53 protein-coding genes (2 of these 53 cut by a window edge) are annotated in these 56,368 nt (G+C 62.8%); 28 read left to right on the forward strand and 25 right to left on the reverse strand.

What is annotated here, in order from left to right:
* On the forward strand, positions 1-53 hold the 3' portion of the coding sequence (locus AC27VQ_RS11125; RefSeq protein ID WP_488716419.1) for a multicopper oxidase family protein. Its footprint begins 1,342 nt before the window's first position; the window shows 53 of its 1,395 coding nt (coding positions 1,343-1,395); the start codon falls outside the window, past its left edge; the stop codon is at positions 51-53.
* 98 nt (positions 54-151) lie between these two features.
* A complete protein-coding gene (gene rnd / locus AC27VQ_RS11130; RefSeq protein WP_488716420.1) occupies positions 152-1,297 on the forward strand; it encodes a ribonuclease D in 1,146 nt (381 codons plus the stop codon).
* Positions 1,298-1,369: 72 nt separating this feature from the next.
* On the opposite strand, the gene AC27VQ_RS11135 is transcribed toward rnd, so the two are convergent.
* Positions 1,370-2,521, reverse strand: coding sequence for a M10 family metallopeptidase C-terminal domain-containing protein (locus AC27VQ_RS11135; RefSeq protein ID WP_488716294.1), 1,152 nt, complete (start codon positions 2,519-2,521; stop codon positions 1,370-1,372).
* A 387-nt stretch (positions 2,522-2,908) separates the two neighbouring features.
* Between AC27VQ_RS11135 and AC27VQ_RS11140 the strand changes: the two genes are divergently transcribed.
* A complete protein-coding gene (locus AC27VQ_RS11140; RefSeq protein ID WP_488716295.1) occupies positions 2,909-4,267 on the forward strand; it encodes an esterase-like activity of phytase family protein in 1,359 nt (452 codons plus the stop codon).
* 43 nt (positions 4,268-4,310) lie between these two features.
* On the opposite strand, the gene AC27VQ_RS11145 is transcribed toward AC27VQ_RS11140, so the two are convergent.
* The 5 genes from AC27VQ_RS11145 to AC27VQ_RS11165 form a co-directional block, all read right to left on the reverse strand.
* A complete protein-coding gene (locus AC27VQ_RS11145; protein WP_488716296.1) occupies positions 4,311-4,904 on the reverse strand; it encodes a DUF922 domain-containing Zn-dependent protease in 594 nt (197 codons plus the stop codon).
* An 8-nt stretch (positions 4,905-4,912) separates the two neighbouring features.
* Positions 4,913-6,433: an exopolyphosphatase gene (gene ppx / locus AC27VQ_RS11150; RefSeq protein WP_488716297.1), complete on the reverse strand. Its 1,521-nt coding sequence runs from the start codon at positions 6,431-6,433 to the stop codon at positions 4,913-4,915.
* Positions 6,434-6,442: 9 nt separating this feature from the next.
* Positions 6,443-8,569 carry an RNA degradosome polyphosphate kinase gene (locus tag AC27VQ_RS11155; RefSeq protein ID WP_313522444.1) on the reverse strand — a complete coding sequence of 709 codons (2,127 nt, stop codon included), beginning with the start codon at positions 8,567-8,569 and terminating at the stop codon, positions 6,443-6,445.
* 181 nt (positions 8,570-8,750) lie between these two features.
* Complete coding sequence (hdaA, locus tag AC27VQ_RS11160) at positions 8,751-9,437, reverse strand: DnaA regulatory inactivator HdaA (RefSeq protein WP_488716298.1); 687 nt, start codon at positions 9,435-9,437, stop codon at positions 8,751-8,753.
* A gap of 22 nt (positions 9,438-9,459) precedes the next feature.
* A complete protein-coding gene (locus tag AC27VQ_RS11165; RefSeq protein ID WP_488716299.1) occupies positions 9,460-10,581 on the reverse strand; it encodes an AI-2E family transporter in 1,122 nt (373 codons plus the stop codon).
* Positions 10,582-10,785: 204 nt separating this feature from the next.
* On the opposite strand from AC27VQ_RS11165, the gene purM reads away from it, so the two are divergent.
* Together purM and purN are read left to right on the forward strand one after the other, a co-directional pair.
* Positions 10,786-11,859, forward strand: coding sequence for a phosphoribosylformylglycinamidine cyclo-ligase (gene purM, locus AC27VQ_RS11170; RefSeq protein WP_488716300.1), 1,074 nt, complete (start codon positions 10,786-10,788; stop codon positions 11,857-11,859).
* A complete protein-coding gene (purN, locus tag AC27VQ_RS11175) occupies positions 11,856-12,485 on the forward strand; it encodes a phosphoribosylglycinamide formyltransferase (protein ID WP_488716301.1) in 630 nt (209 codons plus the stop codon). The genes purM and purN overlap by 4 nt, the downstream gene beginning before the upstream one ends.
* Positions 12,486-12,490: 5 nt before the next feature.
* Here the strand turns inward: purN and AC27VQ_RS11180 are convergent, their stop codons facing one another.
* On the reverse strand, positions 12,491-13,093 hold the full coding sequence (locus AC27VQ_RS11180; RefSeq protein ID WP_488716302.1) for an NUDIX domain-containing protein: 603 nt from the start codon (positions 13,091-13,093) through the stop codon (positions 12,491-12,493).
* A gap of 19 nt (positions 13,094-13,112) precedes the next feature.
* Positions 13,113-15,230, reverse strand: a complete 2,118-nt coding sequence (locus AC27VQ_RS11185) for a molybdopterin-containing oxidoreductase family protein (RefSeq protein ID WP_488716303.1) — start codon at positions 15,228-15,230, stop codon at positions 13,113-13,115.
* 101 nt (positions 15,231-15,331) lie between these two features.
* Here AC27VQ_RS11185 and AC27VQ_RS11190 point away from each other — a divergent pair, with 101 nt between their 5' ends.
* Genes AC27VQ_RS11190 through AC27VQ_RS11200 form a run of 3 tightly spaced genes read left to right on the forward strand, consistent with a single transcriptional unit; the run spans position 15,332 to position 17,567 of the window.
* The gene (locus tag AC27VQ_RS11190) at positions 15,332-16,195 is read left to right on the forward strand and encodes a 23S rRNA (adenine(2030)-N(6))-methyltransferase RlmJ (protein WP_488716304.1); all 864 of its coding nucleotides are present in this window, start codon (positions 15,332-15,334) and stop codon (positions 16,193-16,195) included.
* Positions 16,196-16,243: 48 nt separating this feature from the next.
* Positions 16,244-16,963, forward strand: coding sequence for a ribonuclease T2 family protein (locus AC27VQ_RS11195; protein WP_488716305.1), 720 nt, complete (start codon positions 16,244-16,246; stop codon positions 16,961-16,963).
* A 13-nt stretch (positions 16,964-16,976) separates the two neighbouring features.
* Positions 16,977-17,567, forward strand: coding sequence for a glutathione S-transferase (locus tag AC27VQ_RS11200; RefSeq protein ID WP_488716306.1), 591 nt, complete (start codon positions 16,977-16,979; stop codon positions 17,565-17,567).
* Between the two features lie 83 nt (positions 17,568-17,650).
* Here AC27VQ_RS11200 and AC27VQ_RS11205 read toward each other — a convergent pair whose 3' ends face one another.
* Positions 17,651-18,292, reverse strand: coding sequence for an outer membrane protein (locus tag AC27VQ_RS11205; RefSeq protein ID WP_313522390.1), 642 nt, complete (start codon positions 18,290-18,292; stop codon positions 17,651-17,653).
* Between the two features lie 372 nt (positions 18,293-18,664).
* On the opposite strand from AC27VQ_RS11205, the gene AC27VQ_RS11210 reads away from it, so the two are divergent.
* Positions 18,665-19,417: an SDR family oxidoreductase gene (locus AC27VQ_RS11210; protein WP_488716307.1), complete on the forward strand. Its 753-nt coding sequence runs from the start codon at positions 18,665-18,667 to the stop codon at positions 19,415-19,417.
* The gene (gene uvrC, locus AC27VQ_RS11215; protein WP_488716308.1) at positions 19,414-21,462 is read left to right on the forward strand and encodes an excinuclease ABC subunit UvrC; all 2,049 of its coding nucleotides are present in this window, start codon (positions 19,414-19,416) and stop codon (positions 21,460-21,462) included. The genes AC27VQ_RS11210 and uvrC overlap by 4 nt, the downstream gene beginning before the upstream one ends.
* A gap of 88 nt (positions 21,463-21,550) precedes the next feature.
* On the opposite strand, the gene AC27VQ_RS11220 is transcribed toward uvrC, so the two are convergent.
* Positions 21,551-23,425: a M10 family metallopeptidase C-terminal domain-containing protein gene (locus AC27VQ_RS11220; protein WP_488716309.1), complete on the reverse strand. Its 1,875-nt coding sequence runs from the start codon at positions 23,423-23,425 to the stop codon at positions 21,551-21,553.
* A gap of 344 nt (positions 23,426-23,769) precedes the next feature.
* On the opposite strand from AC27VQ_RS11220, the gene pgsA reads away from it, so the two are divergent.
* Genes pgsA through AC27VQ_RS11235 form a run of 3 tightly spaced genes read left to right on the forward strand, consistent with a single transcriptional unit; the run spans position 23,770 to position 25,087 of the window.
* The gene (gene pgsA / locus AC27VQ_RS11225) at positions 23,770-24,354 is read left to right on the forward strand and encodes a CDP-diacylglycerol--glycerol-3-phosphate 3-phosphatidyltransferase (protein WP_313522387.1); all 585 of its coding nucleotides are present in this window, start codon (positions 23,770-23,772) and stop codon (positions 24,352-24,354) included.
* A gap of 1 nt (position 24,355) precedes the next feature.
* Positions 24,356-24,610, forward strand: a complete 255-nt coding sequence (moaD, locus tag AC27VQ_RS11230) for a molybdopterin converting factor subunit 1 (protein ID WP_421594674.1) — start codon at positions 24,356-24,358, stop codon at positions 24,608-24,610.
* A 3-nt stretch (positions 24,611-24,613) separates the two neighbouring features.
* Positions 24,614-25,087 carry a molybdenum cofactor biosynthesis protein MoaE gene (locus AC27VQ_RS11235; protein WP_488716310.1) on the forward strand — a complete coding sequence of 158 codons (474 nt, stop codon included), beginning with the start codon at positions 24,614-24,616 and terminating at the stop codon, positions 25,085-25,087.
* Here the strand turns inward: AC27VQ_RS11235 and AC27VQ_RS11240 are convergent.
* Positions 25,084-25,980, reverse strand: coding sequence for a branched-chain amino acid ABC transporter permease (locus tag AC27VQ_RS11240; RefSeq protein WP_488716311.1), 897 nt, complete (start codon positions 25,978-25,980; stop codon positions 25,084-25,086). The genes AC27VQ_RS11235 and AC27VQ_RS11240 overlap by 4 nt on opposite strands.
* 66 nt (positions 25,981-26,046) lie before the next feature.
* On the opposite strand from AC27VQ_RS11240, the gene AC27VQ_RS11245 reads away from it, so the two are divergent.
* The 3 genes from AC27VQ_RS11245 to AC27VQ_RS11255 are packed head-to-tail and all read left to right on the forward strand — an operon-like array spanning position 26,047 to position 28,558.
* Complete coding sequence (locus tag AC27VQ_RS11245; protein WP_488716312.1) at positions 26,047-26,601, forward strand: CGNR zinc finger domain-containing protein; 555 nt, start codon at positions 26,047-26,049, stop codon at positions 26,599-26,601.
* Entirely contained in the window at positions 26,598-27,101 is a 504-nt protein-coding gene (locus AC27VQ_RS11250; RefSeq protein ID WP_488716313.1) for a hypothetical protein, read from the forward strand. Before AC27VQ_RS11245 ends, AC27VQ_RS11250 begins: the two co-directional genes overlap by 4 nt.
* A gap of 59 nt (positions 27,102-27,160) precedes the next feature.
* Complete coding sequence (locus AC27VQ_RS11255) at positions 27,161-28,558, forward strand: hypothetical protein (RefSeq protein WP_488716314.1); 1,398 nt, start codon at positions 27,161-27,163, stop codon at positions 28,556-28,558.
* Between the two features lie 72 nt (positions 28,559-28,630).
* Here AC27VQ_RS11255 and ndk read toward each other — a convergent pair whose 3' ends face one another.
* Together ndk and AC27VQ_RS11265 are read right to left on the reverse strand one after the other, a co-directional pair.
* Positions 28,631-29,053 (reverse strand): nucleoside-diphosphate kinase, encoded by a 423-nt coding sequence (gene ndk, locus AC27VQ_RS11260; RefSeq protein ID WP_069059233.1) that lies wholly within the window; start codon positions 29,051-29,053, stop codon positions 28,631-28,633.
* Positions 29,054-29,158: 105 nt separating this feature from the next.
* Positions 29,159-29,848 carry a glutathione S-transferase family protein gene (locus AC27VQ_RS11265; protein ID WP_488716315.1) on the reverse strand — a complete coding sequence of 230 codons (690 nt, stop codon included), beginning with the start codon at positions 29,846-29,848 and terminating at the stop codon, positions 29,159-29,161.
* Positions 29,849-29,980: 132 nt separating this feature from the next.
* Between AC27VQ_RS11265 and AC27VQ_RS11270 the strand changes: the two genes are divergently transcribed.
* The 5 genes from AC27VQ_RS11270 (at position 29,981) to AC27VQ_RS11290 (ending at position 35,532) form a co-directional block, all read left to right on the forward strand.
* The gene (locus tag AC27VQ_RS11270) at positions 29,981-30,502 is read left to right on the forward strand and encodes a DinB family protein (RefSeq protein ID WP_488716316.1); all 522 of its coding nucleotides are present in this window, start codon (positions 29,981-29,983) and stop codon (positions 30,500-30,502) included.
* Positions 30,503-30,686: 184 nt separating this feature from the next.
* Positions 30,687-30,977 carry a hypothetical protein gene (locus tag AC27VQ_RS11275; protein ID WP_313522378.1) on the forward strand — a complete coding sequence of 97 codons (291 nt, stop codon included), beginning with the start codon at positions 30,687-30,689 and terminating at the stop codon, positions 30,975-30,977.
* A 182-nt stretch (positions 30,978-31,159) separates the two neighbouring features.
* The gene (locus AC27VQ_RS11280; protein WP_488716317.1) at positions 31,160-32,242 is read left to right on the forward strand and encodes a GGDEF domain-containing protein; all 1,083 of its coding nucleotides are present in this window, start codon (positions 31,160-31,162) and stop codon (positions 32,240-32,242) included.
* Between the two features lie 100 nt (positions 32,243-32,342).
* The gene (locus AC27VQ_RS11285; protein WP_488716318.1) at positions 32,343-34,229 is read left to right on the forward strand and encodes an ABC-F family ATP-binding cassette domain-containing protein; all 1,887 of its coding nucleotides are present in this window, start codon (positions 32,343-32,345) and stop codon (positions 34,227-34,229) included.
* Between the two features lie 196 nt (positions 34,230-34,425).
* Entirely contained in the window at positions 34,426-35,532 is a 1,107-nt protein-coding gene (locus AC27VQ_RS11290) for a TRAP transporter substrate-binding protein (protein WP_313522375.1), read from the forward strand.
* Positions 35,533-35,655: 123 nt separating this feature from the next.
* Here AC27VQ_RS11290 and AC27VQ_RS11295 read toward each other — a convergent pair whose 3' ends face one another.
* Complete coding sequence (locus tag AC27VQ_RS11295; RefSeq protein WP_488716319.1) at positions 35,656-37,434, reverse strand: TRAP transporter large permease; 1,779 nt, start codon at positions 37,432-37,434, stop codon at positions 35,656-35,658.
* Positions 37,431-38,003 (reverse strand): TRAP transporter small permease subunit, encoded by a 573-nt coding sequence (locus AC27VQ_RS11300; protein ID WP_298100509.1) that lies wholly within the window; start codon positions 38,001-38,003, stop codon positions 37,431-37,433. The genes AC27VQ_RS11295 and AC27VQ_RS11300 overlap by 4 nt, the downstream gene beginning before the upstream one ends.
* Before the next feature lie 248 nt (positions 38,004-38,251).
* On the opposite strand from AC27VQ_RS11300, the gene AC27VQ_RS11305 reads away from it, so the two are divergent.
* Positions 38,252-39,178: a Gfo/Idh/MocA family protein gene (locus AC27VQ_RS11305; RefSeq protein WP_488716320.1), complete on the forward strand. Its 927-nt coding sequence runs from the start codon at positions 38,252-38,254 to the stop codon at positions 39,176-39,178.
* Positions 39,179-39,220: 42 nt separating this feature from the next.
* Here the strand turns inward: AC27VQ_RS11305 and AC27VQ_RS11310 are convergent, their stop codons facing one another.
* The 4 genes from AC27VQ_RS11310 to AC27VQ_RS11325 all read right to left on the reverse strand — a co-directional run bounded on the left by AC27VQ_RS11310 (position 39,221) and on the right by AC27VQ_RS11325 (position 42,990).
* On the reverse strand, positions 39,221-40,513 hold the full coding sequence (locus AC27VQ_RS11310; protein ID WP_488716321.1) for an MFS transporter: 1,293 nt from the start codon (positions 40,511-40,513) through the stop codon (positions 39,221-39,223).
* Between the two features lie 70 nt (positions 40,514-40,583).
* Positions 40,584-40,985 (reverse strand): MarR family winged helix-turn-helix transcriptional regulator, encoded by a 402-nt coding sequence (locus AC27VQ_RS11315; protein ID WP_488716322.1) that lies wholly within the window; start codon positions 40,983-40,985, stop codon positions 40,584-40,586.
* A 57-nt stretch (positions 40,986-41,042) separates the two neighbouring features.
* Entirely contained in the window at positions 41,043-41,492 is a 450-nt protein-coding gene (locus AC27VQ_RS11320; protein ID WP_488716323.1) for a DNA polymerase III subunit chi, read from the reverse strand.
* A 7-nt stretch (positions 41,493-41,499) separates the two neighbouring features.
* Positions 41,500-42,990, reverse strand: a complete 1,491-nt coding sequence (locus AC27VQ_RS11325; RefSeq protein WP_488716324.1) for a leucyl aminopeptidase — start codon at positions 42,988-42,990, stop codon at positions 41,500-41,502.
* Positions 42,991-43,252: 262 nt separating this feature from the next.
* On the opposite strand from AC27VQ_RS11325, the gene lptF reads away from it, so the two are divergent.
* From lptF to rsmA, 6 genes are all read left to right on the forward strand, one after another.
* Positions 43,253-44,428: an LPS export ABC transporter permease LptF gene (lptF, locus tag AC27VQ_RS11330; protein WP_488716325.1), complete on the forward strand. Its 1,176-nt coding sequence runs from the start codon at positions 43,253-43,255 to the stop codon at positions 44,426-44,428.
* Entirely contained in the window at positions 44,425-45,507 is a 1,083-nt protein-coding gene (lptG, locus tag AC27VQ_RS11335) for an LPS export ABC transporter permease LptG (protein ID WP_488716326.1), read from the forward strand. Before lptF ends, lptG begins: the two co-directional genes overlap by 4 nt.
* Complete coding sequence (locus AC27VQ_RS11340) at positions 45,508-47,847, forward strand: LPS-assembly protein LptD (RefSeq protein WP_488716327.1); 2,340 nt, start codon at positions 45,508-45,510, stop codon at positions 47,845-47,847. It begins immediately after the preceding gene.
* Between the two features lie 133 nt (positions 47,848-47,980).
* A complete protein-coding gene (locus AC27VQ_RS11345; protein ID WP_409530314.1) occupies positions 47,981-48,925 on the forward strand; it encodes a SurA N-terminal domain-containing protein in 945 nt (314 codons plus the stop codon).
* 101 nt (positions 48,926-49,026) lie between these two features.
* Positions 49,027-50,055, forward strand: a complete 1,029-nt coding sequence (gene pdxA, locus AC27VQ_RS11350) for a 4-hydroxythreonine-4-phosphate dehydrogenase PdxA (RefSeq protein WP_488716328.1) — start codon at positions 49,027-49,029, stop codon at positions 50,053-50,055.
* Positions 50,055-50,882, forward strand: coding sequence for a 16S rRNA (adenine(1518)-N(6)/adenine(1519)-N(6))-dimethyltransferase RsmA (gene rsmA, locus AC27VQ_RS11355; protein WP_488716329.1), 828 nt, complete (start codon positions 50,055-50,057; stop codon positions 50,880-50,882). The genes pdxA and rsmA overlap by 1 nt, the downstream gene beginning before the upstream one ends.
* A 24-nt stretch (positions 50,883-50,906) precedes the next feature.
* On the opposite strand, the gene gmk is transcribed toward rsmA, so the two are convergent.
* The 6 genes from gmk to fabG form a co-directional block, all read right to left on the reverse strand.
* Positions 50,907-51,566 carry a guanylate kinase gene (gmk, locus tag AC27VQ_RS11360; RefSeq protein WP_313522362.1) on the reverse strand — a complete coding sequence of 220 codons (660 nt, stop codon included), beginning with the start codon at positions 51,564-51,566 and terminating at the stop codon, positions 50,907-50,909.
* 3 nt (positions 51,567-51,569) lie between these two features.
* Complete coding sequence (locus tag AC27VQ_RS11365; protein ID WP_488716330.1) at positions 51,570-52,457, reverse strand: YicC/YloC family endoribonuclease; 888 nt, start codon at positions 52,455-52,457, stop codon at positions 51,570-51,572.
* Positions 52,458-52,659: 202 nt separating this feature from the next.
* Positions 52,660-53,841: an endolytic transglycosylase MltG gene (mltG, locus tag AC27VQ_RS11370; protein ID WP_313522360.1), complete on the reverse strand. Its 1,182-nt coding sequence runs from the start codon at positions 53,839-53,841 to the stop codon at positions 52,660-52,662.
* A 158-nt stretch (positions 53,842-53,999) separates the two neighbouring features.
* Positions 54,000-55,259, reverse strand: a complete 1,260-nt coding sequence (gene fabF / locus AC27VQ_RS11375; protein ID WP_313522359.1) for a beta-ketoacyl-ACP synthase II — start codon at positions 55,257-55,259, stop codon at positions 54,000-54,002.
* Between the two features lie 108 nt (positions 55,260-55,367).
* Positions 55,368-55,604, reverse strand: coding sequence for an acyl carrier protein (locus AC27VQ_RS11380; RefSeq protein ID WP_018327362.1), 237 nt, complete (start codon positions 55,602-55,604; stop codon positions 55,368-55,370).
* Between the two features lie 282 nt (positions 55,605-55,886).
* A protein-coding gene (fabG, locus tag AC27VQ_RS11385) for a 3-oxoacyl-[acyl-carrier-protein] reductase (protein ID WP_488716331.1) crosses the window boundary here: on the reverse strand, positions 55,887-56,368 show its 3' portion. It continues 256 nt past the right edge of the window; the window shows 482 of its 738 coding nt (coding positions 257-738); its start codon lies beyond the right edge, outside the window; it ends in the stop codon at positions 55,887-55,889.

Raw genomic sequence — 56,368 nt, forward strand, 5'->3', positions numbered from 1 at the left:
ACATCATCGAGCACCAGAAGACCGGCATGACGAGCTATGTGCGGGTAACCTGAGGTTTCCGACGGACAAGTTTTCGATTGTGGCAAAACCGTGGACCGTCTAGAGATGCCCGATCCAAGAACAAGAAAGTCCGCCCGAGCCCGTTATGCAGATCATCGAGACCACCGCAGCCCTTCGCGACGCCTGTGAGACGCTCGCCCGTTCCGACTATCTGACCATCGACACGGAGTTCCTGCGGGAAACGACCTTCTGGCCGGAACTCTGCCTGATCCAGCTCGCCGGCCCCGAGATCGAAGTCATCGTCGATCCGCTCGCCAAGGGGCTCGATCTTGCGCCCTTCTTCGAACTGATGGCCAACAGCGCGGTGCTCAAGGTGTTCCACGCTGCGCGACAGGACATCGAAATCATCTTCAATCGCGGCAATCTTATTCCGCATCCGATCTTCGACACGCAGGTCGCGGCCATGGTTTGCGGCTTCGGCGACAGCGTCTCCTATGACCAGCTCGTGCAGAAGATCAAAGGCGAGCATATCGACAAGTCCTCGCGCTTCACCGACTGGAGCCGCCGCCCGCTCACCGACAAGCAGCTCGAATATGCGCTGGCCGACGTCACGCATCTTCGCGATGTCTATCTCGCACTGAAGGAGAAGCTCGACGAGGCCGGCCGCTCGCTGTGGCTGACCGAGGAAATGGCAGTGCTGGAATCGCGCGAGACCTATGACCTGCATCCCGACGATGCCTGGAAGCGGCTCAAGATGCGCGTCAAGAAGCCAATCGAGCTTGCCGTGCTGCAGAAGGTCGCCGCTTGGCGCGAGCGGGAGGCTCGTGGCCGCAACGTACCGCGCTCGCGCATCCTGAAGGACGACACGATCTACGAAATCGCCCAGCAGCAGCCGGCCGACGCCGAGGCACTGGCGCGCCTGCGCACCATCCCCAAGGGCTGGGAACGTTCGCAGTCCGGCACGGCGCTGCTCGAGGCCGTCGGCGAGGCGCTGGCGATCCCGAAGACCGATCTGCCCCGCCTGCCCCGCCAGAACCACGTTCCGGAAGGTGCCGCATCGGCCAGCGAAATGCTGAAAGTGCTGCTCAAGATCGTCTCGGAAAAAGAAGGCGTCGCCGCCAAGATCATCGCCAATTCCGACGATCTCGAAAAGATCGCCATCGAAGGCGAGGCCGCCGAGGTCGCCGCCCTTAAAGGCTGGCGCCGCGACCTCTTCGGCGAAACCGCCCTCAACCTCATCGGCGGCAAGGTGGCATTGCGCTTCGTCGACAAGAAGATCGAGGCGGTTGAGATCTGATCCCGCAATCCTTGCATCGAAAACAAAAAGGGCGGCCTCGGGCCGCCCTTTGTCTTTCCAGCGAAGGTCAGCTTAGAGGATAAAATCCGTGCTCTTCAGCGTGATCAGCGCATCGATGCTGAGAGTGAAGTCGGCGGTGCCATCGCCATTGACGTCGCCCTGAACAAACGTGTCGCCGCTCTTCTGGAAATAGCGCAGTTCGCCGGCCACATCGTGGAAGGCTGCCGTACCGATGAACTTGAAAGCCGCGCTTCCCGCAGCGGAGCCATTGGCGTCGATTGCCGACAGGCCGATCTTGTCGCTTCCCTGCGTGAAGTCGAGAATCTTGTCGCCCCTGGCGGCCGCGACCGTCTCGAAGACAAACGTATCGCCACCGCCGCCGCCCTTGAGGACGTTGACATCAGCGCTGGCGATGATCGTATCCTTACCGGAACCGCCGATGACGTTTTCGAAATTACGGATGTGGAAATTGCCCGCTCCGGTCTTCACCGTGGACTGGCCATCCAGATCGATCGTCAGCGCGCTGGTAAAAGCGGAGAAATTGACGGTATCGATATCCTTGTCCGTCGTCTCCGTTATGCCTTCGCCGCCGTCGACGGTGACGTTCTGGCCCTTGTCGGTCAGCGCTGCGAACTTGATCGTGTCGGCATCGCGCCCGAGCGATATGTAATCGGCACCGCCGGCGCCGAGCGTGACCTTGTCATTGCCGCGCCCCATATAGACGGCTCCAACCCAGGCATTGCCGCTGGTCGTGAGCGTGTCGGCGTCGCGGCCGAGATCCATGTTGCCGACTTCGCCGTCTCCGGTCACGGAAACGGAATCGTTACCTCGGCCCAGGCCGATGTAGCCCACCCAATAACCGACCGTCACCTTCTCGATGCTGCCGCCGCCGACGATCGTTCCCACATCGGCATTCTTCAGGGTGATGGTGTTCGTTCCCTCGGTATAGACGGTGATGGAATCCATCGATATGCGGTTGTCGTCGGTCGTTCCATTTGACAAGTCGGTGATAGTGACGCTGGCATCCCCACTGAAGCGCAACAGCCCGGTGTGCCAGCTGTTACCGGTAAGCTTCAGCGTCACCGTGCGCGGCGACGCGGCATCAGGCGCCCAAAGATCCAGGTTGTTGAGCCAGCGGTCGAACCATTCGAAAGTATCGCCGCCGATACCGAACGTGGTGGATCCATTGAGTGTCACGCTTACATTGGAATTGACAGTGGTCATGTCATTGTCTCCCGCTCATCGGCCCATAGCCGCCTGAAGGCTTGGGCGTTGTTCTTGAGGTCGATCCCCGATCGCCGTGAAAAAAGGATGTCCGCAGGGGACGCCGTCAGGCGTAACGGAGCGGAACATCTTTCCTTCAATTTACCTGAAATTAACGCAAACTCCACCGGCAATTGAAGAAGACATTCCTGAAACAGGAAATACAAATGTGGATTTTTCTGGGGATATACAGGCTGTCGACGCCGCGAAGGTCCATCCGGAGGCCGATTGCCTCCAAATGCATCGCCACAAGTTCTTGTTTCGTCACGAAAACGACAAGCAACTGTCAAGCGGCAGTCATCCGCAGCCCCTATCAAACGGCCTCGCTTTTAGAACCCCGAGGACGATATGACCAAACATCTTTTCACCACCGCCGCCCTTTCGCTTCTGATGATGACCGCAGCCTTCGCCGCGGAAAAGGAATTTCCGGCCACGCTGAAGGCCCATGCCATCCTTCCGGCCAATACGATCCTCGCGGCACCCGCCGACACCGCCGACTATCTCAAGACCTCGGGCAAGTTCTCGACGGCCGACCGCAGGCGAGTCGATGCGCTCGGTACCGTCATGGGCAAGGACGGCGTGCGCGAGACCGGTCTTTCGCTGCCCTTCGACGGCCAGCCGATGCAGGGTTTTTCCGGCATCAAGGCCATGGACGACGGCTCGTTCTGGACGCTGTCCGACAACGGTTTCGGCAACAAGCTGAATTCCACCGATGCGATGCTGATGATCCACAATGTGCGTTTCGACTGGGACAAGGGCACGATGGAACCCGTCAAGACCGTGTTTCTCTCCGACCCGAACAAGAAGGCGCCTTTCCCGATCGTCATGGAAGGTGCCGAGAAGCGCTATCTGACGGGCAGTGATTTCGACGTGGAATCCATCCAGCCGGTCGCCGATGGTTTCTGGATCGGTGAGGAATTCGGCCCCTACATCCTGAAGTTCGACCTTGAGGGCAAACTCACCGATGTCATCGCCACGGAGGTTGACGGCAAGCCGGTCACCTCGCCCGACAATGCGACGCTTACCGTACAGGCCGACCCGTCGAAGAAGATGCCGGCCTTCAACGTCAAGCGCTCCGGCGGTTACGAGGGCCTTGCGCTCTCGAAGGACGGTTCGAAGCTCTATGGTCTGCTGGAAGGCCCGATCTGGATCGACAGCGAAAGCGTCGAGCAGGCCGACGGCCGTCCGGCGCTGCGCATCATCGAGCTCGACGTCGCTTCCAAGGCCTGGACGGGTCGCAGCTGGCTCTATCCGCTCGCCGAAGGCGGCGAGGCGATCGGCGATTTCAACATGTTGGACGAAACGACCGCCTTGGTGATCGAGCGCGACAACGGCGCCGGCACGGCCGACAAGGCCTGCGCCGATCCCAAGGACCCGAAGCCGGATTGCTTTGCCACCGCCTCGAAGGTCAAGCGCATCTACAAGATCGCCATGACCGACGAGAACGCCGGCAAGGCGGTGCGCAAGATCGGCTATATCGATCTCCTGAAGATCGCCGATCCCGACAACAAGAAGCGCCAGGGCGGCGGCGACGGCTTCTACGACATGCCGTTCGTGACGATCGAAAACGTCGACCGCGTGGACGAGACGCATATCATCGTCGGCAACGACAACAACCTGCCTTTCTCGGCCGGCCGCGCGCTGGACAAGGCCGACGACAACGAATTCGTGCTGCTGGATGTCGCCGATTTCCTGAAGGCCGAGTGACCAAAGGACGGCGGCGTCTTCTGGCGCCGCCATTCCCTTCCGCTTAGCGCGGATCGACCAGTTGCAAGATTAGCTGGTGCACATTGCCGCCATCGCTGAGCTCGACCTTGTCGAAATCACGGCTGCGGGCGCGCTGGGCGTCTGAGAGTTCGCCGAGGCGGGCCTGGAGTTGCGGGCGGATCTTCTGGCAGTTCGGGTCGTTCTCGACCGTCATGCCGACGCTCATCGCCTCGATCTGCTTGACCATGTCCTTGATGAAATCGCCGTGGATTTTTTCATGCGCGGTGACGCCCGCGATGAAGGTATCCCAGCGGCTTTTCAGCGGCTCGGAGAGTTTCGATTTCAGCTTGGGCAGCGTGTAGGTGATAATCAGCTTCGGCTTGTTGACCGTGATGACGCAGGCGTCGCCCTGGCGCTCGTATTTACGCGTCCAGGTCAGCTTGAAGCCGGTATGGGCGATGACGCGGGCAACGCCCAGCTTCGGGCCGCGCTCGCCGATCGACTGATAGATTTCGAGGCCCGTGCTTCCCTGCACCGTGTAGGGCTCGACGCGCTCGGTCGCCTGCCAATCCTGCGCGGCGGCATGGCCGGAAAGGAAGAGGCTGGCGGCGAAGATCAGTCGAAGCGGGGTCCGCATGGAAAACCCTACAGGAACTTGAAGGCAAGCCGCTTGCCGGTGAGCTTGGCAAGCTGCTGCAGGCGGCCATCAAGGCGTTCGCCGGCGAGTTCGGAGAATTCCGAAGGGACGACCAATTCGAGATCGACATTCGGATCGTCCGCCTTGCGGAAGGCCAGATGCGGCACGACGCCCGGCATGGAGGCCGAGAACAGATAGACGATGCGCAGCAGGCCGCCGACGAGCTTGGCGAGCTCGCGCAGGCGCGGCGTCGCGATGCCGGCGAGCGAGCTGCTGACGGCGTCGTCGTTCAGGCCTTCGAAACGGTAGTAGTTGGCGAGCGCGATGAAGGCGCGGCCGGGATGGGTGATGCCGATGAACGTGCCGTGCGCGATGAGGTTCAGCGCCTGCAGGCCGCGGTAGTCCGGATGGGCGCGCCAGCTGATATCGGCGAGCAGGCAGGCGGCTTCGCGGTAGCGATGCTCTTCGTCAGTCTCGGTGATGCCGAAGAGCGGCATCATGCGGCCGGTCCAGGCGGCCAGTTCGCGGGCGTGCTCCGGCGAGCGGGCGCGCAGAATGGCAAGCTCGCTGGCCGCGGCCAGCAACGGATCGCGCACCTTCTCCCGGTCAGCCAGAAGCGAATAGAGATAGCCCTCACGTACGCCCTGGGCAGAAAAGAAGACCCGCGAGGGCTTCATGATGGCGATCGTCTCCTGCATGGCGACGGCGCCGAACGGCAGGAGGTTGCGGCGGCTCTTGGAAATCGCGCTGTAGGCAGAATCTTTCTGGTCCTTGGCGGTGACGATGTCCGTCAGGAAATCCATGGCATCGGAGAAGCCGAGTTCGTAGCCCTGGATCATGTGCAGCGGATAGTTCTGCATTTCCATATGCAGCGCGCCGATGGCGCGCCAGGTGCCGCCAACGGCATAGAAGGCGCGGCCGGCGCCCTTCTTCAGGAGATCGGCATTGCGCAGATATTTGCGCGCGACGATGCGGGCCTGTGCGGCCGAACCACCCGAGGCCTCGGACAGTCGGATGCCGCCGAGTGGCAGGGTGATGCCCTTGCCGACCTGCACGCCGGCAATATCGACCAGTTCCAGCGAGCCGCCGCCGAGGTCGCCGACGATGCCGTCGGTATCGGCAAAGCCGCTGACGATGCCGAGCGCGGAGAAATAGGCCTCCTCCTCGCCGGTCAGCACGCGCACCTTCTGGCCGAGGATCATTTCCGCCCGGTGGATGAAATCGGGGCCGTTTTCCGCCTCGCGCGCCGCGGCGGTCGCCAGCGCATACATGGTGGAGGTCCGCGCCTGCCAGGAGAGAGCCTTGAAACGATGCAGCGCGGCCAGCGCGCGGTCGACGCTTGCCTCGTCCATGCGACCGGTCTTGGCGAGCCCCTTGCCGAGGCCGCACATGACCTTCTCGTTGAACAGGATGGCGGGGGAACGGCTCATGCCCTCGTAGATCACGAGGCGTATAGAGTTGGAACCGATATCCACGACCGACACCGGGGCAATTCCAGGCAACCGCCCCTGCGCTTCAGACTCGACCATGCATATCCGTTATTTCTTCCGGCGGCCTTGCCAGCCCGCGATCGCCTTCGGTGCGGAGGACTTCAGGGCTTCACCCCGGCCCGACAGGCTGGGATTGGTCATGAAGTAGTGCTGAGCGTTGAACGGCTCGGCACCGGGCTGCACTTCCATGCGCCGGGACGTTCCGTCCGCCAGAATCTCGTAGCTCTGCTGGTTATCGATGAGATTGCCCAACATGATCTGCGAGAGAACCTGCTCATGCACAGTCCGGTTGATCAGAGGCACGAGTGTCTCGACCCGCCGGTCCAGGTTTCGCGGCATCATGTCCGCCGAGCCTATATAGACCAGCGCCTTGTCGGAGGGAAGCCCGTGGCCATTGCCGAAGCAGAAGATGCGGGAATGTTCGAGGAAGCGGCCGACGATGGATTTGACGCGGATATTGTCCGAAAGGCCGGGCACCTGCGGGCGCAGGCAGCAGATACCGCGCACCACGAGATCGACGGCCACGCCGGCCTGGCTGGCGCGGTAGAGCGCGTCGATGGTTTCGGGATCCACAAGCGAATTCATCTTCATCCAGATCGCCGCCGGTGCGCCGTTCTTCGCATGCGCGATCTCCTCGTCGATGTGACGCAGGATGCGCGGGCGCAGCGTATAGGGCGAGAAGGCGAGCTTCATGCCGGCCTCGGGTTCGCCGTAGCCGGTGATGAAGTTGAAGATGTTCGCCATGTCGCTGGCGATCGTCGGGTTGCAGGTGAAAAAGGACAGGTCGGTATAGATCTTCGCCGTGACCGGGTGATAGTTGCCGGTGCCGAGGTGGCAATAGGTGCGCAGCTTGCCCTCCTCGCGCCGCACGACCATCGACATCTTGGCGTGGGTCTTGAGTTCGATGAAGCCGAAGACGACCTGCACGCCGGCGCGTTCAAGGTCGCGCGCCCAGCGGATATTGGCCTCTTCGTCGAAGCGGGCCTTGAGCTCGACCAGTGCCGTCACCGACTTGCCGGCCTCGGCCGCGTCGATCAGCGCACGCACGATCGGGCTGTCGTTGGAGGTGCGGTAGAGCGTCTGCTTTATCGCCAGAACGTCAGGATCGCGCGCAGCCTGGAGAAGGAACTGGACCACCACGTCGAAGCTTTCGTAGGGGTGGTGGACGACCATGTCCTTTTCGCGGATGGCGGCGAAGCAATCACCGGCGTGCTCGCGGACGCGTTCGGGAAATCGGGCATTGTAGGGCTCGAACCGGAGATCGTTGCGCGGCGCCTTGGTGATTTCCGACAGCGTGTTGAGGGCGAGCAGGCCGGGCAGCACGGCGACACGGTTGTCTGGCACGCCGAGCTCGCCGACCACGAAGCGGCGCAGCGATTCCGGCATTTCGGAATCGGTCTCGATGCGGATCACCGAACCTCGGCGGCGGCGCTTCAGCGCGGTCTCGAAGAAGCGCACGAGGTCTTCGGCCTCTTCCTCCACTTCGATATCGCTGTCCCGGATAATACGGAACGTGCCCGAGCCGCGCACGATATAGCCGGGGAAGAGTTTTCCGATGAAGAGCCCGACGGCATCCTCCAGCGTGATGTAGCGGATCGCGCCCTTGGCATCCGGCAGACGCACGAAGCGGTCGAGAGCGACGGGCAGGCGCAAGAGCGCCGTCATCGGCTCCTTGCCCATCGTGCTGTCGAGCTGGAGACCGATGGAGAAGCCGAGGTTGGGAATGAAGGGGAACGGGTGCGCCGGGTCGATGGAGAGCGGCGTCAGCACCGGGAAGATCGATTGGGTGAATTCCTGCTGCAGCCAGACCTTGTCCTCGCTGGACAGCGCCGTGGGGCGGACGATCAGGATGTCTTCCTTGGCGAGATACTGCTGGAGCACGGCCAGCGAGGCCTGCTGCTCCATCTGGAGATTGTCGATTTCCTTCAGGATATCGTCGAGCTGCTCGGCCGAGGTCTTGCCGTCCGGGCTGCGGATGGCGATGCCCTGGCGCACCTGGCCTTCGAGGCCGGCGACGCGCACCATGAAGAACTCGTCGAGATTGGCGGCCGAGATCGACAGGAAACGCACGCGTTCCAGCAGCGGATGGGCGGTGTTGAGGGTCTCTTCGAGGACGCGGCGGTTGAATTGCAGCCAGGAGAATTCGCGGTTGATGAAGCGCTCGGGGCTCGCCATCAGGGCTTCGACATCGATGCCCGATGCTTCCGGCTTCACGCCCTCGGCCGGATTTTCGGAAGAAAGGTCCGGGTTCGCCGTATCCATGAGAAGTCCGCCCATTCTGCCGTCACATCGGACGGAAACGATTTCCACTTTTTTACGAAGCGCTTAACCCAGTTTGACGACAGAACTGTGACAGTCAATCCTCGCCGCCGATCATCTCGCCCAGAACCTCCTGCGCCAGCGTGCGCGTGATGCGGCTGCCGCGGGCGAGCGCCAGACGGTCGAGCCGCTCGACCAGCGTCTGCGCTGCCTCCAGCGAGCGCTCCATGCGCGCCACCATATAGGCGACAAGCCTGTCCTCGACGAAAAGTTGGCGGTCGGCGAAGAGCTTGACGATGACTTGGGACAGCAGTTCGTCGTCGGGTTCGCCGATCTCGACCACCGTCGCGGCCTTGAGGCGCGAGCGCAGGTCCGGCAGCTCGACCGGCCAGGACATCGGCCAGAGCCGGCTCGTGATGAGCAACGTGTGGCCGTGCTGGCGCACATTGTTGATGATGTGGAAGAGCGTGCGGTCGTCGAAGCCGGTGCGGTCGGCATCCTCGATCAGCACGGGGCCGTGTTCGGCCGCTTCCTCCGCGCCCGTACCGGCCTTCGCCTCGATCAATGTCGCGCCGGCCTTTTCGCGCCAGATCGCGGCGAGGTGTGACTTTCCCGAGCCGACGGGGCCGGCGATGATGACGACGGGTGCGGGCCAGTGCGGCCAGGCGTCGATCATCGCGACCGCGGCATCGACGGGCTCGGCGATCAGCAGGTCGTCGCGGCCCGTTGCCGGGTCGTGTCCGAAGGCGAGCGGCAGCTGCTCGGCTTTAATGCGCGAAGTCATGGCTTTACTCGGATACTCTCACTCATTCGCCGTCCGGCGTGCTCTCTTCCAAGAGAATGGGTTTGCTCGCCCCATAATAGAGATCGCTGTCAAGGTAGCGCGACAGGCCGAAGCGGACAAGCACGCCGACGGCGGCGGCGGCCGGCACCGCGATCATCAGGCCGACGAAGCCAAACAGGGCGCCGAAGGCGACGAGAGCAAACATCAGCCAGACCGGATGCAGCCCGACGCGCGAGCCGACCAGCTTCGGCTGAAGGATATTGCCCTCGATGAACTGACCGGAGAAGAAGATGGCGGCGATCAGCACGACCATCCAGTAATCCGGCCAGAACTGCACGATGGCGACACCGATGGCAAGCACCAGGCCGACCAGCGAGCCGACATAGGGAACGAAGCTGATCAGGCCGGCGAAGAGGCCGATCAGCAGGCCGAAATTGAGGCCCGCGAAGGACAGGCCGATACCGTAATACAGACCGAGGATGATGCAGATGGAGCCCTGCCCGCGCACGAAGCCGGAAATCGCCGCATCCATCTCGGCGGCGATCTGGCGGACATTGCCGACATAATCGCGCGGCACCCAGCTGTCGACCTTGGCGATCATGCGGTCCCAGTCGAGCAGCAGGTAGAAGGCGACGACGGGCGTGACGACGAGCAGCGAGACGATGTTGACCAGCGCCATGCCGGAATTCCACAGCTGCTTGAAGACAGTACCGAGGAAGCCCGCCCCTTCCGCGAGAATGGAGGAGAAGCTCTGTTTGATCGTGCCCATCTGGCTGCTGATCCATTTGGGCAGCAGGTTGGGATTGAAATTGGCCACCAGCTCCTGAAGCTGCGTGACATAGCCGGGCAGCTTCTGCAGGAAATCGGCGGCCTGCGTGGCTAAGAGCGGGATGACGATCATCAGCGACAGCGCGAAGAGGATGACGAAGGCGACGAGGATGACCACCGTCGCCATCATGCGGCTGAGCCCGATGCGCTCCAGCCGGTCGGCGACGGGATCGAGGAAATAGGCGAGCGCCATGCCGGCGATGAAGGGTAGCAGAATATCGCTGAAGACGAGCAGGAAAAGCACGAAGAAGACGAAGGCGATGAGCCAGAAGATCACCTGCCGCTTCAATCCCGCGCCGCTGATATGGGCTGCCATCGTGCTCTTCCTCGTGTTTTCCATCGTCGCCGCTATGGGATGGAGATAGGATGCGCGGCGGATTGCGGTCAAGGCTCGGTGGGCGAATGCGCCACCGTCACGGGTAAATCGGTGAAAAAAGCCCTGATTTCCCGGCATTCGTCTTGCACTTGCCGCCCCATCATGCCAATCGGGCGCGCAGAGCCTGAAGTCGGAGACGAGAGCATGAGCCAGTCGGAAAAGAACGGTCTGACCTATAGCGATGCGGGCGTCGATATCGACGCGGGCAACCTGATGGTCGAGAAGATCAAGCCGGCCGTGCGCTCGACGCGCCGCCCCGGTGCGGATGGCGAGATCGGCGGCTTCGGCGGCCTGTTCGACCTGAAGGCCGCCGGCTTCAAGGATCCGGTTCTCGTTGCAGCAAACGACGGCGTCGGCACCAAGCTGAAGATCGCCATCGATGCGGACCGCCACGACACCGTCGGCATCGACCTCGTCGCCATGTGCGTCAACGACCTCGTGGTGCAGGGTGCAGAGCCCCTCTTCTTCCTCGACTATTTCGCCACCGGCAAGCTCGACCCGGATCAGGGTGCGGCCATCGTGCAGGGGATTGCCGAAGGCTGCCGCCAGGCCGGCTGCGCGCTGATCGGCGGCGAAACCGCCGAAATGCCCGGCATGTATTCGCATGGCGACTACGACCTTGCCGGCTTTGCCGTGGGTGCCGCCGAGCGCGGCCAGCTGCTGCCGGCAGGCGACCTTGCCGAAGGCGACGTCATTCTCGGCCTCGCCTCCTCCGGCGTACATTCCAACGGCTATTCGCTGGTGCGCAAGATCGTCACGCTTTCCGGCCTCGCCTGGGATGCGCCGGCGCCGTTCGACGCTTCCAAGACACTGGGCGAAGCCCTGCTGACACCCACAAAAATCTATGTGAAGCAGCTGCTGAAGGCGATCCGCGAAACGGGTTCCATCAAGGCGCTGGCGCACATCACCGGCGGCGGCTTCCCGGAAAACATTCCGCGCGTGCTGCCGAAGCACCTTGCTGCCGAGATCGATCTGGATGCCGTCAAGGCGCCGGCCGTGTTCTCCTGGCTTGCCAGGACCGGCGGCGTGGAAGCCAAGGAAATGCTGCGCACCTTCAACTGCGGCGTCGGCATGATCGCCGTCGTACCGGCCGACAAGGCGGATGCGGTCGCCGCCGTGCTGACCGGCGAAGGCGAGAGCGTCTTCCGCCTCGGCCGTATGGTCGCGCGCGAAGAGGGTGCCGCCGGCACGATCTACAAGGGCACGCTCGCCCTATGACGAGCCCGGCCCGCAAGCGCGTCGTCGCCTTCATCTCCGGCGGCGGCTCCAACATGCTGGCTCTGGCGAAAGCCGCCGAAGCGCCGGATTTTCCGGCCGAAATCGTCGCAGTCTTCTCCGACAAAGCCGATGCAGGCGGGCTCGCAAAGGCGGAAGCGCTTGGCATTCCGACCCGCACCTTCCTGCGCAAGGATTTCGCCAGCAAGGATGCGCATGAGACGGCAATCCTCGCCGCGCTTGCGGATTACCGTCCGGACCTTCTGTGCCTCGCGGGCTATATGCGCCTCCTCAGCGCGGATTTCATCCGCCCCTATGAAGGTCGCATCCTCAACATCCACCCTTCCCTGCTGCCGCTCTTCCCCGGCCTGCACACGCACCAGCGCGCCATCGACGCCGGCATGCGCGTCTCCGGCTGCACGGTGCATCTGGTCAATGCCGGCATGGATGAAGGTCCGATCCTGGCGCAGGCCGTCGTGCCGATCTTGGATGGCGATACAGCCGACAGCCTTGCGGCGCGGGTTCTGGTGCAGGAACACGCGCTCTATCGCCGGGTTCTCGCCGGCTTCGCCGCCGGCACGCTGCCGGGCGGCACCGATCCGGCGCAAAGCGTGCTTTCGCTCGGCTGAGATTCTTATGTCGGAGCGAATTCGCTCCGATTCAGCATCAGCCATTGCAGCAGCATGATCGTCTTGGAATCGACAATGCCGCCCGAGGCGATGAGGCCATAGGCCTCGTCGATCGGCATTTTGATCACCTCGATATCTTCCCCCTCGCCTTCCACGCCGCCGCCCTTGCCGTCGCGCTTGCTCGCGTCGATATGCGCGGCAAAGCAGCTGACGCGCTCGGTGAGCGTGCCGGGGCTGGAATACATGTCGAAGAGGTGGCGCACGTCGCGCACCGCATAGCCGGTTTCCTCCATGGCTTCGCGGGTGACGGCCTCTTCCGGGCTGTCGTCGTCGAGCAGGCCGGCCGGCGTTTCCAGCAGGAAGCCATCCGGGTGACCGCCGAGGAAGGCGCCGGGGCGGAACTGGCGCACGAAGATCACCGACTGCCTGACAGGATCGACCAGCAGCACGGTCGCGGCCGCACCGTGGTCGTGCACCTCGCGGTCAAGGAATTCGACGCGGCCGTCGGCGCGGGTCTGCTCAAGCACGAGCGTCTGCAAATGGATGAAACGCTTCCACACCGTCTGCTGGTCGACGATGCGGATGGCGGATGAAGCGGGAGCCGTCATGATAAATCCTTGCTGGACATCAGGTCGTCTTGCGCAGCCAGACGCGATTGTCGTGGAAGGCCGCGCCGCCATAGGGTGCGACGGGATCGGCGCCGGTCAGCACGTTGATGCCCTCGCCGTCGAGATGGGCGGAGTTCGGCCAGATGCCCTCGGCGATCAGCACGCCGGGCTTCACGACGTCGCTCACCTTGGCATGCAGGCGGATATCGCCCCTGACATTGCCGAGCTGGACGATATCGCCATCGACAATCCCCTGCACCGCGGCGTCCTCGGGATGGATCATCACCTCCGGCCGGCCCTCACGCTCACGCGAGCTCTTGGTCTCGGTGAAGGAGGAATTGAGGAAGGTGCGGGCCGGCGAAGTGCCGAGGCGGAACGGATGTTCGTCGTCCGCCTCCTCGATGACCGTCACGTAGTCCGGGAACGCCGGCAGGTACTCATGCGGGCCAAAGGCGCCGAGCACCTTGGGCGGCTTATTGGGGGCCGGCGTGTTCGTCCAGTCGGGGCGGAAGCGGAATTTTCCGTCGGGGAAACCAAAGCCCTTGCCGAAATGCGCGGCCTCGAAATCCGGCTGGCAATCGATCCACTTTTCTTCCTTCAGGCCGTCGAAATCCATCTCGTAGTAGGGCAGCATCTTCGTGATGTGCTCCTGCTCCGACAGGCCGAAGCCGGGCATATCGGCAACCCCCAAGCGCTTGGCCAGCTCCTCGATGACGAAGAGATTGGTGCGCACCGTCGCCGGCGGCTCGACGAGCTTGGGGCCGAGGATGATGTGCTGGTGGCCGCCGCCGCGATAGATGTCGTCGTGTTCAACGAACATCGTGGCGGGCAGCACGATATCGGCAAGTTTCGCCGTGTCGGTCATGAACTGCTCGTGCACCGCGACGAAGAGATCGTCGCGCAAAAAGCCCTGTTTGACGAGGCGCTGTTCGGGCGCGACGTTCACCGGATTGGTGTTCTGGATCAGCATGGCGGTGACGGGACCACGGTCCCGCAGGGCGACGGCGTCGCCGGTCAGGATGCGACCGACCTGCGACTGGTCGAGCATGCGGATGTCGGGATCGACGAATTTCGAGCCCATCAACTCCGCCTTGCGCAGGTGGAAGATCGCGGAATTGCTGTGGAACGCGCCGCCGCCTTCGTATTGCCAGGAGCCGAGCACGGTGGCGATGGAGAGCGCGGCATGCATGGAGACCGCGCCGTTGCGGCTGCGGGTGAAGCCGTAGCCGAGGCGGAAAAAGCTCTTCTTCGTCTGCCCCACGAGGGCGGCAAAGGCCTCGATTTCGGCGACGGTGAGACCAGTGATCGCGGCGGCCCATTCCGGCGTGCGGGTGGCCAGGTGCGCTTCAAGGCCGGCGGGATCGTCGGCGAATTTTGCCATATAGGCGCGGTCGGCATAGCCATCGCGGAAGGCGACATGCATGACGGCGCAGGCGAGTGCGGCATCCGTGCCCGGGCGCAGCTTCAGCGCGATATCCGCCTGCTTCATCGTCGGGTTGTCGTAGATATCGATGACGACGATCTTGGCGCCGCGCTCCTTGCGCGCCTTGACCGCATGGGTCATGACGTTGACCTGCGTGGAGACCGCATTGGTGCCCCAGATCACGACGCAATCGGACTTCGCCATCTCGCGTGGATCGGGGCCGCGCAAGGTGCCGGCGCCCATGACGAAGCCGGTCCAGGCCGGGTTGGTGCAGATCGAGTCGAAGAAGCCGGAATAGCGCTTGGCGTGGCGCAGGCGCTCGATGGAATCGCGCTGCACGAGGCCCATCGTGCCGGCATAATAGTAGGGCCAGACGGCCTCGACGCCATGGGCCTGCTCGGCCTTGACGAAGCTTTCGGCAATCGCATCGAGGGCCGCTTCCCAGGAAATATCCGCCCATTCGCCGCTGCCCTTGGCGCCCTTGCGCACCAGCGGCTTCATCAGGCGGTCGGGATGGTAGAGGCGCTCGGCATAGCGCGCGACCTTGGCGCAGATGACGCCGGCCGTGTAGCTGTTGTCAGCGCTGCCCTTGACGCGTCCCATGCGGCCATCCGCGCCGATCTCGACATCGAGCGCACAGGTGGAGGGACAGTCGTGCGGACAGGCCGAATGGCCGATGCGCGGTTTTCCGAGATGGGGGGTCGCAACGTTCATGGCTTTTCTATATTGCAGAGCGCTAGCTGCCAAAAGGCAAATCATTCTACCATCGCAACAATTCATCGTCGCATCAGAGCGTTTGATCGCGCGGGGTCCGCATGAACTATCGTCACATCTACCACGCCGGCAATTTCGCCGACGTCCTGAAGCACGCCGTGCTTGCCCGCCTCGTCGTCTATATGCAGGCCAAGGACAAGGCCTTCCGCGTGCTCGACACCCATGCCGGCATCGGGCTCTACGACCTCTCCAGCGAGGAGGCGCAGAAGACGGGCGAATGGCTCGACGGCATCGGGCGCTTGCTCGCCGAGGACCTGCCGCCTGCGGTGGCCACCGTTCTTGAACCTTATCTCAAGGTCGTCAACGAACTGAATCCGGAAGGCGGGCTAACCCATTATCCCGGCTCGCCAAAACTGGCGCGCATGCTCTTCCGCCCGCAGGACCGGCTCTCGGCGATGGAGCTGCATCCCGACGACTACGAGACGCTGCACCGCCTGTTCGACAACGATTTCCAGAGCCGCATTACCCATCTCGACGGCTGGCTGTCGCTCGGTGCGCATCTGCCGCCGAAGGAGAAGCGCGGCATCGTGCTGGTCGATCCGCCCTTCGAGATCGAGGGGGAATACGAGCGGCTGGTGGACGGGCTGGAGAAGGCCGTGCGTCGCTTTCCCGGCGGGGTCTATTGCCTGTGGTATCCGATCAAGAAGAACGCGCCCATCGCCGACTTCCACAAGGCGCTGAAGGAGACGGGCATTCCGAAAATGCTTTGTGCGGAACTCACGGTGAAAAGCGACCGCGGTTTAGCGACGGGGCTGACCGGTTCCGGCCTCATCATCGTCAACCCGCCCTATACGCTGAAGCAGGAACTCGACGTGCTGCTCCCCTTCCTCAAGGAACGTCTGGCGCAGGATCGCTTCGCTTCCGCGCGGTCGTTCTGGCTGACAGGCGAGACGAAGGCCTCTTGACCTTTGCCGTTCGGCGGCAACAATCGCGCGCCGAACCGGGAGACCTCCATGACGCCTTTGCTTCGCGCCCGATCCGCCCTGCTGGCCCTCGCCGGCCTGCTGGCGCTTGCCGGCTGCGGCGAGGAAAAACCGGCCGAAAAGCCGCGCAAGGAGGAAAGCCGCAAGGTCCCACAGACGCAGGCAAAAATCCCTGTCGGCAAGGGGTTTGATTTCTACGTTCTCTCGCTTTCCTGGTCGCCCAGCTGGTGCGCGGAAAACGATGCCGGCGGTAAGACGCAGCAATGCCGCAGCGGCAACGACTACGGTTTCATCGTGCACGGCCTCTGGCCGCAGAACGAGCGCGGCTATCCGGAATTCTGCCGCACGCGTGAATCCGACCGCGTGCCAGACAGCCTCGGCCGCACCGTGCTCGACATCATTCCCTCCATGGGCCTCATCGGCCACCAGTGGCGCAAACACGGCAGCTGTTCCGGCCTCAGCCAGAGAGATTATTTTTCGGTGGTCCGCGCCGCCCGGGAGCGTATCCATATCCCCAAGAGCCTGGAGCCGCAGCGCGATGACATCAGCTCATCGCCCGATGCGATGGAACAGGCCCTCATTGCCGCCAATCCCCGCCTCGATCGCAAGGGCATCGCCGTCACCTGCGCAGGCGGGCAACTTGAGGAGATCCGCGTCTGCATGACGCCGGATCTCTCCTTCCGCCCCTGCCCCGAGGTCGACCGCGCCGCCTGCCGCGCCAAGTCCATCGAACAACCATCCATCCGCTAACCAGGACCCGCCCATGAAGATCTTCTATTCCACCACCTCACCCTATTCCACCAAGGTGCGCATGGCCGCGCATTATGCCGGCCTGCCTGCCGAATCGGTTGCCACCGATACCAATGCGGACCCAGCGGAACTGCTTGCCGCCAATCCGCTCGGCAAAATACCCGCCCTCGTGACCGACGATGGCCTTGCCGTCTATGACAGCCGGGTGATCATGAACTACATCGACCGCCAGACCCGCGGTGCGCTCTACCCGCGCAATGCGGCCAAGCGCCTCGAGGTCGACGTGCTGGAGGCGACCGCCGACGGCATCTGCGACTGCCTGCTCGCCATCGTCTACGAGCGCCGCTCGCGGCCTGAGGAGAAGGTGCACCAGCCGTGGATCGACCGGCAGTGGGAAAAAGTCGAGCGCGCGCTCGATCATCTCGAAGCCAACATGCCGCGCCTGGCGAAGAAGCCGAATGCCGGCCATTTCGCGCTCGCCGCCATGCTGCGCTATATCGAGCTGCGTTTTGCCGGCAAGTGGCAGCGCGGCCGGCCGAAGCTGAAGCGCTTCCTGTCACGCTTCGAGGCGGTTTTCCCCGATTATGCCAAGTTCAAGGATTGAGGCGATCCTCGCCTCACTCGAACGGGCAAACAAAAAGGCCGGGCTTCCGCCCGGCCTTTCCGTATTGCAATACCGTTTAAGGCTTAGAACTTGACGCCGAGACCGACGCGAACAGCGTGGTCCTGGAAGTCCGACTTCACCTTCGTGCCGCCGAGGTTGTAGTCCTTGCCCTGGTAGTCGCTGTAGCGATATTCGACGCGCGCCGTGACGTTGTTGGTCACGAAGGCTTCGACACCGGCGCCGGCGGTCCAGCCAACCGACGTGTTTTCGTCCTTGGCGTTGCCCAGCTTCATTTCGGTGTTGGTAGCAGCAACACCGGCGGTGCCGTAAACGAGAACCGGGTTCAGGTCCACACCGACGCGGCCGCGGATCGAGCCGTTCATACCCTGCTTGGCCGACAGGCCGTTGTGCTTGGAATCGACGCCCGAGTAGTTCAGGTCGGCTTCGCCGCCGTAAACCAGCTGGCCGCTCTGCATGTTGTAGCCGCCATAGACGCCGCCGCCCATGCCGTTGGCCTTGGCGTCGCCCTGGCGCTGGAAGTCACCGCGCTGCCAGCTTGCCGTACCACCGGCGTAAGCACCGGCCCAGTTGCCCGAGGCAACCGGCTCGACATATTCCGAGGCCGGAGCCTGCGGAACTTCGTCGATGGCGTCAGCCGCGTGAGCAGCCTGGAAAGCGACCATCGAAACGGTGGAAGCGATGAGGGTGGCGATGAGTGTACGCATGTTATTCTCCTTTACTAAAACGACGCCCTCTCTTGGGAGGCTGTCGGGCGTCGTCATTTCCAATTCAGTCCCGCCCGGTTGAGGTGAAATTGAATAAAGATTGAGGAAATGAAAGAGCCAAAATGTGAAATCATTGTGGCACGGCCATGGCACAATTTGGATGTGGCTTTTGCGCACCAGGTAAATCGTTAACCATGATTTCAACAATGGAAGAAATCGGTAAAATATACTTCAAATTACTTTGAAGTGCCTTTTGCGGTTAATTTTTCCGCAACCAATTGTCATGGGGAGTTTAAGCCTGCGCCGGGATGTCTATATCTTGGGCCGGTTAATCAAATGAATCGGCAGGACGGACAGTTCTTGAAGAAACCCATGAAAACGGCCCTCGTGACGGGCGGCGCAAAACGCATCGGCAAGGCCATCGTGGAGGATATCGCCGCGCACGGCTTTGCCGTCGCCATCCATGCAAACGAGTCTCTCGAGGAAGCGGAGGCGCTCGCCGCCACACTTCGGGCGCGCGACCGGACGGCTTGCGTGGTGCAATGCGACCTTTCCGATGGCGCCGCGACGGCGAGGCTGATCGACAGGGTCGTCGCCGCACTCGGGCCGCTCGATCTCCTCGTCAACAATGCCTCGCTGTTCAAGCCGGATACGGTCACCGCCTTCGACGATGCGCTGTGGGAGCGGCATTTCGCCGTTCATGTGAAGGCACCGTCGATCCTCGCGCGTGACTTCGTCCGGCAATTACCTGTCGGTGCCGCCGGCTCGATCGTCAACATCGTCGACCAGCGCGTCTGGAACCCGACGCCGCGCTATTATTCCTACACGCTCTCCAAATCCGCCCTGTGGATGGCGACGCGCACCATGGCGCAGAGTTTTGCGCCGCATGTGCGCGTCAACGCCATCGGCCCCGGCCCGTCGCTGCCGAACGAGCGGCAGGACGACGCCGATTTCCAGGCGCAGGTCGAGGGTCTGATCCTGCGGCGCGGCCCCGATCTCGACGAATTCGGCCGCACAGTTCGCTTTTTGTTCGACACGCCGTCCATAACGGGGCAAATGATAGCGCTCGATGGCGGGCAGCATCTCGCCTGGGAAACACCCGATGTCAGGGGAATAGCGGAATGAACGGCCGGAAGGTGGAGGATGGCGGCATCCTCTACGACGAAAACGAGACGGACGAGGACTACGAGCTTCCGGAAAGCCCGGCGGCGAGCGTTGCTGAGCCTGTCGCCGCCACGCCCGGCATCGACTGGAACGAAGGCGGCGACCTGCCCGAGGGCGTCACCGGCGCCGATCTGATCCAGCATTTCGTCAACCGCCTGCCCAACAGCCCCGGCGTCTACCGCATGTTCAATGCCGACGGCGACGTGCTCTATGTCGGCAAAGCGCGCAGCCTGAAGAAGCGCGTCTCGAACTATGCGCAGGGCCGCGTGCATTCCAACCGTCTTACGCAGATGGTGCGCCAGACGGCGAACATGGAATTCGTGACGACGCGCACGGAGACCGAGGCGCTGCTGCTCGAAGCCAATCTCATCAAGCGCCTACGGCCGCGCTTCAACGTGCTCTTGCGCGACGACAAGTCGTTTCCCTATATCCTGCTGACCGGCGACACCAGGGCGCCGGCGATCTTCAAGCATCGCGGCGCGCGCAGCCGCAAGGGCGACTATTTCGGGCCCTTCGCCTCTGCCGGTGCCGTCGGCCGCACGATCAACTCGCTGCAACGCGCCTTTCTGCTGCGCACCTGCACCGACAGCGTGTTCGAAAGCCGCACGCGCCCCTGCCTGCTCTACCAGATCAAGCGCTGTTCCGGCCCCTGCACCAATGAGATCCGCGATGCCGACTATGCCGAGCTGGTGCAGGAGGCGAAGGACTTCCTTTCAGGCAAGAGCCAGAAGGTAAAGGCGCATATGGCCGAGGCCATGAACGCCGCCGCCGAAGACCTCGATTTCGAGCGCGCCGCCGTCTATCGCGACCGGCTGGCGGCGCTGTCGCATGTCCAGAGCCACCAGGGCATCAACCCGGCCGGCGTGGAAGAGGCCGATATCTTCGCCATTCACCACGAGGGCGGCATTTCCTGCATCCAGGTGTTCTTCTTCCGGACCGGGCAGAACTGGGGCAACCGCGCCTATTTCCCCAAGGCCGATCCGCAGCTGACGGGTGCGGAAGTGCTCAATGCCTTCCTTGCCCAGTTCTATGACGACAAGCCCTGCCCGCGGCAAATCCTGTTGTCTGAGACGGTGGAGGAGCTCGACCTTCTCGCCGAAGCGCTGTCCGAGCGCTCGAACTACAAGGTGACGATTTCCGTGCCGCAGCGCGGCGAGAAGAAGGACCTCGTCGATCATGTGATCGCGAATGCCCGCGAGGCGCATGGCCGCAAGCTGGCCGAGACCGCCTCGCAATCGCGCTTGCTCGAAGGGTTTGCCGCGACCTTCAAGCTTCCAACCGTACCGCGCCGCATCGAGATCTACGACAACTCGCACATCATGGGCACCAATGCCGTCGGCGGCATGGTGGTGGCGGGGCCGGAAGGTTTCGTGAAAAGCCAGTACCGTAAGTTCAACATCAAATCGACCGACATCACGCCCGGCGACGACTTCGGCATGATGAAGGAAGTGATGACCCGACGCTTCTCCCGTCTGATGAAGGAAGAGGGCCTGCCGGACCGCACGATCGACCAGAGCACCGACGCCGCCGACCAGCCCTTCCCGGCCTGGCCCGACGTCATCCTCATCGACGGCGGCCAGGGCCAGATGACGGCGGTCAGGGCAATCCTCGAAGAGCTTGGCATCACCGACCAGGTCATCGCCATCGGCGTCGCCAAGGGTGCGGACCGCGAGGCCGGTCGCGAACGCTTCTTCATGCGCGGCATTCCCGATTTCTCGCTGCCGCCGCGCGATCCCGTGCTCTATTTCGTGCAGCGCCTGCGCGATGAGGCCCACCGCTTCGCCATCGGCTCGCACCGCGCGCGCCGCAAGAAGGAGATGGTGAAGAACCCGCTGGACGAGATCGGCGGCATCGGCCCGACCCGCAAGCGCGCCCTGCTCCAGCATTTCGGCACCGCCAAGGCCGTCTCGCGTGCCGCCATGGTCGATCTCATGGCGGTATCGGGCATTTCCGAGAGCGTCGCCCGCATCGTTTACAACCATTTTCACGATGATGCGGCGGGTTGAAAACCTTGGCTCAACAAACAAAACAGGGCGCTGAATTTCTCTAGCGCCCTGTTTCCGACATACCTCGCGATGCAGCATCGCCCATAATCTAGAGAATGAAATCGCCTTTCAACAGCATAACCGCCGCAGTGAGTTCTATAGCGAAATCCGCCTTCCCATTACCGTCCACATCACCATAAATATAGGTTCCGGCCGCTTCTTTGTCGAAGCGCAGCTCACCGGCCTTGCCCGAAAAGCCCTTGGAACCGATAAAGGCAAAGGCGTCGTTCTTCGAGGTTGTAGACATCGCGTCGATGCCAGAAAGATCGATGCGATCGCCCTGCGTCCGCGAGAAGTCAAAGATGGTGTCACGGCCAGAAACGGCAACGGTCGAATCTTTCAGCGACGTGAAGACAAATGCGTCCTTGCCGGTGCCGCCATAGAGATCGTCCGCGCCTTGACCTCCGATGAGTGTATCATTGCCAACACGACCAAAAAGCTTGTCATTGCCTGACATACCCTTCAGCACATTGTTGCCGTCGCTACCGGTAATCGTATTTGCAAGCTCGTTTCCGGTGCCATTGATATCACCTAACCGCAGGATCAGGTTCTCGATATTGGCAACCAATGTCAAACTGATCGAAGTGTTGGCGACATCGATACCCTCGAGCTTGTTCTCTATGATTTTGTCGTATCTGTTGTTGACGATATAGATATCATTGCCCTTGCCGCCTTCCATTCTGTCCTCGCCGGAACCACCGTCGAGCGTATCATCACCATCGCCGCCCAAAAGCGTGTCATCGCCACGCCCGCCGCGCAACGTCGTTCCGCCCTGAGTTGCGAACAACCAGTCGGACGACACTGTCCCGGTGATTTCTTTCACCGATGCGACGCTAAAGATGAAATCACGTTTAGTAAGCTCGCTTATCGCAATGCCCCTGATAGTGAACTGGTTTTGGGATTTTCCATATTGGGCGCTGAACCATGCGTCACCATCGCCTTTTATCTCGATAGTATGTTGCAACTGGCTGAAATTGCTGATCCCGTAGGCGCTCACGTCTACCCGATCAACACCCTTCGTAAAGTCGACAATAGTACTCAGACTATCCTGGTACGGCGCCTTATTGCGAATGGCTAAAACGAAGACATCAGCGCCTGCGCCGCCGAAAAGCTCGTCACGTCCATGCCCACCTTTAAGCTTTGAGCCGCCAGCCGCCGCGAACAATCGATCATCGAGATTAGTTCCGATAACGTCTCGCGCGTTTCCGGTATAAAAGATGAAATCACGGGCGCTTAGCCCCTCTTTCTTGACTCCTTCTAGAAAAAAAGCATTCCCGCTGCTTGCACGTGTTGCGTTAAACCCAACTCCGTTTCTGCGGTCGTCGAAGATGTGCTCCAGCTGCGCGAAGCTTGAAATGCCAAAAGCGGATATATCGATACGGTCAACGCCTGGTTTAAAATCCTTGATCTCCGCGTTGCTATCTTGATACTCCGCAGTGCTACGCTTGAAGGCCACGAAAAGGTCAGCACCGCTGCCGCCGTGAAGTTCGTCAGCTCCTCCAGAATTATAGCCGCCACCGGTGAAGATAATGTCGTCCCCATCCCCACCATCGAAGGTGTCTGTCCCTATTCCGCCGTAGAGTCTGTCATTCCCGCTTCCAGCCTCCACCCATAAGCCACTCACTCCCGCACGAAATATGTCGTTTCCGGCTCCGAGTTTGATCGCATCCGACATCCAGTCGAAATCTCGAACGCCAGTAAAATCAAATACATCGCTCCCTGCCGTGCCGCCCAACGTGAACCCAGCGAAGGTCAAAGAAGTCACTGCGACCGATGCATCCAGAATGAGCGTTGAGACCCTTACATCACCAAGGAGAAGGAGATCGTGAGACCCAATTCCGTTCGTGACAATTTTAATTTCACCGTAAATTCCGCCTGGAATCTCAGCGCGATATTCTCCTGATGGGATAGTGAAAACAGCCATTCCAAATACAACCCTGTGTTATCGACGCGATGTATCTTTGCAATATTATATTGCACAATCATCGCGCAATAGCCGTCTGCAATAATCCCCCTGTTCACAAAGGCTTACTGCAGCACTCGCAGAGCACGGGTCGGACTAGATACCAGCCCCATGAAGCGGCCAGATACGGCTGACTGCAACAGATAGAAAACGCACGGATAGTGGATCGTATGCCTTCAAAATGCACACTTCCCCCTCATATTCCCCAGCGCTCCGTAAATTCGCCAAGAATTGCCGGAAACAAAGGTTGACGGCGCTGTCACAAAGACCTCATCTAGCCGCAAAAGATCGAGACTGAAAAATCCATGGCTTCCCGCGCATATAGCATTCCGAATCTCCTCACCTACGCCCGCATCGTGGCCGTTCCGCTGATCGTGCTCTGCTTTTTCGTGGAAGGGCGCCTGCAATCGTCGGATTTCGCGCGCTGGACGGCCTTGGGCCTCTTTGCCGTGGCATCGATCACCGATTACCTGGACGGCTATCTCGCCCGTATCTGGAACCAGACGTCGAATATCGGCCGCATGCTGGACCCGATCGCCGACAAGCTGCTGGTCGCTTCGGTGCTGCTCCTGGTGGCCGCCGACGGTACCATTGCCGGCTGGACGATCTGGGCGGCGATCATCATTCTCTGCCGCGAAATCCTCGTCTCGGGCCTGCGAGAATATCTCGCCGACCTCAAGGTCAGCGTTCCCGTGACGCGTATCGCCAAATGGAAGACGACGATCCAGATGCTGGCCATCGGCTTCCTGCTTGCCGGCCCGGCCGGTGAGAAGGTCCTGCCCTACACGACCGAGATCGGTATCGCCCTGCTGTGGGCCGCAGCCCTCATCACCATGTACACCGGCTACGACTATTTCCGCGCCGGCCTGAAGCACATCGTGGACGAGTGAGATGACGAAGCTCGTCTATTTCGCCTGGGTGCGCGAACGGATCGGCAAGGGCGAGGAAGACATCGATCTTCCCGCCGATATCAGGACCGGCACCGACCTGCTGCGCCACCTGAAGTCGCTCGGCGACGAATATGCCCATGCGCTCGAGCATGAGAAGGTGATCCGCATCGCGATCAACCAGGAGCATGTCGAGCACGACGAGCCGATCACCGGTGCACGCGAGATCGCCCTCTTCCCGCCGATGACGGGGGGCTGAACCATGGCCGGCGGCGTTTCGGCTCCGGTGACCGTGCGCGTCCAGACGGATGATTTCGACGCCGCGGCCGAGGCTGCCCGCCTCACCGAAGGCCGGGCGGATGCCGGTGCCATCGTCAGCTTCGTCGGCCTCTGCCGCGATGAAGGCGGCCGCCTTGCCGCACTGGAGCTGGAACACTATCCCGGCATGGCGGAAGCCGAGATTACCCGCATCTGCGCCGAGGCCGTCGCGCGCTTCTCACTGCTCGGCATCACCGCCATCCACCGCGTCGGAAAGATCGCGCCGGGTGCCAATATCGTGCTCGTCGTCGCTGCCGCCCCGCACCGCCACGCCGCCTTCGACGGCGCGTCTTTCGTCATGGACTACCTCAAAACATCGGCGCCCTTCTGGAAGAAGGAGCATTTTGCCGATGGTCGCGATGGCGGCTGGGTCGACGCCAAGGAGAGCGACGACCGGGCGCGGGAGAAGTGGGTTTAGGGCACCGGCTTCTCACGCCGGAAAATCACCAGAAGCAGCACCAGCGCGGAAAAGATCACGAGATCCCGCCACAGGAAATCGCCATAGGCGCTCCACAGCGTTTCGGCGAGGCCCATGGCCGCGCCGCCGAGCGCTGAGAGGAGCGGCGCCCCTGCCCCGCCGATGGCGGCGATGAACAGCACCTTCACGCCGAAGACCAGCCCCGCGCCAAAATCCATATTGCCGTAATAGGAGACGGCGAGGATGCCGGTGAGGCTGGCGATGAAGGCGGCCACGGCATAGGCCGAGAGATAGACGCCTGCCGCATCGACGCCGCAGAGCTCTGCCGCCATCCGGTCCTCCGACACCGCGCGCCAGCGCCGGCCCCAGGCGGAGCGGGAAAGAACCAAGTAACCGACGGCGACAATGGCGAGCATGGCGGCGGTGTTGGCAAGCTGGATCACCGTCAGCACGACGGGAAAGGCCGGATCGTCCCAGAAGGTGATGCGCGCATTGAGGAAGGGCGGCAGCCAGAGGCTCCGCGTATCGGAGGCCAGCCGCGCCGTCTCCATCAGCACCAGCACGACGCCGAGCGCTGCGACCACCACCGTATTGTCGGAGGAAAAGGCGAGCGGGCGCATGACATGCCGCCCCACGACGAGCCCCGCGCCGACGCTGTAGAGCAGCGCCATCACCGCCCCGAAGCCGAGCGCGGCGGGCAGCACCAGCCAGAGATGGCTCCAGCCATAACCGGAAAATAGCACGAACATCTGCGCCGAAAAGGCAAAGAGCGCACCATAGCCGATATCCGCCCGGCGCGTCACGGCAAAGGCAATGGAATAGCCGAAGGCGAGCGCCGCATAGAGCGCGGCGACGGGCACGGCATTGGCGATCTGCTGGAGGAAATAGGCCATGGCGGTTCCGGGTTTCGCACGCCAAATTATAACTGGCAAAATCGATTTTACCAGTTAGAATATGGTATGACCTTTTCCTGGACCCTGCATCGTTTTTCCGGTGGCGCCCTCGCGCTCGATGTCGCGAACTCCGTCGTGCTGCGCGCCGATCCGGAGCGTCGCATCGACCGTTTTGCCGATCCAGCCACGATGGACACCTTTCCCTCCGGCGCGAACGCGCACGGCGAGGAGCGAGCCCTTTTCGGCCCGCTGGAACCGGTGGAGGACCGGGCGCGCGCCGGGCTGGTGCGGCTGCGCGAAGCAATCGACCGGCATTTTCGCGCCGAGGTACTTGGAACAGGCAAGCCGGCGCTGCTGGCCGATCTGCTCGATGCCATCTCGGCAACGCTCAGGATATCGGGCGAGCGGCCACGGGCGCTCGACACCGCCACGGCCCGCTCCGCGCTGATGCTGCTGTCGCGGCCTGAGCCGGAGCGGCTGAAAATCTGCCCGAACTGCAACTGGCTGTTTCTCGACCGCAGCCGCAACCGGTCGCGCGCCTGGTGCGACATGGCCGTCTGCGGCAACCGCGTGAAGGCCAGCCGCCACTATCGTCGCAACCGCGCGGAGACCCAGCCATGAAGAGAGCCCTTCTCATCGCTCTGCCGCTTGTCCTGCTGCTCGCCGCCTGCCAGCGCGAGGCCGGCCCCGACCCGCTGAAGCTGACCGGCAAGATGTTCGTCTTCAACTACCGCCTCGCCTATGCGACCTACATGGTGACGCTGGAGCAGACCGAGCCGTTGCCCGAGGGTTCCATCGTAAAGGCCGAATTCGAGAACCCGGCCGGCGGGGCGCCGCTGATGCTGGAGCGCAAGATCTTCCCCAACCTGACCCGCGTGGTGCTGGAAAGCCCCGACGTGACCTGCGTGAAGAAGAACCAGCCCTACAAGGTTGCGATTTCGGTTCTCGGCCCGGATGGCGATACGCTACAGGCGCTGGAAACCCAGGTGACGTCCAATATCGACCAGAGCATCCTGCCGGAAAAGGCGCTTGTCGTTGGGCCTGCCTACGACAAGAACCCGGAAGTTTTCAAGGACGGCAAGGCGCCGGCGCATTTCGCTACGGCAAAGTGCGCGATCTGAGCGAATATTCGCCTCTCCCGATGCGTTCCGCCTGAAACGGTTTTCGGGAGGATGTTCGCATGCGGTTCCTGCCTATCCTGGCCCTCGGCTTCACGATGCTTTCCGCGACGGTCCAGGCCGAGGAGCCGGCCGCCTGCGCAGGTGAGGCTGCAATACTTGCCCTTTCGGATGTGGTCCTTGCCGACCGGGAGAAACTGCCCCGGCTGAAGACGCGCCGCTTCGGCGCGGAGGCCGCCTATCTGAAGATCCGCTACGGCAAGCTTTCCATGGAGGATGCGGCCACCCTCGCCCATGGGCTGCGCGATGCCGGCGTGCGCGAGGCGATCGATCTCGCCGGCGCCATCGACGCGGCACGGGGTGGCTACGATGCGCTCAAGGTGAGCGATCCGGTGCAGCTCAACGGGCTGATCTCCACCCTCAGGGCGATCTTGCAGGCCGGCGATGGCGAGAAACTGTTTGCCGCCATTGCCAGCCTGCCGCCCGAACGGCAGACATCCCTCCTCGGGAGCGTCGTGCCTGCCGTCATAGACTGGCCGGACGCGGAGAAGGTGAAGCTCGCCGAATCGGCAGGCCGCCACAAGCTGTTTTTCATCCAGGCCGGCCTCGCCGCCAGCCAGCGCGATGCGAATGCCTGGCCCGTCTTCGTCGCCGGCTTTGCCGACCAGTCCATGATCCCGGACCTGACCCGCATGTGGAGCTGGGCGCCGGCTCTCGTCGGCAGACCGGCCCTGCCGCGCATCCCGCTACCGGATGCCAAGACACAGGCGATACAGAAGAGCCTCCACACAGTGTCGGTTGCGGCGGCGCAGGAGCCGGAGCGCGATTTCCTGATGACCTATGTGAATCAGACGGGCAGCATCGCGCCGGCCGAAAAGGCGGCACAGGCCGTGCTGGCGGAAATCGCCGCGGGACACATCAAGCCCGAGGGCTTGCTCAATACGGCCTGGCTCACGGCCTACCGGGTCCTGCGGGAAAACGAGGCCGATCCCGCCCTGGTCGACAGCACGCTCGAAAACACGGATGGCTATATGCGCGCCGTCGGTGATGCATCGATGCGTGATGCAATCGACCGGCTGATCGCGATCGATGCGCTCACGCCCTATCTCACCGGCAAGAGTGCCGATCTGCCCGCGATGCCCAAGGATATCAGCGGCAAATTCCAGGCCAAGTGGCCGCTATGGACGGAGCTTGCCGGAGCCCTCAAATCCTCGCCGCTGACACCCTTCGCCAAGGACGAGGCGAAAGCCCCGATCGTGGCGGAGCTGCTGTTTGCGGCGAGAGACCCTGCCCGCCTCACCGATTTTGTGCTGACGGTCGAGCCGCCGGAAACGAAACTGGCACTGGCAACGGATTTCGCGATGCGGCTCGACCGGACCTGCGCCAGCTACACCCATCACCCCGCCGAAGCGCTGCTGCTGTCAGGCCAGCCGATCTTCCGTTTCGACCCCGCAAAATGAAGAAACCGGAGCCTTGCGGCTCCGGTTTCTCAATCCTATCAAAGCTGTACGGCCTCAGCCGGACAGATTGATTCAGCCGACGATTTCGGTGTCGGAGAACCAGTACTTGATTTCCTGAGCAGCGGTTTCCGGGGCGTCGGAGCCGTGAACCGAGTTTTCGCCGATCGACAGAGCATGCGTCTTGCGGATCGTGCCTTCGTCGGCGTTTGCCGGGTTGGTGGCGCCCATGATTTCGCGGTTCTTGAGGATCGCATTCTCGCCTTCGAGAACCTGGACGATCGTCGGGCCGGAGGTCATGCCTTCAACGAGTTCGCCGAAGAAGGGGCGTTCCTTGTGAACGGCGTAGAAGCCTTCGGCTTCGCGCGTGCTCATCCAGACGCGCTTGGAAGCAACGACGCGCAGGCCCGCATCTTCCAGCATCTTGGTGATGGCGCCGGTCAGGTTGCGCTTCGTCGCGTCCGGCTTGATCATCGAAAAGGTGCGTTCAATCGCCATTTTCCCGTTTCCCTTTGGTTTTCCGGTGAAAGTGGCGGTTCAATAGCCGCCAACGCCCCGCAAAACAAGGGGGGCGCGGCTTTTGGCGCAATCGTGGTCAAACTTTCACGCCGCCGTCACACGCCGGCCGACACCGCCATGCAGATCGAGGCACCGGGCAAACCACAGCGCCACCGGATCGTCCTCCTCAAGCACTTTAGTACCGGCCGTGGTGCGCAGCCATTGCAGCGCGCCGAAGACGATGTAGTCCGGAAAGAGCGGGCCTTCGCCGCCGATGAAGGGCTGGAACTTCAGCATGTTGCGCAGCGGCTGCAGTTTTCTCGAGAAATCCTCGACCTCAGCCTTGCCGGCCGCCGCGACATCCTCCAGCGAGGCGCCGAGGCGTTCCTCGCGGCTGCGGCGAAAATAGGCCCGATCGGCCTCGCCGAGCAGGTTGTGGATGTCGAGAATGGCGATGCGGGTGATCGCCATATGCAGGGTGGATTGCGACCAGTTCTCGATGAAGCGCGCCATGGCCTCACCGCCTGCGCCGCCGAACAACGAGGGACGGTCGGGATAGGCCTCGTCGAGATAGAGCGCGATGGCGAAACTGTCGCTGACCAGCCGGTCGCCGTCACGCAACAGCGGCACCGTCGCCGTGCCGCCATTCTCGATGGCGGGAATTTCGGTGAAGCCGACCGGCACCGTGTCATGGTCGAGGCCCTTGTGGGCGAGCGACATCACGGTCTTCCAGACATGGGGGGAAAACTGGCGTTCCTTGTCGGCGCCGGCAAGCGCATAGAGCAATCGGGTCATGAAATCCTCGTCATGGTTTGACTGCATTGGAGCGCAGGGCGGCTGGCGGCGCAAATCAGATAATTTCATGGATGACATCAACGCCGCCGATGCGTGCTTCCGCTATAGTCCGGGCAAATCACGGAGACGCCGATGCTCGACCACTACCGCATGTTCGCCGCCTACAATGCCTGGGCCAACCGCACGCTCTACGAGGCCGTCGGAAAGCTCGACGATGCCGCCTACCGCAAGGACCTCGGCGCCTTCTTCCGCTCCCTGCACGGCACCTTGAACCATCTGCTGTGCGCCGACCGCATCTGGATGAAGCGCTTCACCGATACGGGAGAAGCTCCAACCAGCCTCGACACGATCCTCCACAAGGATTTTGCCGGTCTCCGGGCCGCCCGCCAGGCCGAAGATACGCGAATCATCGCCTATATCGACGGGCTGACCGAGGACGAGATTGCACGCGACATCACCTATACGCCGCTGACCAACCCCACGCTCATCACCCACCCGCTCGGCCCCGCCCTCACCCATGTCTTCAACCACCAGACCCACCATCGCGGCCAGTGCCACGCCATGCTGACCATGGTCGGCGGACCAAGCCTCTCGCTGGACCTGATCTACTTCGCGCGCACGGAAGGTTCTGCTTTTTTGCACAATGCAAGTTGAGCGGGCTGTCATTTTCCTGCAATAGTCGTGAAACAGTCCTACGCTATTGGACCTGATGGCGTCGACTTGGAGGATTGTCCGGTGCTGTCACCCAGGTGACAGTCAGCGGCAACGGACGGTGAAATAGTCGCTGTCATTGGAGGCGATGCCGAACGGCGGGCCTCACCTGAGAGAGGGATGAAAGATGGCAAGAAGCAACGAGGAATGGGCAGCCCTGCTCGGCAGCACGCTTTGCAAGATGGCACGCGTCTATGGCACTGATGCCCCGAACGCCTATCTGCCGGAAGAATGCTATCCGGTGATCGAGAAGACCTTCGAAGTGGCGCTCGAGCAGGCGCGCGCCGAAGGCTATGCCGCCGCCATGCGCGACCTGCAACAGCAGACCCGTTCAACCCGCACCGCCGCAACCCGGCAGCGGCCGTCCCTCATCGGCCAGGTCATGCGGTCCTTCGCGCTCAACCGGCGCCTCGCCTGATATCGGCGGCTTCCAAGGGTGGCAGCCTCGCCGCCCTTGGAAGCCGACGCAACTGCGCATTGTCAATTCGGCGCGAATTCTTCTTCAGCAAACGCAAAATTAACCACACAATCCGATAGTTACGCCAACTGATCTTCCTTAAGCGCAGGCGAGTTCCGCCGCGCTCCATCTGATGGCGTATCATGAGTAGCAAGGCCGCCCCCGCCCCGAAGGACACCGCGTCCACCGTTCCGCCGATCATGGCGCGCATCGCCCATGTCATGGCCAATCTCGGCATTGCCGGGCTTCCCAGGAATTACGAACTGCTGTTTGAAGCCTTGAACGGCAATGCCGGCGTGGCACGCGAGATCGCCGCCCTTGGCAAGACGCCGGAACAAGCGGCGCTGGATGCGATCGCATTGCGCCATTCCCTGCCCAGTCACAATGTGCTTGCCGCCGGCCAGGCTGCCGGCGAAGCCGTGCGCCTGCTCACTGAAATTGCCGAGACATCGGAAGCCAACCGCCGCCAGCGCGCCGCCTCCATGCAGGAATTGGAAGAAATTTCCGCCCGCATGCGCAAGGATCCGGTGCTCGGCATTTCGGATTTCGCCACCGATACGGTGCGCCTGCTGTCCATCGTGCGCGACATTCTGGGCCACGACCGCAGTTCCGCCGAACGGATCGGCGATCTCCAGGCTCATCTAGACGGCCTGCGCTCCGGCCTTTCCTTCAGCCGAGAAGCCCTGACGCATGATCCGGTGACGGGTCTTGCCAACCATGCCGCGCTGCTTGGCCGGCTGAAGACCTTTTTCCAGACGGAAGCCGAGGACGGCACGGCTGCCCTCCTGCTCTTCCGCGTGGAACAGCTCAAGGAATTCGCCGAGACGCATCCGGCGGGGGCTGCGGAGAAGACGTTGAAGCGGCTCGCCTCCATTTTCCGCCGCTCGGTCAAGAAGGACGATTTCGTCGCGCGCACCGGGCCGGACCTGTTCTGCCTGCTTTTGCCCGATGTCAGCCGCGAGATCGCCGTGAGCATCGCGCGCCGCATTGCGGGCCTTGTCGCCGAAAAGCCCTTCCCCTTCATGGACCGCGAGCTTCCCGCCGGCTTCCTGACGCTGACCGCCGGCGTCTCGATGACCGATTCGGCCAATGCGCCTGTCATGCTCTACGATCAGGCGGACCAGGCCCTCACCTACGCAACCGACACCGGCATCGCGCTTCGCATCTACTCCGCCGAAGTGGCCGAACGGGTGGGTCGCGGTTATCGGGCGGGCACGGCGGCTTAACCGCTTCTTGCGTTAGGGCGGCTGGCCGCCTCTTTTTTTGACGCAATTCCGGACGCAAAACCGCTTCGCACTTTTGCTGGAATTGCTCTATAGCTCCGGCATGATTACGATTTCCGGCCTCACCGCCCGCATTGCCGGGCGTCTCCTCATCGATAACGCGTCCCTTTCGCTGCCGAGCGGCGTGAAGGTCGGCCTCGTCGGGCGTAACGGCACCGGCAAGTCGACGCTGTTTCGCGTCATCACCGGCCAGCTCGCCTCGGAGGCCGGCACCGTTACGATGCCGAAGAATGCGCGCATCGGCCAGGTGGCGCAGGAAGCGCCGGGAACGGATGAATCGCTGATCGAGATCGTTCTGGCTGCCGACAAGGAGCGCGCGAGCCTGCTCAAGGAAGCGGAGACCGCAACCGATCCGCACCGTATCGCCGAAATCCAGACGCGGCTCACCGATATCGGTGCGCATTCGGCACAATCGCGCGCGGCGAGCATCCTTGCCGGCCTCGGCTTCGACCACGAGGCGCAGCAGCGCCCGGCAAAGAGCTTCTCCGGCGGCTGGCGCATGCGCGTGGCGCTGGCGGCCGTGCTGTTCTCAGAGCCGGACCTGCTTTTGCTCGACGAACCGACCAACTATCTCGACCTCGAAGGCACGCTGTGGCTGGAAGACTATGTGCGGCGCTATCCGCACACCGTCATCATCATCAGCCACGACCGCGACCTGCTGAACACCGCCGTCAACGCCATCGTGCATCTCGACCAGCAGAAGCTGACCTTCTATCGCGGCTCCTACGACCAGTTCGAGCGGCAGAAGGCCGAGAACGACGAATTGCAGATGAAGGCGAAGGCGAAGAACGACGCCGCGCGCAAGCATCTGCAGAGCTTCATCGACCGCTTCAAGGCCAAGGCCACCAAGGCCAAGCAGGCGCAGAGCCGCGTCAAGGCGCTGGAGCGCATGGGCACGGTGGCGGCCGTCATCGAGACGCATGTTCAGCCGATCACCTTCCCCGAGCCGGAAAAACAGCCGGCCTCGCCGATCATCGCCATCGAGGGCGGCGCGGTCGGCTATACGCCGGGCCAGCCGATCCTCAAGCAGATCAACCTGCGCATCGACAATGACGACCGTATCGCCCTGCTCGGCTCGAACGGCAACGGCAAGTCGACCTTTGCGAAATTCATCTCAGGCCGGCTGGAGGCGGAGGCCGGGAGCGTCAAGCGGGCGCCGGGCCTGAAGATCGGCTTTTTCGCGCAGCACCAGCTGGATGATCTCATCCCGGAACAATCGCCTGTCGAGCATGTGCGCCGGCTGATGCCGGAAGCGCCGGAAGCCAAGGTGCGCGCCCGCGTCGCCCAGATGGGCCTTGCGACGGAAAAGATGTCGACGGCCGCCAAGGACCTTTCCGGTGGCGAGAAGGCCCGCCTGCTGATGGGCCTTGCCGCCTTCGACGCGCCGAACCTGCTGATCCTCGACGAACCGACGAACCATCTCGACATCGACAGCCGCCGCGCGCTGATCGAGGCGCTGAACGACTATGAAGGCGCCGTCATCCTGATCTCGCACGATCGCCACCTAATCGAGGCGACCGTCGACCGGCTCTGGCTGGTCAACAACGGCACCGTCAAAACCTTCGACGGCGACATGGAGGAATATCGCAGCCTCATCGTCCAGTCGCCCAAGAAGGACGACAAGGACAAAGCGGCCTCCGCCGGCGAGACGGCCAACAAGGCCGATCAGCGCAAGGCCAATGCCGACCGCCGCGCCCAGTTCGCGCCGCTCAAGAAAAAGATCAACGAAATCGAATCGCTGACGGCAAAACTGCACAAGCAGATTCAACTTCTTGATGCGGAACTTGCGGACCCCATGCTCTACGAAAAGAGCCCGGCCAAGGCTGCGGAAAAGGCGAAGTTGCGCTCCGCCGCTGTCGACAAGCTGAACGATGCCGAGGAACAGTGGCTGGAGCTTTCGGCGGAATACGAGGAGGCGATGGCCGGGTGATCCGGCCTCGTGCCTTCGCGAGAAACGCTCAAAAAACAGGCAGATAGCCGGACGCTCCATCTACGACGAAAGTCGTAGCGGGCCTGTTCCGCGTTCTTTGCCACCTTGGCTTGAAACACCCTTCCCGACATGATTAGCTCCGGCCTTGATGACACGAGGGCGGATGAAAACATCCGTCCGCCATTGGGAGGAAACTATGGATCGTCGTTCATTCATCAAGAAGGCCGGTGTCGCGGGTGTGGGTGGTGCGGCCGCCACCGTGCTGGCATCGCCGGCCATCGCGCAGAGCAATCCGAAGATCAACTGGCGTCTCGCCTCGTCTTTTCCGAAATCGCTCGACACCATCTATGGCGGCGCGGAAGTGCTGTCGAAATACGTCTCCGAAGCCACCGACGGCAACTTCCAGATCCAGGTCTTCGCCGCGGGTGAAATCGTGCCCGGCCTGCAGGCCGCCGATGCCGCCGCTGCCGGCACCGTGGAGGCCGCCCACACCGTTTCCTACTATTACTGGGGCAAGGACCCGGTCTGGGCGCTGGGTGCCGCCGTGCCCTTCGCGCTCAATGCGCGCGGCCATAACGCCTGGCAGTATCATGGCGGCGGCATCGACATGTTCAACGAGTTCCTGGCGACCCAGGGCCTCATCGGCTTCCCGGGCGGCAATACCGGCGTGCAGATGGGCGGCTGGTTCCGCAAGGAAATCAAGTCCGTCGCCGATATGTCCGGCCTGAAGATGCGCATCGGCGGTTTTGCCGGCAAGGTCGTGGAGAAGCTCGGCGTCGTGCCGCAGCAGATCGCCGGCGGCGACATCTATCCCTCGCTGGAAAAGGGCACGATCGACGCCGCCGAATGGGTCGGCCCCTACGACGACGAGAAACTCGGCTTCTACAAGGTCGCGCCTTACTACTACTATCCCGGCTGGTGGGAAGGCGGCCCGACGGTGCATGCCATGTTCAACAAGGCGGCTTTCGACGGCCTGCCGAAGGCCTACCAGTCGCTGCTGCGCACGGCCTGCCAGGCGACCGACGCCGATATGCTGCAGAAATACGACTATCTGAACCCCTCGGCCATCAAGCGCCTGGTCGCCGCCGGCGCCAAGCTCAGCCCGTTCAGCCAGGAAATCCTGTCGGCCTGCTTCGACGCCGCCAACGAGGTCTATGCCGAGATGGAAGCCTCGAACCCGACCTTCAAGAAGATCTGGGACTCCATCAAGGCCTTCCGCGGCGAGTATTACCTCAACGCCCAGATCGCCGAATACAACTACGACACGTTCATGATGATCCAGCAGCGCAGCAACAAGCTGTAAGCGGCCATCACGAGCGAAACGGAAAGCCCCGGAGCAGCGATGCTCCGGGTTTTTTGTTTGCCTCATGGCCAAAGAAAAAGGGGCCGGCGCGAGCCAGCCCCCTTTCAATTTCCTGGATAACCGTCAGTTGAAGGACGGCGGGCTCGACAGGTCGGTCGCAGGCTTCTCACCGCCACCCTCAGCCGGCTTCTCACCGCCATCAAGCGGATTGCCCGCGGGAAGCTGCAGGCCGCCCGGCAGTCCGAGGCCGCCACCGTTGTCGGGCAGCGTCAGACCGCCGCCATTGGTGCCGAAGCCGGGAACCTCGATCTTGATGGTCGCCGGATCGACGCCGCTGCCCTCGCCCTTGTAGTGCATGACCATGCCGGGGAAGAGGATGGTCAGGCCCACCATGACGATCTGGATGCAGACGAAGGGCACCGCGCCCCAATAGATTTGCCCCGTGGTCACGGGTTCCATCCGCTTGCCCGTCAGCTTGTCGAGATAGGGCACCTTGGCGGCGACCGAGCGCAGGTAGAACAGCGCGAAGCCGAAGGGCGGGTGCATGAAGCTCGTCTGCATGTTGATGCCGAGCAGCACGCCGAACCAGATGAGGTCGATGCCGAGCTTGTCGGCGGCGGGTGCGAGCAGCGGCACGATGATGAAGGCAAGCTCGAAGAAATCGAGGAAGAACGCCAGGAAGAACACCAGCAGGTTCACCGCGATCAGGAAGCCCGTTTCGCCGCCCGGCAGCGAAACCAGCAGGTGCTCGACCCACAGGTGCCCGTTCACGCCGTAGAACGTCAGCGAGAAGACGCGGGCGCCGATGAGGATGAACAGCACGAAGGCCGACAGGCGCGTCGTGGCCGTCAGCGCCGAGCGGATGACGTCCATCGTCAGCCGACCCTTGGCGGCGGCCATGATGAGCGCGCCGACCGCGCCCATGGCGCCGCCTTCCGTCGGCGTCGCGATGCCGAGGAAGATCGTGCCTAGCACCAGGAAGATCAATGCCAGCGGCGGGATCAGAACGATGATGACCTGCTGGGCGAGCCGCGACATCATGTTGATGTTAAGCGTCTTGTCGGCCAGCGCCACGACATAGATGAAGATGACGCCGACGGTCGCGCCGAGGATATCGGCATTCTCGCCATGCGTCGGCGAGAGATAGACATGAGCGGCATAAGCGATGCCGGCTGCCACCGCGAGCGCGATGAACAGTGACGTCACGCCCGAGCCGAGCGACCGCGCTTCCAGTGGCAGGGCCGGCATGGAGTTCGGCCGGATGATCGACATGACCAGCACATAGCCCATGTAGAGGCCGGTCAGGACCAGGCCGGGGATCAGCGCGCCGGCATACATGTCGCCGACCGAGCGGCCGAGCTGGTCGGCGAGCACGATGAGGACGAGCGACGGCGGGATGATCTGGGCAAGTGTGCCCGAGGCGGCAATGACGCCGGATGCAAGCGAGCGGTCATAGCCGTAGCGCAGCATGATCGGCAGCGAGATGAGGCCCATGGCGATGACCGAGGCGGCGACGACGCCCGTCGTGGCCGCCAGCAGCGCGCCGACGAAGATGACCGCATAGGCAAGGCCGCCGCGGATAGGCCCGAAGAGCTGGCCGATCGTATCGAGCAGGTCCTCGGCCATGCCGGATCGTTCGAGCACGATCCCCATGAAGGTGAAGAAGGGAATGGCGAGCAAAGTGTCGTTCGACATCACCCCCCAGAGCCGTTCCGGCATCGCATTCAGCAGCGGCCAGGAAAGATTGATCGAATCGGAGAGCGGCGCGAGTTCCACGCCGATGATGAAGAAGAGCAGACCGTTGGCCGCAAGTGAGAATGCCACGGGATAGCCCAGCAGCAGGAACACGATCAGCGACACGAACATGATCGGCGCGAGGTTTTCGGCAATGAACTCGATCATGCGCCCTTCTCCTCCGCTGCGGTATCAAGCGGCGCATGCGTCGGCACATAGGGCGTGGGGTCCTCCATGTCGCCGCGCATGATGGCGAGCTTCTTGATGATCTCCGACACGCCTTGAAAGGCGAGCAGCACGAAGCCGGCAAGCAGGATGGCCTTGGCCGGCCAGACGATGAGGCCGCCGGCGCTGGAAGAGCCCTCGCCCGAGCGATAGGACATCAGCACATAGGGCACGAGGAAATAGACCATCAGCAGCACGAAGGGCATCAGGAACAGCAGATGGCCGAGCAGATCGATCCAGTGCTGCACCCGGCGGGAAAACTTGCCGTAAACGACGTCGATCCGGATATGCTCGTTCTGCGCCAGCGTATAGGCGGCGGCGAGCATGAAGGCGCCGCCGAACAGATACCATTGCGCCTCCAGCCAGGCGTTGGACGATATGTTGAAAACCTTTCGGATGACGGCATTTCCGGCGCTGACAAGCACGGCGACCAGGATCAGCCAGCCAACGGCCTTCCCGATATTTTCCGTGATCGTGTCGATCAGCCGGCTGAAAACCAGCAGCGTCTTCATGATAACTCCTCCCCGCCCGGCGTGTTCTTGCTTTGGTGCCAAGCATGGCCAGAGTGCCGATTTCAGGGTTCGTTTCAAGTCCGAAGCCCCGTTTTCCCGAGCTGAGAGCCCGCCTTAGACGAAAGGCGAAGACGGCTTTTGGTCAGATGCACAAAGGATAGGCAGAGCCACATGAAAACACGCCCTTGCCGCCGCGAACGGTTCTGCTAAAACACCGCCTAAATCATCATACAAATGAGGGTGAAGACATGTCCCCGATCAATCTCGCAATCGTCGGCGTCGGCAAGATCGTGCGCGACCAGCATCTTCCGGCCGTCGCCAAGAACAGCGATTACAAGCTGATCGCCGCCGCCAGCCGTCACGGCGTTGTCGATGGTATCGACAATTTCAAGTCGATCGACGAGATGCTGGCGGCTGTTCCCGCCATTGAGGCCGTCTCGCTCTGCATGCCGCCGCAATACCGCTACGAAGCTGCCGAGAAGGCGCTTTCGGCCGGCAAACATGTCTTCCTCGAAAAGCCGCCGGGCGCCACGCTGTCGGAGGTCGCCGATCTCGAGGCGCTGGCCGCCTCCAAGGGCCTGTCGCTGTTTGCCAGCTGGCATTCGCGTTATGCGCCGGCCGTGGAAGCGGCAAAGAGCTTCATCGCCGGAACGACGCTGCGCTCCATGCAGGTGAACTGGAAGGAAGATGTGCGCCACTGGCACCCGAACCAGGAATGGATCTGGCAGGCGGGCGGGCTTGGCGTGTTCGATCCGGGCATCAATGCGCTCTCCATCGTCACCCACATCCTGCCGCGCCCGGCTTTCATCACGGCCGCGACGCTGGAGTTCCCGGAAAACCGCGACGCGCCGATCGCCGCATCGATGACCTTCTCGGACGCGAAAGGTCTCGACCTCAAGGCCGAGTTCGACTGGCGCCAGACGGGCAAGCAGAGCTGGGATATCGTGGCGCAGACGGATGCCGGCGAGATGGTGCTGTCCGAGGGCGGCGCAAAGCTCTCGATCGACGGCAAGCTGGTGCATGACGAGCCTGAGCAGGAATATCCGATGCTCTACAAGCGTTTCGCCGAGATCGTGAAGGCTGGAAAATCCGACGTCGATCTCGCGCCGCTGCGCCACGTCGCCGACGCTTTCATGCTCGGCCGGCGCAAATTCGTCGACGCCTTCCACGACTGAGAAAAGGCCCGCTTCGAGCGGGCCTTTTCATGTCCGCCATCCTCAGGCCCGCGCGGCGACCGGGGCCGGGCCCGGCCGCTTGAGCAGCATGACCGAGAGCGCAGCGAGGATGCAAGCGAGACCGGCGATCTGCAGCGCCGGCATATAGGTATCGAAGTCGCTCTTCAGGTAGCCGGCGCCGAAGGCAGCGGTGGCGGCCCCCAGCTGGTGGCCCGCAAAGACCCAGCCGAAGACCATCCCGGCCTTTTCGCGGCCGAAATTCTCGGCGGCAAGCTTGACGGTTGGCGGCACCGTCGCGACCCAGTCGAGGCCGTAGAAAACGGCGAAGACCGAAAGCTCCACGAAGCTAAAGCCGGAAAGGGACAGATAGAGCAGCGACAGGCCGCGCAGGCCGTAGAACCAGAACAGCAGGACACGATTGTCATAGCGGTCGGAAAGCCAGCCGGCGAAGACCGTGCCGAGGAAATCGAAGACGCCGATGACCGCGAGCGTGCCGGCCGCCGTCACCGCCGCCATGCCGAAATCGCCGCAGATCGAGATCCAGTGCGTCTGGATCAGGCCGTTGGTGGAAAGGCCGCAGACGAAGAACGTGCCGAACAGAACCCAGAAAACGGCATTGCCGGAAACGCTTCTCAGCGTGACGAGCGGGGCGAGCAGTGTCGCGCCAAGGCTGTGATCCTGCTTCGGCGGCCTGACGATCGCCGTCTCGCCATAGGCCGGCAGGCCGACATCGGCGGGGTAGTCGCGCATCAGCAGCAGGACGAGCACCATGGCGGTGGCGATGACCGCGACGGAAAGCGCCAGCGCTGTGCGCCAGCCATAGGCTTCCGTCAGTGCAGCGAGCAGCGGCAGGAAGACGAGCTGGCCGGTGGCGTTGCTGGCCGTCATCAGGCCGACGACGAGGCCGCGGCGCTTGGAAAACCAGCGGGTGGCGACGGTGGCGCCGAGCACCAGGGCCGTCATGCCCGTGCCGACGCCGATGACGACGCCCCAGAGCAGAAGAAGCTGCCAGACCTCGGTCATGAAGAACGAGGCGACGATGCCGCCCATGATGAGCGCCAGCGCCGTGCCCACTACCTGGCGGATACCGAAATGGTTCATGAAGGCGGCGGCAAACGGCCCCAGCAGGCCGAAGAGCACGAGCCGCACCGCCATGGCGGAGGAGATGTCGGCGATGTCCCAGCCGAACTCCTGATGCAGCGGCTGGATCATCACGCCGGCCGAGCCCATGGCGCCGGCCGTTGCCAGCATGGTCAGGAAGGTGGTCGCGGCGACCACCCAGCCGTAGTGCAGATTGCGCCCCGCCATCCACTTGGCAACGCTTGTAGAAACCATGGTGAAGTCCCTTTTCGTGAACGCCGCTTCGCGGCGGATTTTGCGGGTAGATACCCCTATATGCGCAAAATTAGAGAGCCGCGAGCAGCTCCCGCAGCCGGTCGGCGCCCTCAGGACCGAGCCGGGCTTCGATCTTGTCCTGCACGGAATCCCAGAGCGGCGCCCCTTCCCTCAGCACCGCATGCCCCGCCTCGCTCACCGTCAACGTCGCCTCGCGCTGGTCCTTGCCGGGGCGGATGTCCACCAGTCCCATGCGCTCCAGCACCTTGGCATTGCGGCCGACCGTCGAGCGGTCAAGTTCGACGCGCACGCCGAGATCCGTCAGCGAGACCGGCGCCATACGGTTGATGTTCCTGAGCAGACTGAACTGGGCGATGTTGATGCCAAGCGGCGCCAGCGCCTCGTCATAATAGGACGAGACCTTTCGCGACGCCTTGCGCAGCACGATGCAGTGGCAGATATCCTTGTTCATTTTTCCGGGTATATACCCACGAATGCCTTTGCGCAAGACCGGGGGATTCCAAAACGGTCACGCCTTCTTCATCCAGCGCCCGTCGCTGTTCTGCTGCCAATAGGTGAGCTGGTGCCCCTCGCCTTTCAGCCGCTTCCAATGCTCACGCGCCGTCTCGACTTCCGCCTGGTCGTAACCGTCGAACATGAAGATCACGCGGTCATAGGCATCGAGCGGCGGCGGCTCGGCGCCGGCAACGAGGAAACGCACGGTCGCGGCATTGGCATTGTCGGGCGCCGTCGTCAAAAGCACCGGTTGTTCGGCCGCAAAATCCTGCTCATCCGTGCCGTGCGGCAGAAAGCTGTCCTCGCGGAAGGTCCACAAGTGCGCATCCAGCGCATCGCGCCGCTCCGCATCCCCCGTCTGCACGACGACGCGCCAGCCGCGCTCCAGGCTCTTGTCGAGCAAAGGCGGCAGCGCGTCTTCGAGCTTCGATTCGGTCAGGTGGTAGAAGAGGACTTCGCTCACCCTCTCCTCACCCTTCGTAATTCGCGCGCACCAGCTCGTCGAGCAGGCGCACGCCGAAGCCGGAGGCCCAGGACTGGTTGATCTCGTCGGTCGGCGAGCCGATGGCGGTGCCGGCGATGTCGAGATGCGCCCAGGGCGTGTCTTTGACGAAACGGTGCAGGAACTGCGCGGCGGTGATGGAGCCGGCGTAACGGCCGCCGGTGTTCTTCATGTCGGCGAACTTGCTGTCGATCATCTTGTCGTATTCGCGACCGAGCGGCAGGCGCCACAGGCGCTCGTTGGTGGCGAGACCGGCGGCGGTCAGGCGGCCGGCCAGCGTGTCGTCGTTGGAGAACAGGCCGGCATGATGGCTGCCGAGCGCGACCATCACAGCCCCCGTCAGCGTCGCGAGGTTCACCATGAACTGCGGCTTGAAGGTCTCGTTGCAGTACCAGAGCGCATCGCACAGCACGAGGCGGCCTTCAGCGTCCGTGTTGATGACCTCGATCGTCTGGCCGGACATGGATTTGACGATGTCGCCGGGACGCTGGGCGTTGCCGTCGGGCATGTTTTCCACAAGGCCGAGAATGCCGACGACATTGGCCTTGGCCTTGCGGGCGGCGAGCGTGTGCATGAGGCCGATGACGGCGGCGGCACCGCCCATGTCGCCCTTCATGTCCTCCATCCCGGCTGCCTGCTTGATGGAAATGCCGCCCGAATCGAAGACGACGCCCTTGCCGATGAAGGCGATCGGGCGGTCCTTCTCCTTGCCGCCCTTCCACTGCATGACCGCCAGGCGCGGCGGCCGCACGGAGCCCTGCGCAACGCCGAGAAGGGCGGCCATGCCGAGCTTCTTCATCTCGCGCTCGGTGAGGATATCCACCTCGACGCCGAGCTTTTCCAGCGCCTTGGCCTTGTCGGCGAATTCGACCGGGCCGAGCACGTTGGACGGTTCGTTGACGAGGTTGCGAGCGAGAATCACGCCCTCGGCCACCGCGTCGGAGATGTCGTTCGCCTTTTTGGCGGCATTTGCATGGGCGGTGACGAGCGTGACCTTCACGGCCTTTCCGCTCTTTGCCTCCTCGTCGTCGGCCTTCTTCGTCTTGTAGGTATCGAAGCTATAAGCTCCGAGTTGCATGCCGAGCGCGAAGTCGGCGGCGTTCTGCGCGGTGACGGTGACACCCGGTGCATCGAGATAGATCGTCGCCTTTTCCGAGCCGCGGATTTTTGCGGCTGCGGCGCCACCGGCCTTCAGCCAGTCATGCGCCGTCAGCTTATCCGCCTCGCCGAGGCCGAGCACGAGGATACGGTCGGCGGAAGCGCCATGCGGCGCAAGCACATCGAGCGACTTCAGGGCCTTGCCGGTGAATTTCGCCACGCCGGCGGCACGGGTCACCGCCCCCTCAGGATCGACATCGTCGACAGAGGCCGCCGTCTGGCCAGCAACCTGCAGGAGGATCGCAAGGCCGCCCGCCGCGCGCGCCGACTTTGCAAAACCGATATCGAAGGTGGAAGCCATGAATTTACTCCGCATGGGGGCCGTTCGGCCTATGAGCGCTCTTGTGAAGACCGCAAATCGCATCAATTCCTTGTCGCTTTTGCGGCGCTTGGCAAGATACGCAACCTTGTTTACAGATGGTTAAGCATGCTTGTTCGCCATAAATTTTCCTTGCCGGCGGAAGATCTTCGCTATGGCATCAGCCTCAAGAAAGCTTATATGGCCATGCAGTTGCGACGGGCGTCATGAACCGGAGCCGCTTGTCGAAAACGCGGACCAAACGATGAAATTGATCGAGCGCTATATCCTGCGGCGGGCGTCGCTCATGTTCGTCGCCACGCTCGTGCCCCTGCTCGGCATCGTCTGGGTGACGCAGGCCTTGACGAATATCAACCTCGTCACCGACAGCGGCCAGTCGACCTTCGCCTTTCTGAAGCTCGCCACCCTCATCCTGCCCTCGGTCGTGCCGATCATCCTGCCTTTCGCGCTGATCATCGGCGTGGCGCAGACGCTCACTGTCATGAATTCCGATTCGGAGCTGACGGTGCTGAACTCCGCCGGCAGTTCGCGCATGACCATCATCCGACCGGTGATGATCCTCGCCGTGGCAATGAGCTTCGTGTCCTTTGCCGTCGACAATTTCGTCGAGCCCTATTCGCGCACCGCGGTGCGCAAGATGATCGCAACGGCGCATGCCGACATGCTGTCTGCCGTCGTGCAGGAAAACACCTTCCGCAAGATCACCGACGGCCTCTATGTGCAGGTTGCGCAGCGCCGCAACGGCGGCGTGCTGATGGGGCTTTTCGTGGCCGATACGCGCGACCCGCGCTTCGAGATGGTCTACTATGCCCGCGAGGGCGCGGTGGATGAAAACAGCTCGGCGCTGGTCATGAAGGACGGCGAGGTGCATCGCAAGCTGCCGGACGGAAATGTCTCGATCATCAAGTTCGATTCCTATGCCTTCGACCTTGCCGACCTGACGCAGAGCGCCGGCGCCTCGAATGTCCGCGCCAAGGATCGCGACCTGCCCTACCTGTTCAATCCAGATCCTGATGATCCTTATTACAAAAAGGACCCGGGCTCGTTCACCGCCGAGCTGCATCGCCGCTTCACGGAATGGCTGTTCCCCGCGGTCTTCGGCCTCATCGCGCTCGTCGTCAGCGCGGATGCGCGATCGCATCGCGAAGCGCGCATGCATCCAATGATCACAGCACTCCTGACCGCGCTGTTCGTCCGCTGGGCAAGCTTCTACGCTTCCAACAATGCGGACGGCTCGTTCGTCTTCGTCATCATCATGTATATGATTCCGATCGGCACGGCGGCGCTCGCGATCCACCATCTCGGGCGCAACAAGACGCTCGAACTGCCCGTCACCTTCGGCGAGCGGCTGACGGATCTGCGGGACCGTCTGCTTGCGCGCTTCGGCAGAACCAGTTCGGACGGGAGTAGCACGCCATGATCCCGACCCTCGGCCGTTACTTCTTTCGTCGCTACGCCATCACCACATTCTGGTTCCTGCTCGGCATCTTCTCGCTGATCTTCATCATCGATTTCAGCGAGATGTCGAATCGCGTCGGCGCGCTGCCGGGCTACACGCTGACCAGCGGGCTCCTCGTGACGGCGCTGCGCATTCCAACGATCCTAATGCAGACGGTGCCCTTCGTCGCGCTGTTCGCCGGCATGGCCGCCCTCATCTCGCTCAACCGCCGCTACGAACTCGTCGTCACGCGCGCGGCCGGTATTTCGGTCTGGCAGTTCCTGCGCCCCTTCGTCATCGGCGCCTTCCTGTTCGGTGTGCTCGCGGTTCTGGCGATCAATCCGATTGCGGCTTGGGGATCCAAGAAGGCGCTGGAGCTGGAATCCGGCTGGAGCGCCACCAATGCGTCGCGTCCGGAAAACAGCATTCCATGGCTGCGCCAAATCTATAAGGGCGACCAGTCGATCATCGGAGCGAAGGCGGTTCTCGATAACGGAACACGTCTCGTAAACGTCACAGTCATCCACTTCGACGAGGAGAACAGGATCGTGCTTCGCCAGGATGCCGATTCGGCGACCTTGGAAGATGGTTACTGGCTGCTTAAGAATGTCCACGAGACCCGCAACGGAGAATTGCCAGTCCGCCTCGATGAGGTACAGCTTCGTACCAACCTGAAACGGGAATTCGTTTCGGAAAGCCTTGAAAAGCCTGAATCCATTCCGTTTTTCAGCCTCAGCCGGAAGATAGAGGTGGCAAAATCCTTCGGTTTCCCCACCGACGCCATGGAAACGCAGTTCCACTCGATGCTCTCGCTGCCGCTTCTCCTGGTTGCGATGACGCTGATCGCGGCCTGTGTATCATTGAAATTTAGCCGGTTTAATCAATCGAGTGCGGTGATTCTGGGTGGCATCCTTTCCGGCTTCATGCTTTATGTCGTCACCGTGCTTGTGAAGGCATTCGGAAGCAGCGGTGTTGTTCCTCCGTTCGTTGCGGCCTGGCTCCCAGTGGTCGTCGCAATGTCGTTGGGTGCGACCATACTACTGCATCAGGAGGACGGCTAAGTGGCGGCAGGTGACCGCAAAACGAACAGGTGGTTGAAAGCCGCCCTGCTTGCAGGTGCGGCCATGTGCACCATCGTGTCCGCTTCCGCCCTCCCCGCGCAGGCCCAGTCGCCCGACATCGGCGCGATGGAACCCAAGCTGCCGGAAGATGCCAAGCTGCTGCTTGCAGCCAATGAACTCGTATACAACAATGACAGCGACAAGGTGATCGCCCGCGGCGCGGTGCAGATCAACTATGGCGGCTACAAGCTCGTCGCCCGCCAGGTCGAATACGACCAAAAGACCGGGCGCCTGCGCGCCGTCGGCAATATCGAGCTGATCGAACCGACCGGCAACCGCATCTACGGCGACGAGATGGACCTGTCGGACGATTTCGCCAACGGCTTCATCAATGCCCTGCGCATCGAGACCACCGACCTCACCAAGCTGGCGGCAACCAGCGGCGAGCGCGTCAACGGCGAGGAACTGATCCTCAATCACGCCGTCTATACCGCCTGCACGCCCTGCGCCACGAACCCGACCCATCGCTCGCTGTGGGAAATCAAGGCCGAGCGCGTCGTCCAGAACGGCCGCACGCACACGATCCGCCTCGAAAAGGCGCGCTTCGAGATGTTCGGCAAGCCGATCGCCTATATTCCCGTGCTGGAAATGCCGGACTATACGGTGAAGCGGAAAACCGGTTTCCTCTTCCCGAAATTTGGCTATGCGCAGAAGCTCGGGCTCGGCATCACGACGCCCTACTATTTCGCGATCGCGCCGGATATGGACGCGACCTTCTCCCCGACCGTTCTAACGCGTCAGGGTTTCCTTGCCGAAGTCGAATTCCGCAAGCGCTTTCACAACGGCCTCGTCACGCTTAGGGCCGCCGGCATCGACCAGTGGAACCCCAACGCCTTCGATCCCAACACGAGCGACAGGGAAGAAGACGGCTTCCGCGGCATGGTGGCCTCCGAAGGCCAGTTCAAGATCAATCCCCGCTGGGCTTTCGGCTGGGATGTGATGCTGCAGGGCGACAACAATTTTTCACGCACCTATGAACTCGACGGCCTCAAGGATCGCATCCATACGAACCAGGGCTACCTGACGGGTCTCGGCCGCCGCAACAGCTTCGACCTGCGCGCGTTCTATTTCGACGTGCAGGACGCCGATCCCGACAGCAAGCTGGAACGCCAGCAGGCGATCGCCCAGACGCTGGATCACGAATATATCGTGCCGCAGTCCGTGCTGGGCGGGGAGCTCAGCATCACGACGAACATCACCAACGTCCAGCGCGACTTGGCCGATTCCTATTCGCTCGGTACCAGCGACCGTTTCCGCGGCCTGGAAGGCGGCGTGACACGCCTGACGAGCGAGCTGGAGTGGAAGCGCCAGTTCATCGTGCCCGGCGGTCTTGTGCTCACGCCGCTCCTGGCCGCACGTGGCGATGCCTATCGCCTCGACATGATCGACCCCGGCGCGGCCTATGGCGGGACCTACAACACGGATGACCACGCAACCCGCACCATGCTGACGGCGGGTCTTGAAGCGCGCTACCCGATCCTGGCGACGACGGAAAACAGCACGCACCTCTTCGAGCCGATCGCACAGATATACGCCCGGCCGGACGAGGACTTCGCCGGCGGCCTGCCGAACGAGGATTCGCAGAGCTTCGTTTTCGATGCGACCAATCTCTTCGAGCGCGACAAGTTCTCGGGCTTCGACAGGGTCGAAGGCGGCACGCGCGCCAATCTCGGCATGCGCTATACCGGCACCTTCGACAACGGCCTGCGCCTACGCAGCATCGTCGGCCAGTCGTTCCATCTTGGCGGCGTGAACTCCTTCGCCAGCAACGACCTTGTCAATGCCGGCGCCAATTCCGGTCTGGAAACCGATGCATCCGACTATGTCGGCATGGCGGGCATCGACTTGCCGAACGGGCTTTCGATCGCCTCCAGTGCGCGGCTCGACAAGGACGATCTGTCGCTGCGTCGCTCCGATACGTCGCTGCGCTTCGACGGCGCGCGCTTCGAAACCGAGATCACCTATACGCGCATCGCCGCGCAGCCGAGCTATGGCCTGGCCAAGAATGCCAGCGAAATCCAGACGGCGGCCGCCTTCAAGTTCCGCGATTACTGGTCGGTGTTCGGGTCGCTGACCTATGACATCAACAACCAGAACCTGACGCGGAACGGCGTCGGCTTCTCCTATGACGACCGCGATACCGTGTTCTCGATCGTCTACGAGCAGACACGCGACAAGTCGAACTCGACAGCGAACGACTGGTCGATCGGCGCGCGCCTGATGTTCCGCACGCTCGGCGACATCAGTGTCGGCGATACGACACTTACGGGCTTCGAGTAAGCACCGCGCTGCTCTTGTCATCGTTTGGCCGCATGGTTTATGCACATCGGGGAGAAAGGCTCGCCGGCAACGGTTGTGCGCCCTGCAAGGCGCGCCCCGGCGAGCGCAGAATGGCTTTGGGAAAGGGACTGGCATGATGGGCAGGCAATCTCTGGTGCGTTCCATGATGATGGGCGTGGCACTCGCTGCGGCCGTGACGATCGTGGCCCCCGCCGGCACCGTTCAGGCGGCCGGCAGCACCGTGGTCGCGGTCGTCAACAATTCGCCGGTCACCTCCGGCGACGTCGAGCGCCGCGCCGCCTTCCTGCGCCTGCAGCGCGCCAAGGGCAATCTGCGCGCCATGGCCCGCGAGCAGATGATCGACGACACGCTGAAGCGCGCGGAAATCCTGCGCCTCAAGGCCTCCGTCAGCCAGGCCGAGGTGGACGCGTCCTATGCGCGTTTTGCCTCGACGAACAAGATGACACTCAAGCAGCTCGGCCAGGTCCTCGACCAGGCCGGCGTCGGCTCGGACCATTTCAAGCAGTATATCGCCCTGCAGATGAGCTGGCCGCGCGTCGTCAACGCCCGCTATGGCAATGGCGGCACCAACGCCAAGTCGCTGGTGGAGCGCATGCAGGAAAACGGCGGCAAGAAGCCGGTCACCACGGAATATTTTCTCAAGCAGGTCATCTTCGTCGTGCCGGAAAAGCGCCGCAACGCCATTCTCGGCAAGCGCAAGTCCGAAGCGGAAGCCTCGCGCTCGAAATTCCCGGGTTGCGACCAGGCCAAGATTTTCGCCGCGACGATGCATGACGTCTCGATCCGCGATCTCGGCCGCGTGCTCGCACCGCAATTGCCCGAGGACTGGAAGCCGCTGATCGAAAAGGCGAGCGGCCAGACGACCGGTACGCGCGTCACGGAACGCGGCGTCGAATATCTCGCGATATGCAAGAAGCGCGAAGTCAACGACGACGTGGCCGCCGAAATGGTCTTCCGCGCCGAGGACCTTGCCAATTCCAAGGGTAATGAAGGCGACGAGAACAGCAAGAAGTACATCGCCGAGCTGCGCAAGAAAGCAACGATCACCGATCGTTGATCGCAGGTTCGGCGTGGCGTCTCGGCGCCTTGCCGGACAGGCTCAGGCTCTCCTGCCCCGCCGGCGGGGCACGTCTCCAAACCCGCTAGGCAGGCATTCCAATGACGACGACGCAACTTCCTCCGCTGGCGCTTACCATGGGCGATCCGGCTGGGATCGGGCCGGATATCACGCTGGCCCTCTGGTCGTCCCGTCACTCGCTTTCCCTGCCGACCTTCCTTTTTATCGGCGACGCAGCAGTGCTGCGCGCGCGCGCAGCCCTTCTTAGGCTTGATGTCGCCGTGGCCTCCGCCACGCCCGAGACGGCCACGGATCTCTTCTTCGATGCCCTTCCGGTTCTGGCGTCTGATTGCGTCGCCGCGGTCGTGCCCGGAGCGCCCGATCCGCGCAATGCCGCCGCCATTACCGGCGCCATCGAAACTGCCGTTGCGCTCACCATTGCCGGGCGCACATCCGCCGTGGTGACCAACCCCATCGCCAAGGCCGTGCTCTACGATGCCGGTTTCAGCTTCCCCGGCCATACGGAATTTCTCGCCGATCTCGCGGCAAAAGCGACAGGCCAGGCAATGCTGCCGGTCATGCTGCTGGCCGGGCCGAAGCTGCGCGCCGTTCCCGTGACGATCCACATCCCGCTAAAGGACGTGCCGGCGGCGCTGACCGAAGACCTCATCGTCGAGACGGCCATCATCACCGAACGGGATCTTCGCCAGCGCTTCGGCATCACCCAGCCGCGCCTCGCCATTGCCGGCCTCAACCCGCATGCGGGCGAAGGCGGCGCGTTGGGGCTCGAGGACGATGCGATCGTGCGGCCGGCCGTCGAGCGTCTGAAGGCCGCCGGCATCGCTGCCGTCGGCCCGCTCCCCGCCGACACGATGTTCCATGACGCCGCCCGCGCCACCTATGACGTGGCGCTCTGCATGTATCACGACCAGGCGCTGATCCCGGCCAAGGCGCTCGGCTTCGACGATTCCGTCAATGCGACGCTTGGCCTGCCCTTCATCCGCACCTCGCCGGACCACGGCACGGCCTTCGCCATCGCCGGCAGGGGCATTGCTCGCCCCGACAGCCTGCTGGCAGCGCTCCGCCTTGCCCAGGACCTTGCCTTGCACGCAACGAAGGAGACCCGCTGATGGCCGCCCTCGACGGACTTCCGCCGCTCCGCGACGTCATCCAGCGCCATGGCCTCGATGCTAAGAAGGCGCTCGGCCAGAATTTTCTGCTCGATCTTAACCTCACCCAGAAGATCGCCCGCACCGCCGGTCCCATCGAAAACCATACGGTGATCGAGGTCGGCCCCGGTCCCGGCGGCCTGACGCGGGCTATTCTCGCGCTTGGCGCCAAGCGCGTCATCGCCATCGAGCGCGACGCACGCTGCCTGCCGGCGCTGGCGGAAATTTCCGACCATTATCCGGGCCGCCTGACGGTCATCGAAGGCGATGCGCTGAAGACCGATTTCGAGGCGCTGGCACCGGGCGAGCCCGTCCGCATCATCGCCAACCTGCCTTACAATGTCGGCACCCAACTGCTCGTCAACTGGCTCTTGCCGAAGACCTGGCCACCCTTCTGGGATTCGCTGACGCTGATGTTCCAGCGGGAAGTGGGCCTGCGCATCGTGGCGGATGAGAACGACGACCACTATGGCCGCCTCGGCGTGCTCTGCGGCTGGCGCACCCATGCCAGCATGGCCTTCGACGTGCCGCCCCAAGCCTTCACGCCGCCGCCGAAGGTGACGTCCTCGGTGGTGCATCTCGAACCCATCGCCAATCCGCTGCCCTGCGACGTCGCCGCGCTGGAGCGCGTCACCCACGCCGCCTTCGGCCAGCGCCGCAAGATGTTGCGCCAGAGCGTAAAATCTCTGGGTGGGGAAGCGCTGCTGGCGCGAGCGGAGATCGATCCGCAGCGCCGGGCGGAGACGCTGAGCGTTGAAGAGTTCGTGCGGCTGGCGAACGCCCTTTAAAAAACGGGCGCCCGCCTCTCGCAATTACAAAACCGGCTTTTCCGTCACTAGCTTGGTCACGAACTCGAACAGCCCGTGCCGGCGGTCGCGCCGCAGGCGCTCGGCCTTGACGATGCTCTGCACGGCGTCGAAGGCGACCGAGAGGTCGTCGTTCAGGATGACGTAGTCATATTCCCGCCAGTGCTCGATTTCGGAGCGGGAATTGGCGAGGCGGGTCTGGATCACCTCTTCCGTATCCTCGGCCCGGCGGTGCAGGCGCGATTGCAGCTCGGTCATCGACGGCGGCAGGATGAAGATCGAGACGACGTCGGCCGGCATCTTCTCCTGAAGCTGCTGGGCGCCCTGCCAGTCGATGTCGAACAGCATGTCGCGGCCGGCGGCCATCGCTTCTTCCACCGGCTCGCGCGGCGTGCCGTAGAAATTGCCGTGCACCTCGGCCCATTCGAGCAGCGCATCGCCGTCGCGCAGGCGCTCGAATTCCTTGTGGTTGATGAAGTGATAGTGCCGGCCGGCGATCTCGCTGGCGCGGCGCTGGCGGGTCGTGACGCTGACCGACAGGCTGAGGCCTGGATCGGCCTCCAGCAGGTTGCGGGCGATCGTCGACTTGCCCGCACCTGACGGCGAGGAAATGACGAGCATGAGCCCGCGGCGTTCGATGTGGATATATTTCGACGGCTCGGCCATGGCCTACTCCAGATTCTGGACCTGTTCGCGGAACTGGTCGATGACGACCTTCAGTTCGATGCCTGCAGCCGTTACTTGAGCGGCGTTCGACTTGGAACAGATTGTATTCGATTCCCGGTTAAATTCCTGTGCGAGAAAATCGAGCTTGCGCCCGATCGGCCCGCCTTCGGCGATCAGCTCGCGCGCCGCACGGACATGCGCCTTCAGCCGGTCGATCTCTTCGCGCAGATCTGCCTTGGTGGCGATCAGCGCCGCTTCCTGATGCAGGCGGTCGCGATCAAGCGCGGTCGTACCCTGCATGAGCATGGCGACCTGCGCGGAAAGCCGCTCGGCAATCGCCGAAACACTGCGCGAAGGGTCGGCCTCGACGGTCGCCGTCAAGGCCTCGATGCGTGCCACTTGGCCGAGCAGCACTTCGGCGAGGGCAGCCCCCTCCTTGCGCCGCATATCGGCGAGAGAGCGGACCGCTTCGGCAAGGCCCATGCGGATATCGGTATCACGCGTCGCGCGCTCCGCTTCGTTCTCCTCGGCCTCACGGAAATCGACGATGCCGCGCACCGACAGCAGCGTGTCGAGCTTGAGCGGCGCTGGGTCGATGGTACCGGCAAGCTGATCGCGCAGCGCCAGCACGGCGGCAAGCGCACCCTGGTTCACGACAGCCTCTACCTGCGCCTCGCTGACGCTGGTGGCGAGCCCGATCTGGAGATTGCCGCGCGAGAAGGCCTCACCGGCAATACGACGGACATCTGCCTCCAGCACTTCGAGGCCGGGTGGCAGGCGAAGGCGCAGGTCCAGCCCCTTGCCGTTCACCGAACGGAACTCCCAGGCCCAGCGGGTGCGCCCGCTGGTTCCCTCGACCCGCGAAAAGCCGGTCATCGATTGCAATGTCATGTCAGCCTCCTGTGGCGCCTCACCGGAACGGGAGGCAGCCGGATACGCGCAGCCCGCGCGACTTCAAGTTTCAAAGTGAAGCAGTTTCACGGGGTTGGAAACGGGCAAGCGCGCCGAACGCGCCGCGATCCACATAAAGCTTGTGCCCGGAAACAAAACGGCCCCGGACGGAAGTGCCGGGGCCGCTGGAAGATGATGTCGATTACTGCGGCGTTGCGCCATCCGCTTCCTTGGCAGTGGCTGCCGCCTTCTCCGCTTCCAGTTTGCGCCAGCGGCGGACATTCTGGTTGTGCTCGTCCAGCGTCTCGGCAAAGACGTGGCCGCCCGTGCCGTCGGCAACGAAATACAAATCGCTGGTGCGCGACGGGTTTGCGACGGCCTCCAGCGCCGCGCGGCCGGGATTGGCGATCGGCGTCGGCGGCAGGCCCTTGATGATATAGGTGTTATAGGGCGTCTGCTTTTCGAGGTCCGACTGGTAGATCGGCCGGTCGGCCGGCTTACCCTCGCCACCGAAGATACCGTAGATGATCGTCGGGTCCGATTGCAGGCGCATGCCCTTGTCGAGACGGTTCATAAAGACGGAGGCGACGCGGGAGCGCTCGTCAGCGCGGCCGGTTTCCTTCTCGACGATGGAGGCGAGCGTGACGAACTCTTCGCGGGTGGCGACCGGCAGCTTGTCGTCGCGCTTCTCCCAGATCTGGTCGATCAGGTTCTTCTGCGCTGCCAGCATCTGCTGGACAATGTCGGCGCGCTTGGTGCCGCGCGAGAACTTGTAGGTATCGGTCATCAGGGAGCCCTCGGCGGGCAGTTCCTGCGGCAGGTCGCCTTCCAGCACCGGATCGTCCTGCAGGCGCTTGAACACCTGCTTGACCGTCAGCCCCTCGGGAACCGAAACGCTGTAGAGGATCGACTTGCCGGATTTCAGCAATTCGACGATCTCGCGCATGGTCGCGCCGGACTTGATCTCGTATTCGCCGGCCTTCAGCGTCTCGCCATCAAGATAGATGCGCGAGAGCACGCGGAAGACGCGGCTGTCGGTGATGATGTTGTTGCGCTCGAGGTTCGAGGCGATCTCGTTGGTGCCCGCCCCCGCGCGCACGATGAAATTCGTGTTGGCCGCCAGCGGGCCTTTTTCCTCATAGCTCTTCACGCCGTAATAGAAGATGCCCACGCCGACCAGCGTCGCGAAAACGATGACGGTCATGACGAAATTCAGGAAGATGACGAGCTGGCTGCGGGCCTTGCGCGAGCGGCGGCGGCTCGGCGGCTCAGGCACCTGTTCGGGGCGGAGCGCCTCCTTCGCGGACTTCGGAATGATGCGCGGCTGGCCGGATGCCTCGCCGCGGCCAAACTGGGTCTCGCCGGGTTCGTTCGTGTCGCTCACGGACTGTCCTCATGGGTTCTGGCATTGCTCGACGTGTTCAGCAGAGCAATACGGCAAAAGCAGGATGAACCCGCCTTTTCACATGCGAGTGTATGACGCCTCAAGGCAAAAGCCATTGGGCAGGTGGCGGCGCGCCGGGGCGAAAGCCCCGGACCGGGTCAAGCGTAGCGCTTGAGAACCAGCGATGCATTCGTTCCGCCGAAGCCGAACGAATTGGACAGCGCCACGTTGATCTCGCGCTTGCGGGCCTTATGCGGCACAAGGTCGATCGCCGTCTCGACGGCGGGATTGTCGAGGTTCAGCGTCGGCGGGGCGATGTTGTCGCGGATCGCCAGCGCCGAGAAGATGGCTTCGACGGCACCGGCGGCACCGAGAAGATGGCCGATGGCCGACTTGGTCGACGACATCGAGAGTCGCGACGCGGCATCGCCCATCAGGCGCTCGACAGCGCCAAGCTCGATCGTGTCGGCCATGGTCGAGGTGCCGTGCGAATTGATGTAGTCGATTTCGCTTGCCGGAATGCCGGCGCGCTTCAGCGCCATCTGCATGCAGCGGTAGGCGCCGTCGCCGTCTTCCGACGGCGCGGTGATGTGGTAGGCGTCGCCCGACAGGCCATAACCGACGACTTCGGCATAGATCTTCGCGCCGCGCGCCTTGGCGTGCTCCAGCTCCTCGAGAACGACGATACCGGCACCCTCGCCCATGACAAAACCGTCGCGGTCGCGGTCATAGGGGCGCGAGGCCGCGGTCGGGTCGTCGTTGCGCTCGGTCGACAGCGCCTTGCAGGCGGCGAAGCCGGCCAGCGCGATGCGGCAGATCGGGGATTCGGCACCGCCGGCGACCATGACGTCGGCATCCCCCAGCGCGATCAGGCGGCTGGCATCGCCGATGGCGTGCGCGCCGGTCGAGCAGGCGGTAACGACGGAATGGTTGGGGCCGCGCAGCTTGTGCTTGATCGAGACCTGGCCGGAGGCGAGGTTGATCAGGCGACCGGGAATGAAGAAGGGCGAAACGCGGCGGGGACCCTTGTCGCGCAGCGTATAACCGGCTTCGACGATGCCATCGAGACCGCCGATGCCGGAGCCGATGAGCACGCCGGTTGCAATCTGGTCTTCGTCGGTCTTCGGATGCCAACCGGCATCGATGAGCGCCATATCGGCGGCAGCGACAGCATAGGTGATGAAGGGATCGACCTTGCGCTGTTCCTTCGGCTCCATCCACTGGTCGGCATTGTAGGTGCCGTCAGTGCCATCGCCGAGCGGGATCGAGCAGGCAATCTTTGCAGGAAGGTCTTCGACCTCGAAGGTCGTTACCCTGGCAGCGCCACTGCGCCCCTCAAGAAGCCGGCTCCAGGTAACTTCGGTGCCACAGCCAAGCGGGGATACCATGCCGGTACCCGTGATAACGACACGCCTCATCGTCCGTGATCCACCCTATAGAATTCTATGTTTTTCCCCAAGAGGAGGTGTGGTCTCCGGGCGGAGACCGGGACGGGCTGCCGAAAAGCAGCCCGCCGGTATAATGGATCAGGCCTGGGCCTTCTCGATGAACTTGACGGCGTCGCCGACCGTCAGGATCGAGTCAGCGGCATCGTCCGGGATCTCGACGCCGAATTCTTCTTCGAAGGCCATGACCAGTTCGACGGTGTCGAGCGAGTCCGCGCCAAGATCATCGATAAAGCTTGCGCCTTCGCTGACCTTTTCGGCGTCAACGCCCAGATGATCAATGACAATTTTCTTTACGCGTTCTGCTACGTCGCTCATGTCGGATTCCTCGACCTTTGTTTTTGATCGGCGCCTTTCACAGCGCCGGGCACTCAACACGCCCGATATGCCTCAAGAACATATCCGGCAATCTCTTCAACCGGCAATGCGGCATCGGCGATACTGTTCCATACCGCCGGATTGCGCAGGCATTTGCCCGTCGACTGCTGACAGTCATGGCCCGATTAACACGGTTTAAGTCTGCCGCAAAGTCCGAAAATGGCCGGTGCTCCAGCGGTCAACATGCAATTCATGCCGACCTGCCGGGGCACTTCGTCCACCTTAGATCATCGCCATGCCGCCGTTCACATGCAGTGTCTGGCCCGTCATGTAGGAGGCTTCCGACGACGCGAGATAGGCAACGGCGGACGCGACTTCCGTGCCGGTGCCCATGCGCTTCATGGGAATGGCCCCCATGATCGCTTCCTTCTGCTTGTCGTTCAGCTTGCCGGTCATCGCGCTTTCGATGAAGCCCGGCGCCACGCAGTTGACCGTGACGTTGCGGGTCGCGATTTCCTGGGCGAGCGACTTGGTGAAGCCGATCATGCCGGCCTTGGCGGCGCAATAGTTCGCCTGGCCCGGATTGCCGGTGACGCCGACGACCGAGGTAATGTTAATGATGCGGCCGTAGCGGCGGCGCATCATCGGGTGGGTCAGCTCGCGCGTCAGGCGGAAGACGGCCGTCAGATTGACCTCGAGAACGGCATCCCAGTCCTCGTCGCTCATGCGCACGAACAGGCCGTCCTTGGTGATGCCGGCATTGT

It is taken from the genome of Shinella sp. 20P9.1.1 (genome assembly GCF_057798995.1).

Coding starts and splice junctions, on each gene's coding strand:
- moaD (WP_421594674.1), top strand. CDS start 24,356: ATGACGAAGCTCGTCTATTTCGCCTGGGTGCGCGAACGGATCGGCAAG.
- fabF (WP_313522359.1), bottom strand. CDS start 55,259: ATGAGGCGTGTCGTTATCACGGGTACCGGCATGGTATCCCCGCTTGGC.
- AC27VQ_RS11255 (WP_488716314.1), top strand. CDS start 27,161: ATGCGGTTCCTGCCTATCCTGGCCCTCGGCTTCACGATGCTTTCCGCG.
- ndk (WP_069059233.1), bottom strand. CDS start 29,053: ATGGCGATTGAACGCACCTTTTCGATGATCAAGCCGGACGCGACGAAG.
- pgsA (WP_313522387.1), top strand. CDS start 23,770: ATGGCTTCCCGCGCATATAGCATTCCGAATCTCCTCACCTACGCCCGC.
- AC27VQ_RS11165 (WP_488716299.1), bottom strand. CDS start 10,581: ATGGCAGCCCATATCAGCGGCGCGGGATTGAAGCGGCAGGTGATCTTC.
- AC27VQ_RS11275 (WP_313522378.1), top strand. CDS start 30,687: ATGGCAAGAAGCAACGAGGAATGGGCAGCCCTGCTCGGCAGCACGCTT.
- AC27VQ_RS11220 (WP_488716309.1), bottom strand. CDS start 23,425: ATGGCTGTTTTCACTATCCCATCAGGAGAATATCGCGCTGAGATTCCA.
- AC27VQ_RS11210 (WP_488716307.1), top strand. CDS start 18,665: ATGAAAACGGCCCTCGTGACGGGCGGCGCAAAACGCATCGGCAAGGCC.
- AC27VQ_RS11270 (WP_488716316.1), top strand. CDS start 29,981: ATGCTCGACCACTACCGCATGTTCGCCGCCTACAATGCCTGGGCCAAC.
- AC27VQ_RS11145 (WP_488716296.1), bottom strand. CDS start 4,904: ATGCGGACCCCGCTTCGACTGATCTTCGCCGCCAGCCTCTTCCTTTCC.
- AC27VQ_RS11195 (WP_488716305.1), top strand. CDS start 16,244: ATGACGCCTTTGCTTCGCGCCCGATCCGCCCTGCTGGCCCTCGCCGGC.
- lptF (WP_488716325.1), top strand. CDS start 43,253: ATGAAATTGATCGAGCGCTATATCCTGCGGCGGGCGTCGCTCATGTTC.
- AC27VQ_RS11245 (WP_488716312.1), top strand. CDS start 26,047: ATGACCTTTTCCTGGACCCTGCATCGTTTTTCCGGTGGCGCCCTCGCG.
- AC27VQ_RS11300 (WP_298100509.1), bottom strand. CDS start 38,003: ATGAAGACGCTGCTGGTTTTCAGCCGGCTGATCGACACGATCACGGAA.
- AC27VQ_RS11185 (WP_488716303.1), bottom strand. CDS start 15,230: ATGAACGTTGCGACCCCCCATCTCGGAAAACCGCGCATCGGCCATTCG.
- AC27VQ_RS11135 (WP_488716294.1), bottom strand. CDS start 2,521: ATGACCACTGTCAATTCCAATGTAAGCGTGACACTCAATGGATCCACC.
- AC27VQ_RS11265 (WP_488716315.1), bottom strand. CDS start 29,848: ATGACCCGATTGCTCTATGCGCTTGCCGGCGCCGACAAGGAACGCCAG.
- hdaA (WP_488716298.1), bottom strand. CDS start 9,437: ATGACTTCGCGCATTAAAGCCGAGCAGCTGCCGCTCGCCTTCGGACAC.
- pdxA (WP_488716328.1), top strand. CDS start 49,027: ATGACGACGACGCAACTTCCTCCGCTGGCGCTTACCATGGGCGATCCG.
- AC27VQ_RS11240 (WP_488716311.1), bottom strand. CDS start 25,980: ATGGCCTATTTCCTCCAGCAGATCGCCAATGCCGTGCCCGTCGCCGCG.
- lptG (WP_488716326.1), top strand. CDS start 44,425: ATGATCCCGACCCTCGGCCGTTACTTCTTTCGTCGCTACGCCATCACC.
- AC27VQ_RS11155 (WP_313522444.1), bottom strand. CDS start 8,569: ATGGCGAGCCCCGAGCGCTTCATCAACCGCGAATTCTCCTGGCTGCAA.
- AC27VQ_RS11285 (WP_488716318.1), top strand. CDS start 32,343: ATGATTACGATTTCCGGCCTCACCGCCCGCATTGCCGGGCGTCTCCTC.
- AC27VQ_RS11250 (WP_488716313.1), top strand. CDS start 26,598: ATGAAGAGAGCCCTTCTCATCGCTCTGCCGCTTGTCCTGCTGCTCGCC.
- purM (WP_488716300.1), top strand. CDS start 10,786: ATGAGCCAGTCGGAAAAGAACGGTCTGACCTATAGCGATGCGGGCGTC.
- purN (WP_488716301.1), top strand. CDS start 11,856: ATGACGAGCCCGGCCCGCAAGCGCGTCGTCGCCTTCATCTCCGGCGGC.
- AC27VQ_RS11315 (WP_488716322.1), bottom strand. CDS start 40,985: ATGAACAAGGATATCTGCCACTGCATCGTGCTGCGCAAGGCGTCGCGA.
- uvrC (WP_488716308.1), top strand. CDS start 19,414: ATGAACGGCCGGAAGGTGGAGGATGGCGGCATCCTCTACGACGAAAAC.
- AC27VQ_RS11295 (WP_488716319.1), bottom strand. CDS start 37,434: ATGATCGAGTTCATTGCCGAAAACCTCGCGCCGATCATGTTCGTGTCG.
- AC27VQ_RS11305 (WP_488716320.1), top strand. CDS start 38,252: ATGTCCCCGATCAATCTCGCAATCGTCGGCGTCGGCAAGATCGTGCGC.
- AC27VQ_RS11310 (WP_488716321.1), bottom strand. CDS start 40,513: ATGGTTTCTACAAGCGTTGCCAAGTGGATGGCGGGGCGCAATCTGCAC.
- AC27VQ_RS11365 (WP_488716330.1), bottom strand. CDS start 52,457: ATGACATTGCAATCGATGACCGGCTTTTCGCGGGTCGAGGGAACCAGC.
- gmk (WP_313522362.1), bottom strand. CDS start 51,566: ATGGCCGAGCCGTCGAAATATATCCACATCGAACGCCGCGGGCTCATG.
- AC27VQ_RS11200 (WP_488716306.1), top strand. CDS start 16,977: ATGAAGATCTTCTATTCCACCACCTCACCCTATTCCACCAAGGTGCGC.
- AC27VQ_RS11345 (WP_409530314.1), top strand. CDS start 47,981: ATGATGGGCAGGCAATCTCTGGTGCGTTCCATGATGATGGGCGTGGCA.
- AC27VQ_RS11235 (WP_488716310.1), top strand. CDS start 24,614: ATGGCCGGCGGCGTTTCGGCTCCGGTGACCGTGCGCGTCCAGACGGAT.
- ppx (WP_488716297.1), bottom strand. CDS start 6,433: ATGGTCGAGTCTGAAGCGCAGGGGCGGTTGCCTGGAATTGCCCCGGTG.
- AC27VQ_RS11280 (WP_488716317.1), top strand. CDS start 31,160: ATGAGTAGCAAGGCCGCCCCCGCCCCGAAGGACACCGCGTCCACCGTT.
- AC27VQ_RS11180 (WP_488716302.1), bottom strand. CDS start 13,093: ATGACGGCTCCCGCTTCATCCGCCATCCGCATCGTCGACCAGCAGACG.
- AC27VQ_RS11190 (WP_488716304.1), top strand. CDS start 15,332: ATGAACTATCGTCACATCTACCACGCCGGCAATTTCGCCGACGTCCTG.
- AC27VQ_RS11290 (WP_313522375.1), top strand. CDS start 34,426: ATGGATCGTCGTTCATTCATCAAGAAGGCCGGTGTCGCGGGTGTGGGT.
- AC27VQ_RS11380 (WP_018327362.1), bottom strand. CDS start 55,604: ATGAGCGACGTAGCAGAACGCGTAAAGAAAATTGTCATTGATCATCTG.
- AC27VQ_RS11205 (WP_313522390.1), bottom strand. CDS start 18,292: ATGCGTACACTCATCGCCACCCTCATCGCTTCCACCGTTTCGATGGTC.
- AC27VQ_RS11140 (WP_488716295.1), top strand. CDS start 2,909: ATGACCAAACATCTTTTCACCACCGCCGCCCTTTCGCTTCTGATGATG.
- AC27VQ_RS11325 (WP_488716324.1), bottom strand. CDS start 42,990: ATGGCTTCCACCTTCGATATCGGTTTTGCAAAGTCGGCGCGCGCGGCG.
- rsmA (WP_488716329.1), top strand. CDS start 50,055: ATGGCCGCCCTCGACGGACTTCCGCCGCTCCGCGACGTCATCCAGCGC.